General features: G+C 70.3%; 37 protein-coding genes, 3 tRNA genes and 2 pseudogenes. 21 read left to right on the top strand and 21 right to left on the bottom strand.

Annotated features, from left to right (window positions below; genetic code table 11):
• Positions 1-131 precede the first annotated feature (131 nt).
• Positions 132-590, bottom strand: a complete 459-nt coding sequence (locus ACZ6QQ_RS07590; RefSeq protein ID WP_465875015.1) for a hypothetical protein — start codon at positions 588-590, stop codon at positions 132-134.
• Positions 591-772: 182 nt separating this feature from the next.
• The gene (locus ACZ6QQ_RS07585; RefSeq protein ID WP_465875014.1) at positions 773-3,430 is read right to left on the bottom strand and encodes an ATP-binding protein; all 2,658 of its coding nucleotides are present in this window, start codon (positions 3,428-3,430) and stop codon (positions 773-775) included.
• Between the two features lie 132 nt (positions 3,431-3,562).
• Here ACZ6QQ_RS07585 and ACZ6QQ_RS07580 point away from each other — a divergent pair, with 132 nt between their 5' ends.
• On the top strand, positions 3,563-3,778 hold the full coding sequence (locus ACZ6QQ_RS07580; RefSeq protein WP_465875013.1) for an ATP-binding cassette domain-containing protein: 216 nt from the start codon (positions 3,563-3,565) through the stop codon (positions 3,776-3,778).
• A 186-nt stretch (positions 3,779-3,964) separates the two neighbouring features.
• On the top strand, positions 3,965-4,117 hold the full coding sequence (locus ACZ6QQ_RS07575) for a hypothetical protein (RefSeq protein WP_465875045.1): 153 nt from the start codon (positions 3,965-3,967) through the stop codon (positions 4,115-4,117).
• A gap of 109 nt (positions 4,118-4,226) precedes the next feature.
• Here the strand turns inward: ACZ6QQ_RS07575 and ACZ6QQ_RS07570 are convergent, their stop codons facing one another.
• Positions 4,227-5,588 (bottom strand): DUF4153 domain-containing protein, encoded by a 1,362-nt coding sequence (locus tag ACZ6QQ_RS07570; RefSeq protein ID WP_465875012.1) that lies wholly within the window; start codon positions 5,586-5,588, stop codon positions 4,227-4,229.
• A gap of 583 nt (positions 5,589-6,171) precedes the next feature.
• Here ACZ6QQ_RS07570 and ACZ6QQ_RS07565 point away from each other — a divergent pair.
• The 4 genes from ACZ6QQ_RS07565 to ACZ6QQ_RS07550 all read left to right on the top strand — a co-directional run bounded on the left by ACZ6QQ_RS07565 (position 6,172) and on the right by ACZ6QQ_RS07550 (position 14,400).
• On the top strand, positions 6,172-9,726 hold the full coding sequence (locus ACZ6QQ_RS07565; protein WP_465875011.1) for an nSTAND1 domain-containing NTPase: 3,555 nt from the start codon (positions 6,172-6,174) through the stop codon (positions 9,724-9,726).
• A gap of 157 nt (positions 9,727-9,883) precedes the next feature.
• Positions 9,884-11,539 carry a DUF885 domain-containing protein gene (locus ACZ6QQ_RS07560; protein WP_465875010.1) on the top strand — a complete coding sequence of 552 codons (1,656 nt, stop codon included), beginning with the start codon at positions 9,884-9,886 and terminating at the stop codon, positions 11,537-11,539.
• Between the two features lie 916 nt (positions 11,540-12,455).
• Positions 12,456-13,706, top strand: a complete 1,251-nt coding sequence (locus ACZ6QQ_RS07555; protein ID WP_465875009.1) for a S1 family peptidase — start codon at positions 12,456-12,458, stop codon at positions 13,704-13,706.
• 109 nt (positions 13,707-13,815) lie between these two features.
• A complete protein-coding gene (locus ACZ6QQ_RS07550; protein ID WP_465875008.1) occupies positions 13,816-14,400 on the top strand; it encodes a hypothetical protein in 585 nt (194 codons plus the stop codon).
• Between the two features lie 36 nt (positions 14,401-14,436).
• Here the strand turns inward: ACZ6QQ_RS07550 and ACZ6QQ_RS07545 are convergent, their stop codons facing one another.
• From ACZ6QQ_RS07545 to ACZ6QQ_RS07505, 9 genes and pseudogenes are all read right to left on the bottom strand, one after another.
• Entirely contained in the window at positions 14,437-14,820 is a 384-nt protein-coding gene (locus ACZ6QQ_RS07545) for a helix-turn-helix transcriptional regulator (protein ID WP_465875007.1), read from the bottom strand.
• A gap of 542 nt (positions 14,821-15,362) precedes the next feature.
• Positions 15,363-18,083: a COR domain-containing protein gene (locus ACZ6QQ_RS07540; RefSeq protein ID WP_465875006.1), complete on the bottom strand. Its 2,721-nt coding sequence runs from the start codon at positions 18,081-18,083 to the stop codon at positions 15,363-15,365.
• Positions 18,084-18,122: 39 nt separating this feature from the next.
• Positions 18,123-18,311, bottom strand: a pseudogene (locus ACZ6QQ_RS07535) (hypothetical protein); the annotation flags it as partial.
• 363 nt (positions 18,312-18,674) lie between these two features.
• Positions 18,675-20,741, bottom strand: a complete 2,067-nt coding sequence (locus ACZ6QQ_RS07530; RefSeq protein ID WP_465875005.1) for a P-loop NTPase family protein — start codon at positions 20,739-20,741, stop codon at positions 18,675-18,677.
• Positions 20,742-20,785: 44 nt separating this feature from the next.
• The gene (locus ACZ6QQ_RS07525) at positions 20,786-22,054 is read right to left on the bottom strand and encodes an ammonium transporter (RefSeq protein WP_465875004.1); all 1,269 of its coding nucleotides are present in this window, start codon (positions 22,052-22,054) and stop codon (positions 20,786-20,788) included.
• A 58-nt stretch (positions 22,055-22,112) separates the two neighbouring features.
• Positions 22,113-23,855: a vWA domain-containing protein gene (locus ACZ6QQ_RS07520; RefSeq protein WP_465875002.1), complete on the bottom strand. Its 1,743-nt coding sequence runs from the start codon at positions 23,853-23,855 to the stop codon at positions 22,113-22,115.
• Positions 23,856-23,908: 53 nt separating this feature from the next.
• Positions 23,909-26,350: a hypothetical protein gene (locus ACZ6QQ_RS07515; RefSeq protein ID WP_465875001.1), complete on the bottom strand. Its 2,442-nt coding sequence runs from the start codon at positions 26,348-26,350 to the stop codon at positions 23,909-23,911.
• Between the two features lie 3 nt (positions 26,351-26,353).
• Entirely contained in the window at positions 26,354-27,718 is a 1,365-nt protein-coding gene (locus ACZ6QQ_RS07510; protein ID WP_465875000.1) for a hypothetical protein, read from the bottom strand.
• Entirely contained in the window at positions 27,708-29,384 is a 1,677-nt protein-coding gene (locus ACZ6QQ_RS07505; protein WP_465874999.1) for a hypothetical protein, read from the bottom strand. Before ACZ6QQ_RS07505 ends, ACZ6QQ_RS07510 begins: the two co-directional genes overlap by 11 nt.
• 927 nt (positions 29,385-30,311) lie before the next feature.
• Between ACZ6QQ_RS07505 and ACZ6QQ_RS07500 the strand changes: the two genes are divergently transcribed.
• The gene (locus ACZ6QQ_RS07500; RefSeq protein ID WP_465874998.1) at positions 30,312-32,399 is read left to right on the top strand and encodes a serine/threonine protein kinase; all 2,088 of its coding nucleotides are present in this window, start codon (positions 30,312-30,314) and stop codon (positions 32,397-32,399) included.
• A 670-nt stretch (positions 32,400-33,069) separates the two neighbouring features.
• Here the strand turns inward: ACZ6QQ_RS07500 and ACZ6QQ_RS07495 are convergent.
• Both ACZ6QQ_RS07495 and ACZ6QQ_RS07490 read right to left on the bottom strand, forming a co-directional pair.
• Positions 33,070-34,965: a DUF2207 family protein gene (locus ACZ6QQ_RS07495; protein ID WP_465874997.1), complete on the bottom strand. Its 1,896-nt coding sequence runs from the start codon at positions 34,963-34,965 to the stop codon at positions 33,070-33,072.
• Positions 34,966-34,993: 28 nt separating this feature from the next.
• On the bottom strand, positions 34,994-35,644 hold the full coding sequence (locus tag ACZ6QQ_RS07490) for a LemA family protein (protein ID WP_465874996.1): 651 nt from the start codon (positions 35,642-35,644) through the stop codon (positions 34,994-34,996).
• A 202-nt stretch (positions 35,645-35,846) separates the two neighbouring features.
• On the opposite strand from ACZ6QQ_RS07490, the gene ACZ6QQ_RS07485 reads away from it, so the two are divergent.
• Together ACZ6QQ_RS07485 and ACZ6QQ_RS07480 are read left to right on the top strand one after the other, a co-directional pair.
• Entirely contained in the window at positions 35,847-36,089 is a 243-nt protein-coding gene (locus ACZ6QQ_RS07485; protein ID WP_465874995.1) for an integrase core domain-containing protein, read from the top strand.
• Between the two features lie 36 nt (positions 36,090-36,125).
• A pseudogene (locus tag ACZ6QQ_RS07480) lies at positions 36,126-36,425 on the top strand (replication initiator); the annotation flags it as partial.
• Positions 36,426-36,583: 158 nt separating this feature from the next.
• Here the strand turns inward: ACZ6QQ_RS07480 and ACZ6QQ_RS07475 are convergent.
• From ACZ6QQ_RS07475 to ACZ6QQ_RS07455, 5 genes are all read right to left on the bottom strand, one after another.
• Positions 36,584-36,658, bottom strand: a tRNA-Val gene (locus tag ACZ6QQ_RS07475).
• A 16-nt stretch (positions 36,659-36,674) separates the two neighbouring features.
• Positions 36,675-36,745: transfer RNA gene (locus ACZ6QQ_RS07470), tRNA-Cys, on the bottom strand.
• A 34-nt stretch (positions 36,746-36,779) separates the two neighbouring features.
• Positions 36,780-36,852: transfer RNA gene (locus tag ACZ6QQ_RS07465), tRNA-Gly, on the bottom strand.
• Between the two features lie 341 nt (positions 36,853-37,193).
• The gene (locus ACZ6QQ_RS07460; protein ID WP_465874994.1) at positions 37,194-38,213 is read right to left on the bottom strand and encodes a TAXI family TRAP transporter solute-binding subunit; all 1,020 of its coding nucleotides are present in this window, start codon (positions 38,211-38,213) and stop codon (positions 37,194-37,196) included.
• Positions 38,210-40,414, bottom strand: a complete 2,205-nt coding sequence (locus ACZ6QQ_RS07455) for a TRAP transporter permease (RefSeq protein ID WP_465874993.1) — start codon at positions 40,412-40,414, stop codon at positions 38,210-38,212. Before ACZ6QQ_RS07455 ends, ACZ6QQ_RS07460 begins: the two co-directional genes overlap by 4 nt.
• Before the next feature lie 234 nt (positions 40,415-40,648).
• On the opposite strand from ACZ6QQ_RS07455, the gene ACZ6QQ_RS07450 reads away from it, so the two are divergent.
• From ACZ6QQ_RS07450 to ACZ6QQ_RS07430, 5 genes are all read left to right on the top strand, one after another.
• Positions 40,649-41,254, top strand: a complete 606-nt coding sequence (locus ACZ6QQ_RS07450; RefSeq protein ID WP_465874992.1) for a TetR/AcrR family transcriptional regulator — start codon at positions 40,649-40,651, stop codon at positions 41,252-41,254.
• 127 nt (positions 41,255-41,381) lie between these two features.
• A complete protein-coding gene (locus ACZ6QQ_RS07445; RefSeq protein WP_465874991.1) occupies positions 41,382-41,963 on the top strand; it encodes a TIGR03086 family metal-binding protein in 582 nt (193 codons plus the stop codon).
• A 228-nt stretch (positions 41,964-42,191) separates the two neighbouring features.
• Positions 42,192-43,157 carry a carbohydrate ABC transporter permease gene (locus ACZ6QQ_RS07440; RefSeq protein ID WP_465874990.1) on the top strand — a complete coding sequence of 322 codons (966 nt, stop codon included), beginning with the start codon at positions 42,192-42,194 and terminating at the stop codon, positions 43,155-43,157.
• Positions 43,154-44,020 carry a carbohydrate ABC transporter permease gene (locus ACZ6QQ_RS07435; RefSeq protein ID WP_465874989.1) on the top strand — a complete coding sequence of 289 codons (867 nt, stop codon included), beginning with the start codon at positions 43,154-43,156 and terminating at the stop codon, positions 44,018-44,020. The genes ACZ6QQ_RS07440 and ACZ6QQ_RS07435 overlap by 4 nt, the downstream gene beginning before the upstream one ends.
• A gap of 3 nt (positions 44,021-44,023) precedes the next feature.
• Entirely contained in the window at positions 44,024-44,629 is a 606-nt protein-coding gene (locus ACZ6QQ_RS07430) for a hypothetical protein (RefSeq protein ID WP_465874988.1), read from the top strand.
• 152 nt (positions 44,630-44,781) lie between these two features.
• Here ACZ6QQ_RS07430 and ACZ6QQ_RS07425 read toward each other — a convergent pair whose 3' ends face one another.
• Positions 44,782-45,624: a DUF6807 domain-containing protein gene (locus ACZ6QQ_RS07425; protein ID WP_465874987.1), complete on the bottom strand. Its 843-nt coding sequence runs from the start codon at positions 45,622-45,624 to the stop codon at positions 44,782-44,784.
• A 231-nt stretch (positions 45,625-45,855) separates the two neighbouring features.
• Here ACZ6QQ_RS07425 and ACZ6QQ_RS07420 point away from each other — a divergent pair, with 231 nt between their 5' ends.
• The 7 genes from ACZ6QQ_RS07420 (at position 45,856) to ACZ6QQ_RS07390 (ending at position 54,594) form a co-directional block, all read left to right on the top strand.
• Complete coding sequence (locus ACZ6QQ_RS07420; protein WP_465874986.1) at positions 45,856-46,890, top strand: LacI family DNA-binding transcriptional regulator; 1,035 nt, start codon at positions 45,856-45,858, stop codon at positions 46,888-46,890.
• Between the two features lie 121 nt (positions 46,891-47,011).
• Complete coding sequence (locus ACZ6QQ_RS07415) at positions 47,012-47,407, top strand: L-rhamnose mutarotase (protein WP_465874985.1); 396 nt, start codon at positions 47,012-47,014, stop codon at positions 47,405-47,407.
• Positions 47,404-48,579 carry an L-rhamnose isomerase gene (gene rhaI, locus ACZ6QQ_RS07410; RefSeq protein ID WP_465874984.1) on the top strand — a complete coding sequence of 392 codons (1,176 nt, stop codon included), beginning with the start codon at positions 47,404-47,406 and terminating at the stop codon, positions 48,577-48,579. The genes ACZ6QQ_RS07415 and rhaI overlap by 4 nt, the downstream gene beginning before the upstream one ends.
• A 50-nt stretch (positions 48,580-48,629) precedes the next feature.
• Positions 48,630-50,669, top strand: coding sequence for a bifunctional aldolase/short-chain dehydrogenase (locus ACZ6QQ_RS07405; protein WP_465874983.1), 2,040 nt, complete (start codon positions 48,630-48,632; stop codon positions 50,667-50,669).
• Between the two features lie 23 nt (positions 50,670-50,692).
• The gene (locus tag ACZ6QQ_RS07400) at positions 50,693-52,183 is read left to right on the top strand and encodes a rhamnulokinase (protein ID WP_465874982.1); all 1,491 of its coding nucleotides are present in this window, start codon (positions 50,693-50,695) and stop codon (positions 52,181-52,183) included.
• Between the two features lie 393 nt (positions 52,184-52,576).
• The gene (locus ACZ6QQ_RS07395) at positions 52,577-53,893 is read left to right on the top strand and encodes a DUF1996 domain-containing protein (protein ID WP_465874981.1); all 1,317 of its coding nucleotides are present in this window, start codon (positions 52,577-52,579) and stop codon (positions 53,891-53,893) included.
• 101 nt (positions 53,894-53,994) lie between these two features.
• Positions 53,995-54,594 (top strand): DUF305 domain-containing protein, encoded by a 600-nt coding sequence (locus tag ACZ6QQ_RS07390; protein WP_465874980.1) that lies wholly within the window; start codon positions 53,995-53,997, stop codon positions 54,592-54,594.
• Between the two features lie 66 nt (positions 54,595-54,660).
• On the opposite strand, the gene ACZ6QQ_RS07385 is transcribed toward ACZ6QQ_RS07390, so the two are convergent.
• Positions 54,661-55,875 (bottom strand): zinc-dependent alcohol dehydrogenase, encoded by a 1,215-nt coding sequence (locus tag ACZ6QQ_RS07385; protein ID WP_465874979.1) that lies wholly within the window; start codon positions 55,873-55,875, stop codon positions 54,661-54,663.
• Positions 55,876-56,109 lie beyond the last annotated feature (234 nt).

The following is a 56,109-nucleotide window of genomic DNA, read 5'->3' as shown; positions in this document are numbered from 1 at the left end:
AGACATCCCCTTCGGAGCAGAGGGTGCTTCTACGTCTCTGGCGCAACCTCTTCTGGTCCGCGCGGGTTCACAGGGGGGGGAGGCCCGGCCCCCCCCCCCGCCCCCCCCCTCCCCCGTATCCTCGCCGGAGACTAACGGCGCCAGCCGTCGGGCACCGAACCCTGACTCGGCGAGGTCGTGTTGTTGCAGCGTCCGTTGTCGGGGTCACCCCAGATACGGATGGTGTCGACGTCGTTGGCCCAGGTGCCACCGTTCGGATGGGCGTAGTCGCCGAGGTTCACGTGGGTGTTCGCGGGAATGCAGATGTAGCGGTCCGGGCTCGCCCCGGTGTCGAGCAACCACACCGAATCGTCGTTGCGGGTGTTGATGACCGCGTCCGGCTGGTTCTGCCGGGCGGGCGCCAGGTTCTGGTAGACGGCGTCCTGGTACTGCGCAATCTTGTTTTCCGCCGTGTAGGAGCCGCTGTAGAGACACACGTACGGATAGGCGCAGTTCCGGTAGCTACCGGCCTGTGCGGGTGTGGCCACGAAGGTCGTGGCCCCCACCATCGCACCGATCATGGCGAGCACCGTCAGGGCACGTTTCTTCACCGACATACTCCAATCAGATGTTTCGCAATTGGCGGCTATGCGAAGGCCGTCGTGCACCAACAATGTTTCCGGCCCCGACCGGAGATGTCACTGTTGAGCCCGTTGTCTCGTACGAGCTCGTACGCGCGCGTACGTGTTCGCACTCACCGGATCGCGCCCGTTCACGGCTGGCGGCGCAACCGTTACGGTGACAACTCCGGCGCCACGGTCACGGCTTGGTCCGGCCCGTGCGGATCCCCGGACTCCCCGGCCGTCGGGCCATCCACGGTCGACCCGCGCAGTACCCGCCGGAGCCGCTCCGCCTCGGCGGTCGTCTCCCGCTCCGCCTGGGCGTTCCCGCTCGCCCGGTGAGCGTCGGCGAGCGTGGTCAGCCCGATCGCCAGCCAGTACGGGGAGCCGACGCGACGCCAGATCCGCACCGCGGCCGCCGCCCGGGCCCGCGCCCGGTCCGGTCGTCCGGCGGCCAGTTGTGCCACCGCCAGGTTGCGGAGGGTGGCCGCCTCGCCCCAGGCGTTGGCGAACTCGCGGTAGGTCCACAGACTCTCGGCCAGCAGCCGCCGACCCGGACCGGGCCGGCCCTGGTGGACCCGGACGTCGCCGAGCCAGCAGGTGGCGTGGGTGGCGGCGAGGCGGTCACCGAGGGCGAGGCTGATCGACGCGGCCCGTTCGAAGTGGTCGGCCGCGATGTCGTACTCACCACGCGCCCGGTGAACCTGACCGAGGCCGCGCAACGCCTGCGCCTCGCCGGGGCGGTAACCGGCGGCTCTGCTCAGTTCGAGGCACCGGGCGAACTGTCCCCGGGCCTGGGTCAGGCGGTCGCGTTCGAGCTCCACCACACCGATGCCGTTGTACGCGTACACCAGGCAGTTGACGTTGCTCGTACGGCGGGCGAGGTCGGCCGCCCGCTCGAAGTGGACGACGGCGGAGCGGTACCGCCCCAGCAGGCGGTAGACATAGGCGAGACCCGCCATGGCGCTGGCGGTATAGCTCGGTTCGGCCTCGGCCGCGAAGCCCAGCGCCCGTTCGAACTGGCGCACCGCCTCGTCGTAGTCGTCGAGGATCGTCGCCCGCTCACCCAACGACCGGTGCAGCTTCGATGCCGCCACCGGATCACCCGCCGACAGCGCGGCGGCGAGCGCCGAGCCCTGTAGCCGGAGCCAGTCGTCGAAGTGGCTGCGGATCTGGAAGAAGGTGGTCAGGGACGTGGCGAGACCGGCGGACACACCGACATCCGAGGTCTCCAGCCCCTGCTGGCCGACGGACACGAGGAACGCGTGCTCGATGTCGAACCAGCCCAGCGGGTCGACCAGGAGATGACGCACGTCGGCCGCCGGCAGCGTCCAGTGCGGTACGGCGTGCCTGCCGATCCCCTGGAAGTCGGCGCTGAGGCGGGCCGCCGCGTCCTCGGCCAGCTGGAGACTCGCCCCGAGCAGCCGCAGGATGGCGTCGGCCCGCTGCCCGGCCGGGTCGTCCCGGAGGCTGCGTTCGCGGGCGAACAGCCGTACGAGATCGTGCATCCGGTAACGCACAGCCCCCGCGGGGTGCAGTTCCGCCTCGACCAGATGTACCTCGACCAGGTCGTCGAGGAGCCGTTCCGCGACGGCCGACGGCGCGTCGAGCAACGCGGCCAACGCCCAGGACGCGAAGTCGGGCGCCGAGACCAGGCTCAGCAACCGCAGCGCGTGCCGAGCGGGCGCACTCAGTCCGCGGTAGCTCAGTTCGAGGCTGGCGCGGACCGCGATGTCGCCGACCACCAGTTGGTCGAGCTTGCCGTGTTCGCTGGTCAACGCCTCGACCATCGCGACCAGCGGCCAGTGCGGTCGGGCGGCCAGCCGGGCACCGGCCACCCAGACGGCGAGCGGGAGCCGCCCGCAGGTGTCGACGATGGCCACGGCGGACTCCCGGTCGGCCCGGGTCCGCTGCTCGCCGAGCATGCTCTCGATCAGCGTGAGCGCCTGTTCGCGGGTGAGGACCCCCAGCGGGAGCCGGGCCCCCTCCAGTTCGGCGAGGGTGGTCCGGCTGGTCAGGATCGCCGCGCAGCCCGGTCCGTTGGGCAGCAGGGCGTCCACCTGGCGGGCCCCGGCCGCGTTGTCCAGGACCACCAGCACCCGACGGCGTGCCATCAGCGTCCGGTACAGGTGCACCCGGCCGGCGAGGTCGGGCGGCAGGGCGCCGCTGCGCACGCCGAGTGCTCGCAGGAAGGTGCCGAGGACCACCACCGGGTCGGACGGCTCGGGGTCGGCGCCGTGCAGGTCGACGTAGAGCTGCCCGTCGGGGAAGTGCGGCGCGCTCGCGTGCCCGACCCGTACCGCGAAGGTGGTCTTGCCGACCCCGGCCGGGCCCGTGACCAGCAGCGTCGACGGCCGTGCCGGCGGCATGTTCAGCAGCTCGCGGGCGGTGGCGACCTCGTCCACCCGGCCGACGAAGTGCTGCCGGTCGGGTGGCAGCAGGCAGGGAGTCACCAGCCGGTCGACCGGTGGAGCCGGTTCGCCGTCGGGCGACGCCGGGTCGCGTCCCCCGGATCGCTTCGGCTCCGCCGTCCGGACGTCGCGACCGGCTGCGGACCGGGCGAGGTCGTGCCACACGGCTGACCACCACGCGACCGCGCCGGGGGTGCCGCCGCACGCGCGCACCAGCGCGGCGACCAGGTCGATGTGCGGCAACGAGGTGCGGTTGAGCGCGGAGGCCACGGTGCTGGCGGGCAGCACGTCCCCGTTGGCTCGGGCCTGCCGGGCGAGATCACGGTAGGACAGTCCCGAGCCGGCCTTGAGCTGGCGCAGATGCTTGACGAACTCCTCCGGGCTGGAAGCCCGAGCGGCTCCGGGCACCGCATCCGTCACGGTTCAACCTGCCGATCGCACACCAGGACCTGGCACTTCGGGTTAATTCTCGAACACTGCCAGTGACTAGCCCATACTCGCACACATCCCCTCGCCGGCCGAACGGCGGCACGACGAGCACAGGGTCGATCGGTGGCGGTCGACGACGTCTCCTTCGATGTCCGGCCCGGCGTCGTCACCGGGTTCCTCGGGCCCCATGGCGCCGGCAAGACCACGATGCTGGCCGGCCTGGTCCGCCCGACTTCGGTCCGCGTGCTGCTCGGCGGTACGCCACTTCGGCGACGTTCGCCCGAGGCGCGCACGATCGGCGGGTCGACGGTCTGGATGCGCCCACCGTCGCCGAGGTGACCCGCCGGGCGCAGGTGGAGGCCATCCGCGTGGTCGACGCGGGAGACGCGCTGCTCTCACCCACCGTCACCCGCCGACTGATCCAGGAGTTCGCCGCTCGCCCGTCCGTCGCCGTACGCCCCTCCCCTCTGCTCGACTCACTGACCCCCCCGCGAACGCGAGGTCCTCGTCCTCGTAGCCCGCGGACTGACCAAGGGAGAGATCGCCGAGAAGCTGGTGGTGACCGAGGCGACCGTGAAGAGCCACCTCGGCCGCGTACGCGGCCAAGGTCGGTGCCCGCGACCGGGTGCAACTGGTGATCTTCGCCTACGCGAACGGCATCGCCACCACCGACCTTGACGGCATCTGACGGTCCGACAGTTGGGGATGCGGGTGGCGACGGGATCGATCTCGCCAGGATCGCCGCCGCCTACCCACCCTCCGGGCGGTCGCTCAGCCGGAGGCTCAGTCAGCGTCGGGCAGGCCATACCGCGCCCGGGCAGGAGCCCGAGGCGACGTCGTCGAGGTGAGCCCGGGCGGTGGCGCGGCCCAGGTTCCACTCCGGCCAGGTGTCCGGTCGGTTGTACCCCGATGAGGACGCCGAGCCACCGGTCAGCTCGTTCTTGAACGCCGCCAGTGCGCAGGAGCGGTACGGCTCCGGCAACTCCCGCAACGCCGGGACGGCGTCGGCGGACAGGGTGCTGAGGTAGCTCACGTCGATCCCATGGGTCTCGATCCGGTTCACGTTCTGCTGGGCGATGAACGCGTCGGGATTGAGCACGGCCAGGCCGAGTAGCGCGGCGACGGCCGCGGCGAGGGCGGCCCGGGGCACCCAACGTCCCCGCAGCTGAATCCCGGCCACAAGGATGAGCAGGAAGACCACTCCCAGCCACAGTTCACACACGGTCACCAGCAACCGTTGCCGGGTGAACCCGTACGCCTGCTCGTAGGCCGCCATCCGGGAGAGGGCCGAGGCGACGATGACCAGGGTCAGGGCCGACAGCAGTCCCAGCAGTGTGCGCAGCAGCACCCGGTCGGGCACCGTGGACCGGGGCGCGATCTGTGCGGCTACGCCCACGACGATCACGGTGAGCCCGGTGACCACGAGTAGTTGCCAGAAGCCGGCCCGGGCGTACTGCGCGTACGTCAGCTCGGCGGTCGCCGCCACGTGCTCACCACCGCCGAAGAGGACCGTCGCCTGGACCGCGACGAAGCCCGCGAACAGCGCGACCAGTGCGCCGACCGGCAGGGCCCACTCGACCCGGCGGACCAGCCCCAGCCGCGACCCTGGTTCGAGCGCGGTCGTGCCGCTCGGCAGACCATGGGCCGCGATCGCCGTCACCACGACGGCGGCCGCCGCCGACCCCAGCCACTGCAACGATGTCCAGCCGTCGACGGACGGGACCAGCACGGACAGCAACCGGGCGAACGCCGCGTCCGCCTCGGCCAGCAGGAACCCGAACACGGCCAGCAACGCCACCGCTGTCAGCCCGGCGATCATGGTCCGCCTGAACGCGCTCCGATCCTGACCCCGGGGCCCGAACACGCCTCGGAACAGCCATCGCAGGGCGGCGGGCACCGAAACGACCACCCGCAGCGGGGCGGCCACCAGGCCGCCGACCGACCAGCGATCGGCCAGGGCCACGCAGCCGACCACGCCAGCGGTCAGCACGCACAGGACGAACAGCCACTCCGCCGCGCGCACCGTGCCGACGGCAATCAGAATCACGGTGGCCAACGCCTCGCCGGCCCGGACCGTGGTACGTCCGGACCACGCAAAGCCGCTGGGTGCCCAGACCAGGATCGCGGCGGCCACGGCGAGCGCGGTCAACAGCCAGCCGATGCCCGGCCGGTCCCACGACAGCGCGACGGCCGCGACGATCGCGGCGATTCCGGTGGCGGTGATCGCCGCTCGGGATCGCGGCGCGGGCGTGGCTTCAGACAGCCCGGACTCAGGCGGTCCGGACTCAGGCGGTCCGGACTCAGGCGGTCCGGACTCAGGCGACGACGACGAAGGCGACGAAGGCTCGGGTGGCTCGGTCGGTGGTGGCGTGGCGGTCGTGACACGAGGCGACGACATCGAATTCCCTTCGGACGGGGTGACGCGGCTTGCGGCTCCGTGTCTAGCCGGCCGTGGGTTGTCCTGCTTCGCGAATGCCGTATGAACAAACAACAGTGGACAATCGTTTCGGACGCTTTACGGTTCGAGGTTGTCCGGCTTCCGGATGCGGGAACTAAACAACCGTCGATCAGACCATCCGATGACGGCCGCTGATAGCATTCGCACCTGTCTTTGGGGGTGGGAAATGCCGCGTCCGGAGCGTCCGGTGGATCCGGGCGAGGGGTCGGTGCAACGGTTCGCCGTCGCCTTACGGGAGCTGCGGCAGTCAGCGGGCAATCCGACGTACCGCGTCTTGGCCAGGCGGGCTCACTACTCCGCCACCGCGCTGGCGCAGGCCGCTGCGGGCGACCGGCTGCCGACCCTGGCCGTGGCGGTGGCGTACGCGCGTGCCTGCGATGGCGACGTGGAAGAGTGGACGGCCCGCTGGCGGACCACGGTCGCGGAGCTGGACGCTGAGGCACCACAGGCGACCGGAGCGCCCGATCCGGATGGGAACCGGCCGCCGTACCTGGGCTTGGCCGCCTATGGACCGGACGACGCGGACCGGTTCTGTGGCCGGGACCGCCTCGTCGCCGACCTCACGGACCGGCTGGCCCGGCACCGGTTCGTCGCCGTGGTCGGCCCGTCGGGCTCGGGCAAGTCGTCGCTGCTGCGGGCCGGGCTGGTACCAGCCCTGTGCGCGGATGGGAATCTGCCGACGGTGGTGATCACCCCGGGCGCCCACCCGGTGCGGGAGTTGGAGCACAACCTCGTGGCCTCGGGCGCCGACGGTCTGCTGATCGTCGACCAGTTCGAGGAGGTGTTCTCCCTCTGCGAGGACGAGCACGAGCAGGAGACCTTCATTCGGGCGTTGCTCGCGGTGGCGCGCGAGGCGGGCCGCCGCACCCGGGTGGTGATCGGGCTGCGGGCCGATTTCTACGCGCACTGCGCCCGCGTGCCTGAGCTGGTGGCGGCGCTGCAGGACGCACAGCTGCTCGTCGGCCCGATGACGCCCGAGGAGTTGTCGGTCGCCATCACCGAACCGGCGGCCCGGGCCGGGCTGATGGTGGAGAAGACCCTCGTCGCCACGATCATCGCCGAGGCGGCGTCCCGGCCGGCGGCGTTGCCGTTCGTGTCCCACGCCCTGTGGGAAACCTGGCGGCGGCGGCGCGGCGCCGGCCTGTTCCTGGCCGGCTATGAGGCGGCCGGCGGCCTGGACGGCGCGGTCGCGCAGTCGGCCGACCGTGTGTTCGGTGAGCTGGACGAGGAGCACCGCCGAGCGGTCCGGCGGATCCTGGTACGGCTGACCGCGCTGGGCGACGGTACCGAAGACACCCGGCGGCGGGTCGCCCGCGCGGAGCTCGGCGACGACGCCGTCACCGCTCACGTCCTGGAACGCCTCGCGGCGGCCCGGTTGGTGACAGTCGGCGAAGACACCGTGGAGATCGCCCACGAGGCGCTCATCCGCGGCTGGCCGACGCTTCGGGACTGGCTGGCCGCCGACCGCGAGTCGCTACGGGCTCACCGCCGCCTCACCGGTGCCGCCACCGACTGGGCGGCGCACGGCGAGGACGACGCGTTCCTGTATTGGGGCAGCCTGCTCGCAGGCTGGGCCGACCGCGACACCGAAGCCCTCAACGAGACCGAACGCGGCTTCCTGGCCGCCAGCCTGGCCCGGCAATCGCGCGACCACACACGCCGCCGACGGCGGCTGCGGATCACCATCGGCAGCCTGGTCGCCGGCCTGGTCACGGTCAGCCTGCTCGCCGTCCTCGCCGTGGTACAGACCGTCACGGCGAATGCCCAGCGCGACCTCGCCGTTGCCAGCAGCCTGGCCGCCCAGTCGCGCGCGGTGCTGGCAGCCGAGCCCGACCTCGCGAATCTGTTGGCACTGGCCGGACTCGGCCATTCCGTGACGGCTCAGACCGTGGCCAGCGCGCAGGCGGCGCTGTCGATCCCGATGCACGTCGCGCGACCACTGATCGGGCACTCCGGTGCGGTGACCGCCGTCGCGTACAGCCCCGACGGCGGCACCGTCGCCACCGGCAGCGACGACGGCACCGTACGGCTGTGGACCGCCGGCCCGGTCACCGCGCTCACCCAGGTCAGTGCCGTGACGGCGATCGCCTTCAACCAGGACGGAGACATGCTGGCGACCGGGGGAGTCGACGGCACCGTCCGATTGTGGGACACGACCACCCACCGGCCCCTCGGTACGTTGACCGATCGCGCCGCGGTCAACGCGGTGGCCTTCAACCCGGACGGTACAGCCATCGCGACCGGGCATGCCGACGGTGCCGTCCAACTCTGGGACACGAGCACCGGCCGTTCCCTACCCGTGCCGGTCGGCCACGAAGGCCCGGTGAACGCGGTGACCTTCGACCGCACCGGGCTGATCCTGGCCACCGGTGGGGACGACAACACCGCCCGGCTGTGGAATACGCTGACCCACCAGACGACGATCCTGTCCGGCCACACGGGCGAGGTCTTCGCGGGCGCCTTCGGTCCTGACGGCACGACGCTCATTACAGGTTCCGCGGACGGCACCGCGCGGATCTGGGACGCCACGACGCACGAGTCCCGGGCCACTCTGGTCGGGCACACCCGCGTCGTGCGGGCCGTGGCGTTCGCGGCCGACGGCCGCACCGTGGTGACGGGAAGCTGGGACGGCACCGCTCGGATCTGGGACACGACCACGCACCAGCCCCTGGCCATCCTCGCCGGCCACACCGATGAGGTGCTCGCCGTGGTGATGAGTCCCGACGGTACGACTGTCGTGACCGGCAGCCGGGACGGCACCGCCCGCGAGTGGGACACGAGGGCGAGCCAGTCCATCGCCACGCTCGGGGGCCACACCGGCTACGTCGACGCGGTGGCGTTCAGCCCGGACGGACGAACCGTCGCGACGGGAAGCAGAGACGGCACCGTTCGCCTGTGGAACACCGGCCATCACGGTCAGCTCGCGGTCCTCGACGCCAAGGCCGGCTTCGTCTTCACCGTGGCGTTCAGCCCCGACGGTACGACCCTTGCCACGGGCCACAAGGATGGCGGGATCCGGTTCTGGGACACCGGCACCCACGAACAGAAGGCCTCCCTTACCGGGCACACCGACGGCGTCGCATCCGTCGCCTTCAGCCCCGACGGCCGGCTCCTGGTCAGCGCGTCCACCGACCAAACCGCCCGGTTGTGGAACCTGACCACCCTACGCGCGGACGCGGTGCTGACCGGTCACACCGGTTGGGTGGACGCCGTGGCCTTCAGCCCCGACGGCAACACCGTCGCGACCGCCTCGACCGACGGCACGGTCCGCCTCTGGGACCCCGCCGCCGGCAGCACCATCGGCATCCTGGACCCCGAGGCCGGCCACCTGAACGGGCTGGCCTTCAGCCCGGACGGCCGGACCCTCGCCGTCGCCCCCGCCGACGGAACCGTACTGCTGTGGGACATCGCCGCTCGTCGAGTGGCGTCCGTCCTGATCAAACACACTGCGGAGGTGACCGCGGTCGCGTTCAGCCCGGACGGGCAGATGATCGTCACCAGCAGCCGGGACGGCACCACCCAGCTGTGGGACCGCGAGCGTGGCCAGGCAGTCGTCGGTCTCACCGGTCACGTCGGGTGGGTCACGGCCGTGGCCTTCAGCCCGGATGGCAGGACACTGGTCACCACCTCCTGGGACCACACCGCTCGCCTCACGCCCCTCCCCGACACCTGGCCCGCCGAGCTCTGCCACCGAGCGGGACGGAACCTGACCGGTGCCGAATGGACCTACCACGTCGGGCCAGAGCCCTACCGGCGCCTCTGCCCCGACCTCCCCTCCGGCGATGGAGCCGACCCCACCGCGCCCGCACTGACCTTCCCCGGCCTCTAACGCTCCAGCGATGTCGCGCTGATCGACCTACGTACAGCGATCACGTCCAGGTTGGAGAGACCCGCCCGACGCGCCACCGCTCAGTTGTCAGCCGCTGTCAGCCACATCGACGCCCGCCGCTGCGCGCCGAGCAGGAACGGGCGTTAGCATCGCCTTCGTGATCGAGGACTTCGCGGGCCGGCTGCTGCACGATGTGGCCCGCCTCGACCCTTGCACGGCAGTGGTCGAGGTCGGCGAGCAGGAGGTCGACGGGCTCACCGACTACAGTCCGGACGGCCACCAGGCCCGCGCCGATCTCGCCGCCAACGCTCTGCGCGAGCTCGGGACACTGCCCGCGACGAGCCCGCTACACGCTCACCTCGCCGAACGGCTGCGCGCCCGGATCGGCTTCCACGATGCCGGGGAGGACCTGCGCGAACTGCACGCGGCGGCCACCGGCCCGCTCCAGCTCATCCGCCAGTCCGTCGAGGCCGCGGTCCCCGGCGGCGACGCCGGGTGCGCAGCCCGCGAGGATGGCTGGGCCCGTGTCGGCGCGCGCCAGGCCGCGATCCCCGCGGCCCTGGACGGGTACGCCCGCAGCCTCCTGCTCGCCGCCGAGCGCGGTCACCTGCCGACGCGGCGCCAAGTGGAACTCGTGACGCGGCGCTGTCGCAACTGGGTCGACGATGACATCGCCCTGGTGGAGCGCTACGGCGAGGGGCGGCAGCGGGCGTCGTTGCAGGCAGCGGCGCGGGAGGCGCGGGAGGCGTACCAAAGACTGGGCGCGATGCTGACCGCGGACCTGGCACCGCGGGCGCGCGGCGAGGAGGCTTTCGGGCCGCGGCGGTACGCGCTCTGGGTGCGTACCTTTCTCGGTACCGAGCCCGACCTGCGCGAGCTCTACGAATGGGGCTGGGACGAGTTCACCGCGATCGAGGCGGAGTTGGTCGCGGAGGCGAAAGCCCTGGGCGGCAGCGTGCCCGAGGTGCTCGACCGGCTCCGCAGCCCGAATGCACCGGGCACCCTGCACAGCCGGGCCGCGTTCGGGTCGTGGCTGCAGGAGTTGCTGGAGGCCACCACCGAGCAGCTGCACGGCGTGCACTTCGACATCCCCGCGCCGCTGCGCCGCATCGAGTCGCGGGTGACCGCGTCGTCCGGCACCGCCTACATCGGGCCGTCCCGGGACCTGACCCGGCCGGGCCGGGTCTGGTGGTTCCTCCCCGAGGACCAGGCGAGCTTTTCCACCTGGTACGCCTACAGCACCGCCTACCACGAGGGCGTTCCCGGCCACCACCTCCAGATCGGCTACGAGGCCTGCCGAGGCGGCCTCGGGCAGCGGCTGAACCTGCTCGGCGGGCTCTCCGGCAACCGGGAGGGCTGGGCCCTGTACGCCGAGCGGTTCATGGACGAGCTCGGGCTCTACCAACAGCCGGGTGCACGACTGGGGCATCTGTTCATGCAGTTGCTGCGGGCGGCACGGGTCGTGCTCGACATCGGCCTGCACCTTCGGCTGCCGGTGCCGTCGGGCGATGGAGCGCTTTGGACGCCAGACGCCGCCCTGGATCTGCTCCGGGACCGCTGCCATCAGGGCCCGTACGCGTCCGTGGAGCTCGCGCGCTATCTGGGCAGGCCAGGGCAGGCGCTGGCCTACAAGGTGGGTGAGCGGGTGTGGCTGGCAGGCCGCTCATCCTTCCGTGGCGACCGGCGGGCATTCCACCGTCGGGCGCTGGAACTCGGCTCGCTGGGACTGGACCAGCTGCGGAAGGCGGTCGGTACGACCGACTCGGTGGACTCCGTTACGAATACGAGCATCCTGCCCGACCAGCGCGGATGAGGTTTTCGGCACCCGCAGCCCGCGACCGAGGTCACGGGTTGACGCCTAGACGGGGTGATCCTGGCGCCCGGCCGGACCGGCTTCGGTCCTCGGCTGCTCATGTATTCGCGACCGCGCGGCAATCGGCTTGGTGACAGACGTTCATCGCTTGACAGCGGCGGCAACAGTAGCGGGTCCGCCACTCCGGGCCGAGCAACATGAATAACGCGCAGGTACGCGTGAACGGGACACGTCCCACCATTTAAATCAGCCCGCCACTTAATCTGCCCGAAACAGAGCGAAAGCACCGGCAGCAGCGATTTTCGACAGAATCCACACTGTTCGCACAAGCCGACGAGGCCGCTGACCAGCGACGGACAGAAGCCGGCCCAGGTCACGACGGCGCAGCCCACCGCTCCCCCCGAACATCGCAACCGAAGCCGACTATCGCCAGCTCAGAGACGGTGCGGCGAGTGCACGAGCGATCCGGGACCGCTCTGCGCATGTCACTGGTCCGTCCACCCAGGACACCAACGAACGATAATCCCTTTCGGCTGTCACATTCCTGACGGACACCATCACCCGCGCCGAGATCCAACTCACGGTGGAAACGATCGTAATACTCCACCGATCAGGCGATAAGCCCCGAGTAATCGGGCAGGACGGGCCCGACAACCGGGCCAACGGAACCGAGGACAGGTCGCGTCAACCAGCCAGACGGCAGTAGCACGTTCGGACCATAGCACCAAACCGTACCCGAGTCGGGGGTTTCGTTCGACAGCCGTCAAGCCATGACAGGACAGTTCAGAATTCACTTGCCAATACATACCACTAATTCGCTGTCAGCAATGCGTCGCTTCAATTGGCATCAATAGATGTCGTGCAATTCTGTCTCTGGCCAGGCGCGCAGCCTGGCGGAATCCGATGAGGAGGGTTCATGACCACCAGGACAATCCGGCTGCCGGCGCTCGTCACGGCGGCGGTTCTTATCGCCAGCGCGGTCTTCACCGCGCCCGTTCAGGCGAACACGGTGACGGCGAAGCCGGCGACCGCGTCGGCAACGGACGACAAGGCTGTTGCCTCGGCGATCGCCGCGTACCGCACGGCCTACCCCCAGATGTCCGAAGCCGCCGCCCGGGCGGCGTTCGACCAGCAGCTGACCCGCAAGAACCTGCAGATGCAGGTCTCCGCCAACGCCGCGTACGGTGGTTCCTGGTTCGACGCGCCGTCCGGCGTGATGCACCTGTCGCTGACCAGCCCGGCCGCCGCGTCCGAGGCGCTGAAGACGGCGCAGAAGCTCGGCATCCGCGCCGAGGCGCACGTGGTGAAGCGTTCCTGGGCGGACCTGGAGCGGCTGGCCGCGTCCCTCCAGAGCAACAGCGTGGCCAAGGCCAGCAACGGCGTGGTCGGCATCGACGCCAAGAGCAACACCGTGACGCTGGCCGTGTCGGGCCAGAGTGTCAGCGCGGTCAAGGCGCAGGGCGTGCCGGCCGGCGTCACCGTCGTCACCGGCTCGAACCTCAAGCGTGAGCTGGACGCCGGCTGCACCTCCCGGCTGGACTGCGACTGGACCATCCGGGCCGGCGCCATCCTGAAGTACAACGGCAGCCCGGTCTGCTCGGTCGGCTTCACCGCGCGTACCTCGGCCGGCCAGCGCTACGCCTACACCGCCGGCCACTGCAACAGCGGCGGCGGCACCTGGAGCACCGGTGCCCAGGCGATCGGCCCGATGACCGGCGCTATCGTCTCCGGCGGCCTCGACGCGGGCATCATCCGCAACGACAACCCCTGGTTCCAGTACGACACCGGCGGCGAGATCTACATCGAGTCGGGCAGCCGCACCATGCCGCTGAACTACGTGGCCCCGACGATGGGTTACCTCCTGGTCGGCGAGACCGTCTGCCTCGCCGCGAACTACACCTCGCCGAACGGCCCGAACCGCTGCGGCATCATCGGCAGCACCAACGACGGCGGCATGGTCCGGGTCGACGGGCTCGACGCCTGCGGCGGCGACAGCGGCGGCGGCTGGTACTGGCTGGGCTCGGCCACCTACCGGGTGGCGTACGGCATCCACAGCCAGAGCAACTACGGCTGCAACGGCGACCAGGGCGGCAGCCAGTCCTGGTTCAGTCCGATCCCGCAGATCACCCCGCTGTGGGGTCTGGCCATCGAGACCCGCACCTCCTGATCACCTGACACCACCTGATCGACGTACGACAATGACAGGGTCCGTCGGCCTGGCCGGCGGACCCGTCGCCGCAGCGGAACCGGCAGACCAGAGGGAGGTTAGAGGGATCATGGGGATTACCGGCATCCGTCTCGTCACCGGCCTGCTCGCCGTCAGCCTGCTGGCCGCAGCCTGCGCCTCCACCGAGCGGGCGGCCCCGGGCGGCAGCCCGGTCGCAGGCGCCAGCCCGACCCTCCAGCCGCCGGAGCAGACCATGCCGCCGCCGAGCGTCAGCCCGCCGCCGTCGAACCCACCGGGCGATCCGAACGCGTACCCCCTGCCGCGCCCGACCCAACTGACCCCCGCCGCCGGCCTGCCCCCGCTGGCGCAGGCGCAGATCGAATCCGCGGTCTCCACCGCGTCGCAGGACGCCACGGTCGCCGCCGCCCTCGGTCAGGGTGCGGTGGCGCAGGTCCAGGTCCAGGCCACCACGGTCGGGGTACCGGGCGGAAAGACCGCGATCACCGTCGCCTTCCTGTTCCGGCAACCGATCGAGTCGGAAGCGCCGATCTGGTCGAGGCTCTGCGACGTCGCCGGACAGACCGCCCAGTGGCGCGGCGTCGCCGCTCGGGTCGACCCCGGCGCGGTCATCCAGAGCAGCCCGATCTGGATGACCGGCGCCAACTGCGTCGGCGCCCAACCGAAACTCGGCTGACCCGCCCCAACGGCACAGCCCCGGCTACGGTGAAGGTCAGTTGTTCGGTGTCGTGTTCAGCAGGGCAGTCAGCTGTCCCCTGGAGCTGATGCCAAGTTTCGGGAAGATGCGGTACAGGTGGGAGCCGACCGTCCGTGGGGACAGGAACAGTTGTGTGCCGATTTCGCGGTTGGTGAGGCCGGTGGCGGCCAGAGTGGCGATCTGCAACTCCTGCGCGTTCAGCACCTGCTGCGGCACCACGCCCGGTTGGGAGGTCTGGGCCCCTGCGGCGCGCAGCTGCTGCCGGGCCTGTTCGACCCAGGGCAGCGCACCCATCCGGGACAGCCCGCCGAGGGCCAACTGTAGGTGCGGCACCGCATCGGCGTCCCTACGACGCCGGCGGAGCAACGTGCCGTACGCCAGCCGGAGCCGCGCCAGCACCCAAGGCCAGCGGGCTGCTGCGCGGGTCGTGCAACGGATCCTGCGGATCGACGACGCGCCGGAGCACGTCGAACCCGTTCTCGTACATGCCGGGGGCCACTCTCGTCGAGGTTGTCCGCGTGATGCTCATGGCTGAGCAGTACCGCGTCGACGGGCCCGACCTGGTCGGGTCGCAGCGCGGGCCCGGCGACCTTGCGCGAACTGGTCCCCCAGCCGAACGCGTACCGGCGGCCCGGCGGGTCGAACGTCGGGTCCGTGAGGATCCGCCAGCCGGCCACCTCGATGAGGGCCGTCGGTCCCCCGATGTGTGTCACTCGTACGTCCTGCATCGGTGTCGTCCTCGTATACGTCAGGCCCGCGATCCGCGGAGCGATGCCACCGACGGTGCGAACACACACGACCGATCGCTTCCGTTGAACGACTGCGTCGTAAGCTCAGCCATCCCGGTGCGCAGGACGTCGGCGAAGCACTGGACCGCGGCGCGACGGCGCCGACCGCCGGCGAGCGGCTCGGTTCGATCGCGGCCACCGCTGGGGAATTGATCAGGATGAACTGGATCGGGAAGCATCCGTTGCGGCGGTTCGAAGGGCTGGTCCGCGCGGCGCCTGCTCCGCCCTGGTGTCGGCATGGGTGGTCTGCGGACGCGCCGGCAAGCCGCCGGAATCGGCCTCGGTGGGTTCCGGAATCTGCGGCAGGCCGGGGTCGTACTCGTGATAGTGATCTGGGCACACCCAGAGCAGTTCTCCCGACGGCGCCTGCACCCGGCGCAGGTCGCCGAATGATCGACCTTCGTCGTACTTGAAGAGCAAGGCCCGAAGACTCCGGAGGGCCTGCCCCTCCGCCTTGGTGAGTTCGTTGGCGGGCATCCCTTCGAGGCGCTCCTGGCGCTCCACCTCGGCGGGCAGACGATCGGTGATCACCTTCATGAGCTCTATCCGCTTCGCCAGATCCTCCGCCTCTTGCTTGGGCAGCGTCACGCCCGAAACGGCGGCAACGATGGGAACGACGAGCCGGAGCGTCTTGAGCACGAAGCTGGCGTAAGGAGCCAGTCGCGCAACCCATTCGCGTTCCTGCTTGAGCTCGTAGGTCGCCGGGTGCCACGGGTGCCACTCGCCAGGGTGTTCGCACCACAGGGTGAGGTAGATCAGCTGGAAGGTGATGCGCCGGTGTCTGATCAGACTCACCGGGTTCAGCGGCTCGGTGTTTCCCGGAGGAGGCGCCAGGGTGAACATTCTTGGGCAGTCGATCACCTCGGTTGAAACGACCTTGAGAACGCGGCGGAGCGAGTCGGCGCTCTGCGCGGCGAATACCTCGACTCGGCGTACGCCATTTTCGATGCGATGTATTCCTCCGGAGATTGCACTCAGCTCTTCGTGCAGTACCTCCAGCTGCGCTCGGATCTCAGCCTGGGATGAGGTGAAGCCGGTGAGCAGGACGGAGATGTCGTGATCGACGTCGCAGTCGAGACAGTCTCGGTTGGCCCTTCCCTGCTCTCGCCGGCGCAGTAACCCGTTCAGGGGAAATTCTCCGACGCAGCCGGGTGAAGGGCAGGGGATCAGAAACTGGTACTGCAGCCCGGGCCAGCGCCGCCTCAGCAGATGTTCCATGCTGTCGCGGAGCACGTTGAAGAACAGGTCCGGAGACGGGGCGCGCACCTGCAGGATCAGCCGTCCGTCCTGTTGCAACTCGATAAGCGCCTCGGACGCGTAGGCGGCCGTCGGGTGGCGCAAAAATACGCCGTTTCGCCAGTGTTTGTCCACCGAGGCGTTGTGGTGTCGGACGGTCATCCAGGCGATGAGGCCGGGTGCTGGCTCCTGGAGTTTGCACACCAGCGTCACGGTGCGCAGGTTCGACGGCGCCGGACTCTTGAATATCCAGGGCAGTGCGGGCCTTGAGTGCGGGACGAGCTGCGCGATCAGGCTTTTCTCTTCGTGACCCTCAAGGCGGTAGGAGATGTCGAATTTTTCCATCAGCCGAAGGAAGTACGGGTGATGACGCGCCGGGTACGACTTCCCCCGGTCGTGGTCCTGCCAGATCCTGCGCAAACGGGCATGGTCGAGGACACCATTGGCGGCTCTCGTCGCGGCATCCTCAAGGACGTACGCGATCGCCTTCGTCAGCCATTCAGGGTTCAGGACCACGATGTCCCTCAAGCCCTCGTCGTCACCGTAGTAGATGACGTGCCCCAGGTCGTGTAGCAGCTCCGCCAGGGTCGTGGTTTCTTCGTCGTTGAGGTCCTGTTCTCGGCATGCCTTGACAAAGTCGGACCAGGATATCTGGGGCTCACTCTGGTAGCGAGAGAGGATGTCGTCCCTCGCGGCGATCCAGCGCGGGCTCAGCATCCGTCCCATTTGCGGAAGCGCTGCGGCTTCCTTCGCCACGTGCTCTCGTAGCTCCGCTATCCCGTTGCCGCTCTGGTTGTCGACGCTGAACTGGCCCGCCAGCATGTTGGGAAATGCCTGCTTCAGTTGCTCGAAATCGATCTCGGGGTTGCGCTCGTCGCAATGGGTCGGTACGAGAATTGCTCGGGCCTCATGGCCCACTCGGAGCCGTATGCGCCCGAGCCATCCTTCGACCTCGCCCTGCTCCTGTCCCCGGCGGGCGTTCCAGACCAGGATGTAGAGAGCGCGTCGACTGAAGAAGAACTGGTGGGTGATCCGATAGACTTCCTGGCCCCCGAAATCCCAGGCTCGCGCCGTCATATCGAGGTCCAGGTCGGGATGCGGAAGGACGAGCGGGTGTATCTCCAGACCGTGCGTGGTGTCGCGGTTCGACACGAAGGGTTCGCCCTTCAGCGCGGCCAGTAGGGAGGTTTTCCCGACTGCTCCCTCGCCTACGACCAAAATCTTGGCTTCATAGTGGGGTACCGCATCCTCCAGGCTCCGAAGGTATGCCGCCACCGCGCCCAGGCCGCGAATCAGCAGGTCCGGGAGTGGGTCGGAGAGCGGGTTGCGGGAGATGGACAGAGAGATCGATCTACCGAGCAGTTGAACCATCTCGCGTGGAAGCTCGCGGATCTGGTTCCCATCCAGCTCCAGCTTGTCCAGCTTGGTCAGCAGTCCGATCTCCGACGGAAGCTTCGATATCTGGTTATTACTCAGGTAGAGGCGCCGCAGGTTCGTGAGTTTGCAGATGTCGGGCGGTATCTCGATCAGCTTGTTGTTCCTGAGGTCGAGCTGTTCGAGGTTGCGGAGCCGGAACAGCTCGGCGGGAAGGTGCGTGATGTTGTTGCCGTCGAGATCCAACTCGCGCAGCTCGGACAACTTCCCGATCTCGGCGGGTAGTGTCCCAAGCTGATTGTCGTCCAGATAGAGTTCTTCAAGCTTCCGCAGCTCCCCGATCTCCTTCGGAAGGGACGAGAGGCGGTTGCTGCGTACATCCAGCTCGGTGAGGTTGATCAGATGACCGATACCGGCAGGTAGGGATTCCAGCTCGTTATGAATGAGATAGAGACGATCAAGATCGCCGAGCTCACTGACTTTCGCCGGCAGACTCTTCAGTCCCCATCCGGAGAACCTTACAAACCCTTCCCTCCGGGCACGCTCCGCGTCTGCATCAGTGAATGTGCGATCGACATGGCGCGCCCTCTTGATGATTCCCCCTCGTTCAGAAGCATCCGCGGTTCATCATGGTTCGACCTTGGGCAAAGTCATGCTAACTGCGCGGTTCAGATTGAGTTCCGACGGTAGCGAATAACGACCACCGCCGTCGATCCACGCAGCCGACCTCTTCTGTCAGTTTCCCGACAGGGAAGGTTGGCGCAAAACATCGGCTCATTGGTTGATCAAGGGAGAGACGCAGGTCAGCAACCCGGGTCAAACCGGGATGCCAGCTCAGGACCGTCGAACGGCAGGTCACGACAACGTACGCAACGCCTCCAGGATCTCCGTACCGGACCGGACGTGGGGTTCGAGAGTGGCGACGAGTTCGCCGCGATCGGCGTAGTCCGGCTCGGCGAGTCGGGCTTCGACGAGGATGATCCTTCGGGACAGCTCCTCGGTACGCTCCGAGAGAATCTCCATCGCCCGGTCGATCATCTCGCTGCCGCGGATGTACGCGGCGGCGGCGAAGGACTCACGGAAGGTGTTCGCAGTCTCGTCCAACTCGTCGATCCACTGTTGACGGAGCACCTTCAGCTCCGACGAGTTGGCGCGGTTCCGGGCGATGTACGCGTACAGCAGGCCCGCGATCAGGGCGACACTGGTCGGCACGACGATCACCGGTCCGGTGATCAGCCCCGCCACCGCCGCCAGCATCGTGGCGAACGGGGTCGAGATGCCGACGATTCCCGAAACCTGCTGCACGTAGTCCCTGGCCCCGGGGCGGTATCGCCGCGACGGTGGTACCGCGAGGTCCCGGATGCCCAGCGGGGCGGCGTTGGCACCGAGGTCGCCGGTCCGGCTCGCGTCGAGCAGGGTCGTCCGGACGGTGTCGAGAACGGCGTTGGAGAACTCCTGGAACTGTCCCTCCCACACCTGTCCGGGACCCCGGTTGGCGACCCACTCCTGGAGCAGTTGTGCCTTGCGTACCTCCAGCCGGTTGACGTCCTTCTCGTTCGCCAGGTTGGCGTTCCGGATCTCGTCGATCAGCTCGATCCGCAGCAGGTCGGCGAGCCCCTGGAAGCTGCGTTCGGTGACCCGGACGTGATGTTGCAGCGCCGCTTCGAACTGCTCCCGGATGGTGCCGATCGCCGACTTCAGGATTTCGAGGCGGCGGCCGAGGTCCTCCCGTTCGTGAGACAGATGGCTCAGTGGCAGCCTCGCCGACTCCAGCAGGCCGACCAGCATCCGCTGGTGCGGCATCATCAGGGCGCGGGCCTCGATGGCCACGGTCAGAAGGTGCCGGTGGCCGGTTCCGGTGTTGACGAGATCGGTGAGCGTACGGCGCAGCCGTCTCATCCTGCTGGCGGCGATCAGCCGCTCGCCCCGCGCGGCCTCGCCCTCGGCCACATGCCACCGGCCCTGCGCCTCCCACGCGGGTGAGACGGCGATGAACCCCTCGCCCTGGAAGCTGTCGGCCTGCCCGGCCGGGGCCGGGAAGTTCTCGGTCAGGTACGCGTTGTTGTCCCTGATCGTGTCCTTCCACTCCGGCTCGCCGTCGATGTTGGCGGAGACCGCGCGGTCGATGCCGGTCAGTACCCAGATCACCCGCTTACCGGAACTGAGGTGGTGGTTGTACAGGCGGCTGACCAGTTCGAGTTCCTGCCGGGACAGGGTGTGCGTGGCCTGGCTGACGTACACGAAGCAGTCCGCGTCCACCCAGGCGCTGTTGGCGATCTCGTCGTGGACCGGATGTACCGAATCCATTCCGGGTAGCTCGTACAGTTTGGCGGGAAGCAGCGAGTCAGCCAGCAGGATCTCCACCTCGGCGACGGTGAGGTTGCGGTGCGCGGCGGCCCGCCCCCGGGCGATCGCCTGTGGATCCTGGGTGGTGTACGCGGCCACCACCGCGGGGATCGGGGAGTTGCCGAGATTCTCCCAGTCACCGCCGTCGGTGAACCGTACCCGGTAGAAGCCCCGGTCCGACGCGTCCACCTCGCGGGTGTCGTCGACCGGGACGATCGTCGCCGGGCAGGCAGTGGTCGCCTTGGCGGCGGAGTGCAGCAGGCCGACGTACTGCTCGGAGACCATGCCGTCGTCGTTGCTCACCGGGGCATAGGTGAGGCGCTCCTGGAGTCCACCGATGAGGAAGCTCTTGCCCGACGAGAACTGGCCGACGAAGGCCACGGTAATCAGCGTGGAGACGGCCCGTGCGCGCAGCGCCCGGACGGCGGCCAGACTCTCGGCGCGGTCCTGTCGTCGTGCGTCGTCGAACCCGGAGTCGAGGCGCGAGATCCCGTCGAGCCAGCGCTCGGTGCGGTCCAGCAGCTGCCGTAGCTCGACCCGCATGCCTTCCACGTCGCTGACGAGGTTGTCGGTCACCGGCGCCTGCCCCGACGGTTGCTTGGATGAGCGTTCCGGAGACATCACAGCCGGTACGCCTCTTCGCCGTGCTGGGAGAGATCGAGACCGCGATCCTCCTCCTGCGGGTGCACCCGTCCGTGGTTGCGGGGGCCTCGTCCGAGCAGCCAGCCGAGCGCGAAGGTGACCACGAAGGAGTACGCCACGACCGCCACGACGGTGATGGCCTGCAGGATCAGCTGTTCGAAGCCGCCACCGTAGAACAGGCCGTCGGTGCCGGCCTCGTTCACCGCCGAGGTAGCGAAGAACCCGAGTGCCAGTGAACCGATCACCCCACCGACCAGGTGCAGGCCGACGACGTCGAGCGCGTCGTCCCACTGGCGGCGGCCGAGGACCGCCAGGCCGCAGCCGACCGCCGCCAGCGCGCCGATCGCGATGGCGCCGATCGGGTCGACGAACCCGGCGCACGGGGTGATGGCGACCAGGCCCGCCACGACACCGGACGCCGCGCCGAGCGTCGTGGTCCGGCCGAGCTTGATCCGTTCCAGCAGTGCCCACGCCAGCATCGCCGCGCCGGCGGCGATCGTGGTGTTGAGGAACGCGTACGCGGCGACGCCGTCCGGCGCCAGCGCCGACCCGGCGTTGAACCCGAGCCAGCCGAACCACAACAGCGCGGTGCCCAGCAGCACGAAGGGCATGTTGTGCGGCCGGATGTCGTCGCTCGGCCAGCCCCGCCGTGGCCCCAGGACCAACGCCATCGCCAGACCGGCCGCCCCCGCGTTGGCGTGCACCACGGTTCCGCCGGCGAAGTCCAACGCGCCCGTGTGCGAACCGATCGTCAGCTCCCCCGCCCATCCGAAGGGGGAGAAGACCCAGTGCGCAACCGGGCTATACACGAGGATGGTCCACAGCACGATGAAGGGGATGAACGACGCGGGCCGCCAACGGTCGGCCGTGGAACCGGTGATCAGCGCGGCGGTGATGATCGCGAACATCATCTGGAAGCCGGCGAACGCCACCGGTGGGATGCCCATCGCCCTACCGTCGACGAACCCCGGGACGATCTCGTCCATGTTGCTCAGTCCGACGAAGTGGAATCCACCAATCAGCCCGTTCGAGGGGCCGAACGCCAACGAGTAGGAAACCACCACCCAGGTGATCCCCACCAGTCCCATGGCCATGAAGCACTGCATCATCATGGCCAGCACGTGCTTGCTCCGGACCAGCCCTCCGTAGAAGAAGGCCAGCGCCGGTGTCATCAACAGCACCATCGCCGAGCTGACCAGCACCCACGCCGTCGCGCCCGTGTCTAACGATCCGAAATCAAAGTCCATGCCGCCCTCATAGGTCAGGTAGTCGACAAACCGGTGGTTCCCCCGTGAGGTTCAGGCGTTACGTTTCGCTGCCGAGGCTCCGGGCATCGCCGGTGCCCGTGCGGCCGTACGGCGGCTTTCCGGAGCCGGGCCGCTCGGGCTGGTTGTCCTGCCCCGGACGTCTACTGGTGAAGGGCCACTCGGGTCGGCCGGCGGCGTCGTCTCGGCCGGGTCGCCGGAGCGGGTCCGACGGGTCGTCCCGAACGGAGGGACCGTCGCGGTCGCCCGGGTCGTCCCGCCCCGGCGGGCGATCCCGGCCGGACACCTCGTCCCGATCCGACCATTCGAACGCGACGCCGTTGAGGATGACCGGGAAGCCGGGCGGGCAATCGGCCGACTCCAGCCGCTCCGGGTCGTCGGCCGGGCGGTAGTCGATCCGGATGGCCGGTCCGGTCGGGGTACGGGTACCCCACACGGTGCCCTCCCCCGGAACGTTGAGCGTCGTCGTCGGCCCGATCGCCACCTGCCGGCCGGAGAGCCGGACCTCGCCGAAGGCGACTCCGGTGGTCGGCGACACCGCCCGCAGCGTGCCGTGCAGCAGCGGGCGGTCGGCGCGACGCCCGCCGAACACGAACCCGGCGACGACGAGCGCCAGGGCCACCGCGCCGAGAAGCCACAACAGCGGGTTCCCCCGTTGGGCCCTCCCGCCGACCGGCTGGACCTCGGCCTCGAAGGTGGGCTCGAACGTCATCCCGAGGTCCTGGCCCAGCACGTCGGTCCAGGGCGACCCGACGGTCGCCTGCGCCGTCACCCGAGCGCTGATCTCGCGCCACGCCAGCGGCGCGAGGCTGCGCTCGCCGGCGTCCCAGTGAATTCGTACCGGCACCCGCTCGCGTCGTCCCGGCTGCACCGACACCGGGCCGTCCTCGGCCTGAACCCGGATCCGTGGGTCGTCGACGCGCAGCCGCAGGCCGGTCAGGACCAGGGGAACTCGTTCGCTGGTCGAGCGGACACCCACCTGCACCGTGTTCTCTCCCGCAGCGAGCCGGTCCATCCCTTCGGGCCACTCCAGGACCAGACCGTGTCGCGTGTCCGCGCCGATCGCCGCGCGTGCCTTGGCCGCACGGCTGGCCTGCTTCGGTACGTCCAACTCCCTGGTCAGTGCCCCGATCGACGAGACGGGCAGCGCCTGGGCGTCCGGTAGGACCGTACGCAACGGCACGACGCCCGCCCCCCGTTGCAGCGGGACGGCGTACCCCAGGAACTGTTCCTGCTTCACCTCGGCGGCCTTCCGGGCCAGGGCCTCCCAGCTCGCCCCCTCGGCGAACGGATAGGGGCTGTTCGGCGCCGGGTCGTGTGCTCCGTCGGTGAACAGGACGATGGTCGCGATCGTCGCGGTGGATTTGTCCACGACGTCCACCGCGACCTCGAGCGCCCGTCCGATGTCGGTGTGGCTGCCGGTCGCACCCGCGGGCAGCGTCGCGAGCAGCGGATCCGGGTTGCGTCCGGCCGGACCGTGGAACCTGATCGAGGTTGCGCTGTCGAACGTCACCAGGGCGACCCGGTCGTTCGCGCCCAACGCGGCGAGGAAGCCACGGAGGCTCCCCTTGACCGCCTGGTAGAGGTCGGTGCCCTGCTGCATCGACGCGGAGGTGTCGATGAGGATGACGTACTCCGCCGCGACCTCGTCGACGCCCAGCGCCCGGTACACGTCCTCCCGCGTGGCGGGAGCGGCGGCCACCGGCGTACCGGGGACCAGGATCCCGGCGACGGCGACGACCGCCGCGACACATCGCGCCACCCGCAGTGTGATGCCGCTCATCGACGGCTTTCCCTTCTGGTCGGTCGATCCTGGCCACTCGCGTCCGTGCCGGGTCATCGCCGCCTCCTCCGGCGGTACCGCGCGAGCCTGACCAGTGGTCTCGGCTCGATGGCCTGGCCGCGCAGGGCCCGGTTCACCGCCGTCGAGTGCAGGTACAGGCGTTGCCCGATGGTCTGGAGCAGGGCGCGGTAGTCAGTGGCCATCTGCTCTCCGAGCGCACCCGTGAGGACCGCGTCGTGCGCGGCCTGCACCGCGGGTACGACGTCCCGGTGGTCGGTCTGCACCAGCCGGTGGAGCAGGCTCTCGATGACCGCGTAGATCCGGGCCGGCTCGGTCGCGTCCGGCCAGGGCGCAAGGGTGCGGAGCACCTCGTCCGGCTGGCACCCCAGCCGGACCCCCTCGGTCCACAACTCGACGATCTCGTCTTCGTCGATGCCGCGGGTCACCGCGTCGGCCAGCCGGTTCAGCAGTCCGTGTGCCCGCAACGAGACGGACATCTGCATCAGGAGGTGCTGCAGGACCGCCGGCAGCAGCCGAAGCGTCTCCGGAGCCGCCTCGATGGCGGGCAGCAGGCTACTCGGGATCTCGTGGTACGTCCGCTCGGAGAGCAGCCGCTCGGTCAGGGCGACCGCGAGTACGACTCCCGCCGGTTTCGGCGGCGGATTGGTGAGGTCATGGACGAGCCGCAGCGCGACGGTTCGGCTGCGCTGCGGGGGAAACCACTTCGCCAGCTGTTCACTGACCGCGACGGCGTACTCCGTGGGGTCGTCCACCGGCTCGGCCGGCCGGGGCGGCTCCTGCCAGGCGGAGAGCAGGAGGTCGATCAACGCCTGGGTCCGGGCCGGTTGCGTCGGCAGCTCGACCAGCAGCGCGGCGATGGCCCGACGCGTCTGACCCTGGTCGGCGGCGCGCGCGAGTTCGGGCCAGAGACCGGGCAGGACCGCCGGGACGGTGTCCCGTGCCCGGGCCACCACGAGCACCGCGATGATCATGCGGGGGCCCCACGAGGCCAGGGTGACCGCGTCCCCGGGCTGGAGCGGTGTCTCGGCGTGCACCGCCACCGCGAACGGCTGTAGCCAACGGGGCGGCGTGGCGCTGTCGGTGAGCCACCGAAGCCAGGGCACGAACCGCTCCGGACCGTCGTCGATGACGGCGGTGACGAGATCCATGCAGAGCATCTGGTTCTCGTACAGGGCCAGCCGTAGCTCCGGTTCCTCGGTCGGCGGGGGCGAGCCGGCGAGGGCGCGACCCATCCGGGTCCGTTTCTCCGGGGCGAGGTCGTCGCCGACCAACCGGGCGACGGCGAGCCGGTAACCGGCCAGCACCCCGTGCCGGGCGGTGTGCGCGGCGAACCGCAGGAGCAGCTCGACCGGCGCGTCGGCGACCTGCTTGACCAGGATCGGGAGGGCCCCGTCGGACCAGTGCCGCTCCAGCAGGGGCAGATCGTCGTCGGAGGCCTCGGCCACGAAGTTGCCCAGCAGTTCGACGTGTTCCGCAGGTGCGAAGACGGCCGGGTCCAGCTGTTCCAGTACGGCGCGCGCCTCGCCGGGGGCGGCCACGCCGTGGCGGTAGCGGAGCAGTGTGCTGTAGGCCGGGTTCTCCTGCTCCAGGTACCGCAGCGCGGTCGCCGCGCCGTCGGCACCGGGCGGCATGGGGTCGGTGCACCGCCAGAGCAGACTGACCACGAACTCGGTGTCGCGCAACTTCCAGAGTTCGAGCAGGTGATCCAGATATCGGGGCACCGGGCCGGCGAACGACGTGAGATCGGGCACGACCCGCCAGCTGACCTGGTGCTGCTGCTCCTTCACCCGGTCGGCGAAGGCCAGCCGGATCTCGTGGCTGGCCAGGTTGGGGGTCCAGGTCCCGGCGACGAGGTCGGCGCGGAAGCCGTACGGCAGCAGCGCGGCGACCGCGTCCAGGCAGCGCACCCGCTCGTCCAGCGGCGGAAAGTCCTCTGCGGCGATCATGACGGGCTGGTCGAGGACCAGCGCGGCGAGGCTGGCGACCCATGGGAACCCGAGGCCGTCGATGTCCTCGACCAGGTGGTCGAGGTTCGCCGGTGGCAGCGCGACCACGACGTCACGGTCGATGGGCAGGTGGAGGTCCGTGACCGCGGCGTACATCTCCCGGTAGCCGGGCCGCGCGTCGGTGGCGCTGGCGAACCTGACGTCAAAGTAGCGCGTCGCGGCGATGAGGCGACCCGTCGCGTCCCGGGATCCGTGCCGATCCCAGTCCATGACGGACACACCGAGCCGCTCACGACCCCCGGTGTACCCACCACTGCCGGCGAAGGTGATCCAGGGAAGCCCGTCCGGGCCCGGATCGGTGCCCTTCGGGGAGCCGGGCAGGGATCGGCGGATCAGCTGGGTCAGCTCCTTGACGTCCTGACCGTGGGTCGAATCGGTGATGATGCCGTAGTCGTCGAAGCGTCCGGGATGCTTGCTGTGCAGGGCCCACCGCAACGTACGGTCGGGCGTGTCGGGCGGTAGGGACATGGGTCACCAGGACCCGGTACGGATTCGCCGCTCCAACCCGATGACGGGTTCCAGGATGTTGATCGGACGGACCGCGTCGCGGATGCGCGGTACGTCGTCGGCGGTTTCGACGTTGGCGTAGTCGCTCGGGTCGAACCTGCCGCCCTCGCCTAGCCGGAAGCCGATCGCCGAGCAGACGAAGTAGGCCACCCGGTCGGGGTGAAAGTACCGCCCGAGCGCGGCACGGACCCGCGCCGCCCCGCTGTCGGGCATCTGGTCGCAGAGCCAGTCGAAGAACTTGTCCGCGTGCTTGTTGGGAATGTGCGGCTGGTTGGTGGCCTGGTGGGTGCTCACCCAGTCGGACCTCAGCGCCTTGCTGAACAGCACCGGGTGGTCGAACTTGGTGATGCAGACCGCGACGTGGTGCGGCAGCCGCCCGTTCACCAGCTTTCCCTCCCGCCGGAGCTGGAACACCAGGTGCTCCAGGACCCCGTGAAAGAACTGGAAGTTGCCCTGGTCCCCGGCTTCCTTGGTGGCGTCGAGGATCGGGTCGAAGAGGTAGAGCAGGCCGTCGGACTCGGCCAGGTGCTTGAGTACGGCTGCCTTCACGGCGTCGTCCTTGTTCTTGCCCATCAGGAACCAGCGACCGGGCATGTCCTGCAGGTCGAGCACGAACTCGACCGGTTCCCGGTCGGCGGCGGGTCGACCGAGCAGCCCGCGACCGCGTCGTCCCCGTGACGCGGGGTCCGGCTCGTCGTCCGGTTCGCCGAAGATGTGCCAGCTCAACGGCGTACCCGCCATCGAGCCCTGGGGAAACCGCCGCTCGTGGTCCAGCAGTTCGGTCATCTCCAGCAGGAACTCGGTGGCCTCCGGGGTGGCGCCGTTGATGGTCCACCTGCTGTGGTCACCCGATTCGCTCAGCACGGCGAGGGGCAGGGCGGCGAGGAAGGTGGTCTTTCCTCCGCTCGTCGCTCCCCACATGCCGACCCGGATCAGCCGGCCCGCGCTGGGTGTCGGCAGGGGCCGGGGCGGTGCCGCCGCGATCGGTGGTGACTCGGCCGACGCCGGCCGCCCGAAGCGCAACGACGGACCGGCGGACCGGTTGGGCTCGGTACGGACCTCGGCCGGGGTCACCACGGGCGGCGCCGGATCGACGGGTACGACCGCGGGGTACGAGGTCGACGTCTTCGTGGCCTCCGGCTGCGCCGCCTCATCCGGGCTGTCCGCCGGCTCCTCGTCGCGTTGCGCGTCGGTTGCCGGACGCCGGGACAGCCTGGCCGCCCGCCACGTCGGCGGATCCAGCGGCTCCGGCCGGGGCACCGGCACCGGATCGCGCGGAGGCAGGCCGGTGCCCTGGGGGTTGTCCTCGGCCGGTCGGTCAGGTTGCACGGTGGCCTCCGTTGATGACGTCGCCGAGCCGGGTGGGGTCGGGCCGGGCGAAGGGTGGTGACGGTGCCGTCTCGTCGTCGAACAACCTGGCGTTCGTTACGAGCACCTGCGGCATTACGTCGGGGCGGTACGTCCCGTGCCAGCCCAGCTCGTGCCAGGCCTCGGCACGCCGGTCCAACGCCTCGCGGATCTTGCCGCGCTGTGGCCAGTTCGGGGCCTCGTGCACCAGCACGAGGGACACCTGGTCGTCCCGCAACTGCTCGGCGTAGTCGCGCCAGTCCAGCCGGCGGGGGCAGGGCACGGCGGGGTCGAACTCGTGCTGCCGGGTCGGGTACGGCGGTTTGCTGCCGATCAGGACGACCATTCGCCGCGCGCCGGGGCGCCAGCGCACTCCGCTGATCACGGCCAGCGCGTCCTCCACGGCGGCGGCGAAGTCGTTCCGGTTCGGTTCCGTCGTCCAGTAGTTGAGCTCCGCCGCCGCCGCGTCGGCCGAGGAGAACCCGGCCAGCACCAGCGGGACGTCTTCCTCGTCGCCACGCGGACGCCGTCCGCCGTGCTGCCCGTACCCGACGAGCACCACCCGGACCATCTCGGCGGCCGGCAGCCTCCCGGCGATCTCGGCCAGGATGGCGCGGGCGAGTGCGACCCGGGCGACGGCCTCCGTCCCGGTGTAGTCGATGGCGAGTACCAGGTCGGTCAGGGGCAGCGTGGTGGAGATCGTCTCAAGCAGTTCCGACCAGGTGCGGCGATCGTCGACAACCCCGTCGACACCGTCGAAGGTGACCGTGCCGGTTTCGGTCAGCCGCACCCGGACGAGCGCCGTGCTGTCCGACCGGAGATCGGCCGAGCCGATCCGGATCGGCAGCCAGTCATGGGCCTGGCTCAGACCATTGCCGTGGCTGTCCTGGCAGACCATCACGGGAAGGGAGACCGGCCCACGGATTCCGGACGGCACCCGGATCCGCACCGGGGCGACCGCGCCCGCAACCGTACCGACCGGAAACAACAGCACCGGGTCGAGGCGGACGGCACCCTCGGGTTCGACCTTCGAGAGGACGAGATGGTACGGCTGGTCGAGCGGAGTCGACCCGAGAAGTAACCGCTTCGCCTCCTCGACCCGGACCTCACGCCACACCACCGCCCCCTGAATCCGGGCCCGGAGCGATTCGACGGTGTAGGCGGCCAGGGCCCAACCGGACTCGGGCAGGGCGAGGAGGACCGGTATTCCCTCCAGCGCGTCCATCGGAAGATGGGATCTCACCTCGCCGGCCAGCTCGACCGGATCCACCCCGACCATGCCGATACCGCCTGCGACATGGAATCGTATTTGTATCGGGTCGTCCGGCAGACTCGGCAGCAGCTTCGCCCAGGGCCAGTGCTGTTGGTCGCCCAGACCGAGCCGAGTGGTCGGGTCGGGTGCGATCTCGATCATCTCGACGCCGTACGGCCCGACGCCGAGGAGCACGAATCCGGCGGCCGGATTGTCGATCACGAGTCGTGGACGCGGGGATTCGGTCGGGTCCGCGCCGACCGGGCCGTCGGTGATCTCCGGTCCGATGGTCGGCAGGCCCCGCAGATGGGGTCCGAGTTCGGCCAGTCGGTCGGGGTCGGTTCCGGCCGCGCGACCGGCCGCCGCCAGGTCCCACCGGTACTGGGCCTCCAGCAACGACCGCTGCTCGGCGGGACCACGGGTCCACCCGCATGTCCCGCACCGGCTTTCGGCGGTGCGCGGCCATCGACATACGTCACACCTGGTGGTGGCGTCGAACTCTCCCGTCATCGCCGACCCTTCAGCCACTGGGTGCGCCGCCGGTACGTTGGAAGAAGCAGAAGTCTGGGCTTCGGAATATGACATCACGAACCTGCTCCGCTGTATCGCTGGAACGTGGGTGGTGCTCCGCCACATACGTCTGGTTGTGCTCACCGTTCGGGTGACGGAAGCCGCTCAGTTGGCCCACGGGCGGGTCCGATCACACCGTACGGAGCTTTGTAACGCATCTCTGTCCACTTTGCCTCCCGTAGCACCGGTCGGCTATCCGACGCTCGGTTTCCCAAGCATGAAGGAATAGAACAAGGGGTCGACACAAGATCGACACTCGACCCGACCGAACAGTGAGCAGGTTGCGACACTTCAGTCTGATGTGGACCGGCTTATCCGCTGGTGTGCTTAGTACGGCACACCGTAGATGGTGTTCGCCACTAACACCCGATATCCGATGAATACGCTTCGAGGCAGCCGAGGTCATCGGGAGCATTGCCAGGAAGAAGGCTTTCCCGGCACCCTGTTTCAGGCAGGTACCCAAATTCGTTTCCAGTCTATTACGCATTCGGCCCGGATTACGGAGGTGTCCGGTGCTCCCAATCCGCTCCCCCACATCCATGCCGAGCAAGCCATCGAGCAGGCCCGACGGCCGGCCGGCCACACCTGCGAGATGACCGGATCAGCCGAAAGTGGTGCGTCGGACCGTCGGCGGCGCTCCTTGTAGCGACGTTGCCGGGACGGCGCTCATCGGGCGACTGCTTCGTCGGGTGGGAAGCCATCTCGTGAGCATCGAGACCAGGGGTCGAGCGGGAAGCCGGTATCCTGCCGCGCGTGACCTATCCAATGATGCCAAACGACCCGCGATGGCTTGGTAACTATGAGCTGCTCGGTCGTCTTGGCGAGGGCGGCATGGGCACCGTCTTCCTTGGACGCTCGCCGGATGGTCGGCTGGTGGCGGTCAAGATGTTGCGGGCCGAGCACGCCTGGGACACCGAGTTCCGGGGGCGCTTCCGCAGCGAGGTGAACCGGGCCCGCGAGGTGCCCGGCTTCTGCACGGCGGCGGTGCTCGACGCCGACCCGGATCACGAGACGCCGTATCTGGTGGTCGAGTACGTCGACGGGCCGAGTCTCTCCGAGGTGATCCGGGAGCGGGGGCCGCTGGACGGCGGCACGCTACACAGCGTGGCGGTCGGGGTGGCCACGGCGCTGGTGGCGATCCACGGCGTGGGGGTCATCCACCGGGACCTGAAGCCGCAGAACGTGCTGTTCTCGCTGGGTACGCCCAAGGTGATCGACTTCGGGATCGCGCGGGCGCTTGAGGTGACCAGCCGGCACACCAAGACCGACCAGATGGTCGGCACGGTGGCGTACATGGCGCCGGAGCGGTTCGACAACGAATCGGATCGTACGGTGGGGCCGGCGGCTGACGTGTTCGCGTGGGGTGTGGTGGTGGCCTACGCGGCGACCGGACGTACCCCGTTCTGGGCAGATTCCCCGGCAGCCACGGCGGCTCGCATTCTGACCCAGCCGCCCGACCTGACGGGGCTCGGCGGGTCGTTGCGTGACCTGGTGGGCCGCACGCTAGCCAAGGATCCGACCGAGCGGCCGACCGCACACCAACTGCTCGATCTGCTGCTGGAGGCGGAAACGGGGGGAGCGCTCGCCCAGCGGCCGGAGCTGCTCAAGGCCGCCGAGGCGGCCCAGCACACGGGTCGGGTGCGACCTTCCGCCGTACGGAAGCCGGCCACACCCGTTCGTCGGCGGGTGAGCCGCCTGGTGGCCGTGGCCGTGGCCGCGACCGTCGTGTGTGCCGGTATCGGATTCGCGTTGTCGCGCAACAAGCCGGGTGAGACGCTGGCGTCAGTCGCGCCCAGCACGTCGCCGTCGGCGTTGCCGCACGTGGCGTCGGCCGCACCCAAGCCGACGGTGGCCGTCTCGGACACGCCACGGATCCAGGGGCCAGGGGTGTCCGACCATCTCGACCGACCGGGCCTGTGGAAGGCCGACCGGGCTGCCGACAGCGCCGCCGGGTGGTGCACCTTCGACCAGCGGATGCTGGCGACAACACACATGTCCACCCTCTATCAGTGCAAGGGGCCGCAGGACTCGTTCGCCGGCGACCAGACGATCGCGGCCGATGTCGGCATCGTCACCAAGGGCGCCTGCGCGGTGATCTGGTTCCGGGTGGTCGACCAGCACGGTTACGTAGCCTCGTTCTGCGAGAACGAGATCCGGCTGGGGATCGACCAGAGCTCGGGAAATGGGTTCAACTCGGAGCAGCGGGTCGCCTCGGGCGCGTTCCAGGTCGGGCAGACGCACCGGACCGGCATCACCGTGAACAACGGCACGGCCCAGGTGACGGTCGACGGCACGCCCGCTCTGAGCATGCCGGTCACCGATCCGCAGCTGGTCGCGGGCCGGGTCGTGCTCGGGGCGCTCAACGACGCGTCCGAAGGGGACGCCACAGTGGCGTTTACGAACGTCGATCTCCGGTCACCGGTGCTGGGTCAGCCGGCGCACTTCACTGATCCTACGACTGGTTCCAGCCAGTCGATGGTGGAGCTTTATTCGTACGACCCGGTCGCGCACTCCGCGGTGGCTCAACCGGTGCTCGTGATGGCCAGTGCGGACTACTGCAAGCAGTTCAAGATCGACTCGGACGATATCAGGTGCAGCGACCCGTACCAGATCGTCGAGAGCCACACGAAGGTGACGATCCCGGTCCGGTCCGCGCCGAAGCTGACGTCGTGGGAGAACGTCGGCGGCGGGGACGGCATCGTCTCGGTGCGCGCCGGCGCCGGTCAATCCATCTCTGCGTCCAACTTCACCAAGTGGCTGGCCGGGAAGCAGGGTGGCCTGGTCGCGGTCACCACCACCAACGGCGAGGTCACCACGCTCACCAAGATTGACAGCCCCTGACCCGGTTGCGTCGCGGTCCCGGTCACCAGCGCGTCCGGGTCGGCGATCTGCCCCCAGGGCGCGCTCTCTGCCGCCGTCAAGGCGCGGCAGCGTTGGAGGCGACTGCTCGGGTGCGCTGCCCGACATGCAGATCGACTCGGATGCCGACGTAGTTTTCCTTCGCCGGCCGCGAACCGAGTCCTATGGCCGAGCGGCGGTCTTTCTGGACATCGGCCGATATCCCTGTCCGTGGCATGAAACCAACCACGACGACTCCATGAAACCCAGGGAACATCGGGGGTGGTCCCGTGACACCGACCGGTGGAAGCGCGCCTTGCCGTGCTCCCTGCGCACGCGGGGGTGTGGTCCCGGCTGGACCCCTTCGAAGTCGATGTCATCGCCGAGCGCAGACCTAAGCAGCACTCATGGAACTACCGCTCCTCCACCCCGCCCGGCACCACGCCAACATGAAGGGGCAGCACGGACGATCATGTGCTCCCAGTTTGCTCCCATCGTAAGGGACACAAACAGAACTGCTCGTTACCGGAAGTCCGGTAACGAGCCGCTGACCTGCTCGGACTGCTGGTGGGCGATACTGGGTTTGAACCAGTGACCTCTGCCGTGTCAAGGAATGGTCCGCGACACCCTCACCAGGAACAAACACAACGGCTCCAGGTCAGGCGGGGCAGCTTTACGCGCTTGGCGCGGCGGCCCGGACCGCGGCACGGTCCAACGCGAGAGGGAGCAGACCGGCGAGTTGGGTGGCGGCAACGTTCCGCCCCGGCGCGAGCATGACCACCACGTCGCCCCGGCGCCCGACCACGCGGTCCTTGGCGAGGTACGCCTCGTCTCCACGCGGGGTCGGCAGCGGCTGGCCGGCTCCCTTGCCGATCACCATGAGGACTCGCCCGGCCCGACCCCGTATCACGCTGACCGAGACCGTGAACGTACCGGTCAGGTCGTTGAAGTTGGCGGCCGTGTAACGCGGGTCGCCACGGTAGCTGGAGGTCCGGTCCGGCCGCACCTGGCGCCCCACCGCGGCGCTGAGTTCGTCGGCGGTCAGCAGCGGCTCGGCGACGTCCCCGGCCACGGTGCCCGCGCCGGGAGAGCCGTCGGCGAGCTCCGGCGCGGGAGTCGCCGCCCGCAATACGGTGACCTGCTTGACGCGACGGGTCCACCGGCGCGCCTGGGCGGTCACCACATCACCCAGCTCGCACTGGCCGGAGATCTCCTTCGGCAGGATCCAGGCCCGGGTCTGGTCGGACCGGCCGTCGTCGATGACGAGGTAGTAGTTGATTGGTGTCCGGTCGGTGCTCTCGTCCGAGCTGTGGTACTGCCACATCTGGTACCAGATCACCTCTCCCGAGACGGTGACCGTGCTCGCCACGTCGGCGAAGACCCGAATCATCGTGTACGTCGCGTAGCCGAGCAGGGCGAGTCCGACGAGGAGGACGGCGAGCGTGATCAGGTCGAGTTCGGCAAGGTCGCGCCACGGCTCGAACCACTGGCCGAAGAGGAAGTGGAGCGGATCGTCGGCCGGGTCGACCGGCAGGCTCGCCTGGCGGGCCGCTGCCGGCCCGACGATGCCGACGAGCGCCCAGCCGAACCAGCCGGCGCCCACGGCCCGGACAAAGGGCCAACCGAGCGGCTGACCGTACCGGGGCAGGGTGTTCGGGTAGCTGACCCCGACCTGGCGCCAGGTGCCTCCGTACGCCGACCAGATGCGACTCCGGTCCGCCAGGCCGAGGTGGATGACCTCCGATGCCCCCCGGGTCGCGCCGAGCGCGGCCCCGTACGACAGGTAGCGGTGCCAGACCGTCACGGCTGCCGGGGGCAGGTCCGCGAACGCCTCGTGCCCGGTCAACCAGTCGCGCAGGCCGAGCCAACGAGCGGCGACAGCCCGGCCCGACGGGGTGTCGCGCTCGCCCATGTTCCGCCGCGCGATGCCGAAGAGGACCATGATCGTGACGAAGAAGGCCGCGCCCACACCGCCCCAACGGTCGTCTTCCTGGGTCCGCGACAGATAGTGGTAGGAGCCGGCGGCGACGCCCAGCGCGGCGAGGGCGCCGAGCAGACTGAGCGCGACGACCAGGCCCTTGGGGAACCGGCGCCGGGTCAGGCCGAGCCGGCGGGCCTCGTCGATGACCGCGCGGCGCAGCGAACTGGCCCAGAGACCGGCGCGCTTCTCGTCGGCGAAGGCCAGGGCGGTCAGCGGTACCAACCCACCGACCGCGCGCTCGACCACCCGGTCGAGGACCTGGCGCTCGTATTCGGTGAGCCCGTCGGTACGACCCGTCGGGTGCACGGTGCTGTCGCGCGGATCCGGGCCGGCCTGCCGCAGTTCCAGATAGCCCCGGGCGGCCAGGTCGAGCAGGGTCGCCTCGGCGGCGTCGACGGTGAGGCTCCACCGGTTGGCCAGCAGGTTGACCACCGCCGGGGACTCCGGGCCGGGCAACGTCATAGAGGCCGGGGCGGGGGCAACGTCGGCCGGCCGGGTGAGCAGCCAGGCGGCCCAATAGACGATGGCCCAGCCGAGCAGGCACACCGCCGGCAGTCCCAGCTCGATGGCCAGGTCAACGGAATTCATCACGTGACTCCAGTGTCCGCCAGGATCCTCAGAACCGCACCGCGACGTCGACACGTTCGTCGCCCGCCGCCTCGAAGTACGGCTCGGCCCGGAACCCGCCCAGACCGGCGATGATGTTGACCGGCAGCGTCTGCACCGCCGTGTTCAGTGACTGGACCGCACTGTTGTAGAACTGCCGGGCGTACGCGATCTGGTTCTCGGTGCCGGCCAGTTCGCGTTGGAGTTCGACGAAGTTCTCACTCGCCCGCAACTGCGGGTACGCCTCGGCCACCGCGAACAACCTGCCGAGCGACCGGGTCAACGCGCCCTCGGCGGCGACCCGTGCCGGCGTACCGCCCGGCGTCCCCGTCGCGGCGACCCGAGCGGCGGTCACCGCCTCCAGCGTCGCCCGCTCGTGGCCGGCGTACCCACGTACCGTCTCCACCAGGTTCGGGATCAGCGAGTGGCGCCGCTTGAGCTGGACGTCCACCTGCGCCCACGACGCCCGCACCTGGGCCCTCAGCCGTACAAGCCGGTTGTAGCCGCGTACCGCGGCGACCAGCAGGACGATAACCAGCAGGACCAACCCCGCCAGCACGCCCACCACCAGGCCAGAATCCACCGGAACCGCCTCTTCGCTCAACCGGGTCGCCCGAGCATCCTCGGCGACCGCCAACACGATCTGCCGTGCAGTTGTCACGGGGTTGGCCGCCGGTCATCCATCCGATAACTCCGTACGGGCGCCCCGGCACCGAGTTTGGGTGCAGTCCCGGGCCCAGCCCGGCCCGTACGCGGATGCCGGCACGAACTGGTGAGTCAGAGGGGGTGTTCGAGAGGGCGATGGCAGAGCATCACGACCGTCGACACCGTCTTGCTCAAGCGGATCTACGTGCTGTTCTTCGTTGAGATCGCCACCCGCCAAGTTACGCCGGGAGTGCACTGACCAGATGCTCCTCGTCGGCGAGCGCCACCTCTGGGCCGTCCTCGCCGAGTACACGGCCCACTACAACAGCCACCGACCACATCGATCGATCGGCCAGCAGCCGCCCATCCCGCCGTCGAGAGTCACTGACCTGACCGCCGCCAGGGTCCGACGGCGCCCGATCCTCGGCGGGTTGATCAACGAGTATTCGCAGGCAGCATAGCGAAACCGGCTTTACGAGCCCTACACGCATCACTTCGGCTACGGCGGGCACATCACCACCAAGAGCCGCGCCTTCTCCGTCACCCTCGGCTTCCTCCGACTGCAACGCACCATCTGGCGACGTACCGAAGGCCAACCCCATACCTGGGACGACGAAGAAACCGAACGCGTCATCTACCAACTCGGCTACCACGCCACCGGCTGGATCACCACCGGAGACGCGCTCCTAGCCAACACCGCCGCCGCCCAAGCCCGCGCCCGACACCAAGCCGGACGAGACGAACTACAAGACGAGACCGCCACCCGCCGGGCCGCCGGCCAACCCCTGGCCCCTTGACACGTACGTGTCAAGGTCAGCCCCCGCGACGAGAGGAACCGAAAACATGGACAGCCCGAGCAGCTGGGAGACAGCCTCGATGGCTGAACGCTGCTGTACTTCACTGCTGTACGGAGACCAAAGAGGCCATGTCCATCGATCGGACATGGCCTCTGAGCTGGTGGGCGATACTGGGTTTGAACCAGTGACCTCTTCCGTGTCAAGGAAGCGCGCTCCCACTGCGCCAATCGCCCTCGCATAACCTTGCCGAGGTGGAGACGGGATTTGAACCCGTGTACACGGCTTTGCAGGCCGTTGCCTCGCCTCTCGGCCACTCCACCGAGGTTGCCCCCGACGTGCGTGGCGGCATCTCCGAGCGGACGACGGGACTCGAACCCGCGACCCTCACCTTGGCAAGGTGATGCGCTACCAACTGCGCTACGTCCGCTTGTCTCCGGTGTTTCCTGGTGACGGATGAGAACTTTAGCCGAGCGCGCGAACATGTGCCAAATCGGGGGTAGCCGCAGCGGGTCGCTCCGCTCACGTACGGCCGTTTTCGCAGGTGAAGGGCGTTTGATCGGGACGGGGGCGGCGTACCCGGTCGGGCGCTCGACACACTCCGTAAAGCATCCTAGGAACCTGGTGTGGAAGGAAGGTCGTACGAGTGGTGGATGGGTGGGGGGCTGGAAGGCGTACGGGAGTGGTGGGTCTTGTGCTGGTACGGGTGGTTTGGGGTGGTGAGGGGAGCGTCCCGGGTCCGGTGGGGTGGACCCGGGACGGGTGGGTGGGCTACTGCGGGGCCTTGAGGTCGTCCAGCGCCTTGGCCGCGCCCCGGTGCAGCGGCACCGGAGTGGTCTTCCGGGCGGTCTCCAGGCTGATCTCCCTGGCCGCCGCGTTGGCCTGTTCGAGCTGCGGCTTGCGGTCGAACAGCGCCTTGGTCAGTACGCAGACCAGGTTCGGGTCGAGGTCGTCCTTCACCAGCAGCAGGTTCGGCACCACGATGGTCCGTACGTCGTCCGGGGTGCCGTAGGTGGCGGCCGGGATGACGCCTTCCTCGTACACCGGGTTGATCTTCTTCAGCTCGCCCAGCAGTGGGGTGATGTCCAGGAAGGTGACCTGGTCCCGGGAGGTGGTGAGCAGGTCGGTGATGCCGGGCGTGGGCAGCCCGCCGGACCAGAAGAAGGCGTCGATCGAGCCGTCCTTGACGCCGTCGACGGTCTTGGTCAGGTCGAGCCGCTGGGCCTGGATGTCCTGGGCCGGGTCGAGGCCGGCGGCCTGGAGCAGCCGGTGCGCGATCACCTCGGTGCCCGACTTCGGGGAGCCGGTGGAGATCCGCTTGCCCTTCATGTCGGCGACCGAGGTGATTCCCGAGCCGGTGCGCACGACCACCTGGGTGTAGTTGGTGTAGATCCGGGAGAGCGCCCGCACCGGCTGCGCCTGGCCGTCGAAGCTGCCCTTGCCCTCCACCGCGTCGGCGGCGGTGTCGGCCAGCGAGAACGCCACCGCGTAGCTCCCGGCCACCAGTTGCTGGATGTTCTGGACCGAGGCGCCGGTCTCGGCGGCGGTCGCCTTGACGTGGCCGTCGGTGACGGTGGTGACCTGCTCGGCGTACGCGTTGCCGAGGGCGAAGTAGACGCCGGTGGAGTTCCCGGTGGCGATGCCGATCCGGGTGTCGGAGCCGACCTCGCAGGTCACGTCGCCACCGGCGTCGGTGGTCGCCCCGTCCTGGCGGCCGCCGCAGCCGACCAAACCGGCCAACCCGACGCCGATCGCCGCGATCCCCGCGACGATTCTCGTGGCACGGTTCATGAGCCCTCCTTCTTCCGGGGTGACCGGTGCGGCGGTGGCGCCGACCGGGCCGTTGGCCTGACCTCGCCGGTCCCCTCGACCGGATCGGTCGGCCGTCGGTCGACGCGGCGGCGGGCCAGGGCCAGGGTGGTGGCGACGGTGAGCAGCGCGACGCCGGCCGCGATCGAGACCGGGTGCAGGTAGAGCAGGAGCAGGCCGGCCAGCCCGGCGAGGACCCGACCGGGTACGCCGAGCGGACCGACCCCGAGCAGCCAGCCGCCGCTCGCCGTGGCCACCGCGGCGATGCCGAGGCAGGCGACCGCGCTGGTCCAGAGCACTCCGGGTACGGGGCCCCGGCCGAGCAGGTACTCCCCCGGCGTGGTCAGCACGAAGGCGATCGGGGCGAGGAAGGCCGGCAGGGCGTACTTCAGTGCCTGCCACATGGTGGGCACGGTCCGGCCACCGGTGATCGCGGCGGCTCCCACCGCGGCGAGCGCGGTCGGCGGGGTGACCTCGGAGAGGACCGAGTAGTAGAAGACGAACATCGCCGCCGCGGGGGCCGGTACGTCGAGCGCCAGCAGCGCCGGCCCGATGATCACCCAGCCGATGATGAACGAGGCGGTCACCGGCACGGCGAGTCCGAGCAGCGCGAGCGCGACGGCGGCGAAGACGACGGTCAGTGCCAGTACCACGGCGGGTCGGTCGGCCAGCGTCTCGGCGGCGCGGACCAGCAGGCCGGCGAACTGGGCGCCGAGGCCGGTCTTGGTGGTGGTGGCGGTGATGATGCCGGCGGCGCCGCAGACCGCGACGACCGGGAGCACGCCGCGTACGCCGTTGGCGAGGGCGGCGAAGAGTCGCTCGGGGGTGAGCCAGCCGCGCCGGTCGAGGAAGGAGAGGGCGAACGCCAGGGCGGTCGCGTAGACCACCGATCGGGTGGCGCTGACCCCGATCGCGAGCAGGACCACGATCACGATCAGGGAGGAGAAGTGGTAGCCGAACCGGAGCAGCAGGCGCCCCGGTGAGTCGGCGACGACCTCGACCGCCCGTACCCCGAACCGGCGGGCGTCGATCTCCACGGCGAGCAGGATGCCGAGGTAGTAGAGCAGGGTCGGGATCATCGCCCAGCCGAGCACGGTCAGGTAGGACACGCCCAGGTACTCGGCGACGATGAAGGCGGCGGCACCGAGGGTCGGCGGGGAGAGGATGGCGCCGACTCCGGCGGCGGCGAGCATGCCGCCGGCCTGTTCGGCTGGGTAGCCGGCGCGGCGCAGGATCGGCCAACTGACCGCGCCGACGCTGACGGCGGTGGCCGTACCGGATCCGGAGACCGTGCCGAGCAGGAAGCCGGCGGCGACGGCGGTGCGGCCGGCGGCGCTGCGGGAGCGGCGGAACGCGGCGACCGACAGGTCGACGAAGAACCGGCCGGCACCGGAGAGGTCGAGTACGGCGCCGTAGATCGTGAACAGCACGATGTAGGTGGCGGCGACGTCGAGCGGGGTGCCGTAGAAGCCGCTGCCGGAGTTGTAGAGCGCGTCGACGATCTGGGCGAAGTCGAGCCCGGCGTGGGCGATCGCCCAGTTCTGGGGCAGCAGGCCGCCGTAGTAGCCGTAGCCGAGGAAGAGCAGGCAGACCACGGGCAGCACCCAGCCGGTGGTGCGCCGGCAGGCTTCGATCAGCAGGACCAGCAGCAGCGCACCGAGCAGCACGTCGGTCGGGGTGAGCAGGCCCTGCCGGTCGAGGAAGGCGTCGTAACCGCCGCCGGCACCGGCGATCGGGATCGGCAGCACCGGGTAGAGGCAGACCAGCAGGGCGAGTCCGGCCAGCAGCCAGTCGCCGACCGTGGGTCGGTCCGGCCGGCCGCCGACGACCGGGTCGGCCGGGTCGTCGGGTGGCGCCGGGCCGCGCCGGGTCAGCCGCGCCGGCCGCCGCAGGCCGGACCGGTAGGCGAGGAAGACCAGCGGGAGTACGCCCGCCAGGAAGATGATCAGGTAGTACTGGCTGCCCTGGGCCAGTGGTCGGAACACCTGGGTGAGGACGAACAGCGCGACGGTGAACGCGACCACGGCGACCACGGTCGCGGCCGGGCCGGTCAGCTCCCGGGCCGGGCGCTCCTCGTCCCCGTAACCCGGGCCGGGCTGGCCCGGCAGGCCGGATCCGGGTGGTGGTTCACCTGCCGCGTCCGGTCCGCCCGTGCCGGTGGCCGGTTGCTCCACCGTCGACACTCGCGGTGCTCTGTGCCGCTTCGCGGTGGCCGGTGACGGGACGGGGGCCTGACCCTCGGGCATGTGCGGACCCTACTACGAGCCACCGATGAACTCCGATATGTTCACCCGATAGAGATCGATCTGCTCGATTGAACGCACCAATGAGCTGGCGAATCGCACACCGAGTTACGAACTGAAGACCCTCAGTGTCGGTGACTTACCGTATTCACATCGGTAGGTTACCGTAGCCGCGTGACAAGACGCGCGGCCGAGGTCCGCCTAGATGCGCTGCTGCGTACCGCCTGCGCGGTGATCAAGGAGCGCGGGTTGGCCAACACCCGCACCGCCGACGTGGCGCAGGCCGCCGGGGTGAGCCAGGCGCTCGTGTTCTACCACTTCGCCACGAAGGAGCGGCTGCTCGCACAGGCGTTCGCGTACGCGGCCGAGCAGGATCTGGCCCGGCTCGACGCGGTGGTCCGCTCCTCGGCCGGTCCACTGGAGAAGCTCCGGAAGATCCTCAAGCTGTACGCCCCGACCGGCCGGTCCAAGTCGTGGGGGATGTGGATCGACGGCTGGTCCGAGTCGCTCCGTACGCCCGAGCTGGAGAAGGTGTCCCGGCGGCTGGACCTGCGCTGGCGGGAGGACCTGGCCGACATCATCGCGGCCGGCGTGGACGAGGGCGTGTTCGTCTGTGACGATCCGGAGGGCGCCGCCTGGCGGATCAACGCGCTGATCGACGGGCTCGCGGTGCAGTCGGCGGTGCACGATCGGTTGATCTCCCGCCGGCTGCTCTCCGAGTGGGTCCACCTCGCCACCGCGCGCGAACTCGGCCTCTCCCCCGACCAACTGGACGGGTGACGGCGACCGTCCCCCGGCCCGAAGGCGGGACCCGAAGGCGGGGACGGGGACCGGGGGCGAGGCGCATCGGCGGGCGGTGAAGGGAAATGGCCGGCCGACGGGGCCGAACCAGAGCAGAATCGGGCGCATGGACCTGCTCCAGACCTACCGGCGCAGCCTGCGCGAGTTCACCGACCGGGTGGCCCAGGTCGGCTACGACCAGTGGGCGCTGCCCACGCCGTGCGGCGACTGGGACGTACGCACGCTGGTGAACCATGTGGTCGGCGAGGACCGGTGGACCGTCCCGCTGCTGACCGGGGCGACGATCGAGCAGGTGGGTGACCGGTTCGAGGGTGACCTGCTGGGCGCGGATCCGGCGGCGGCGGCCCGGGACGCGGCGGCGGAGGCCGAGCGGGCGGCGGGCGAACCGGGCGCGCTCGACCGGACGGTGCATCTCTCGTTCGGGGACACCCCGGCCCGCGAGTACCTGCACCAGTTGCTCTCCGAGCACCTGGTGCACGGCTGGGACCTGGCGGTGGCGATCGGGGTCGAGCCGAAGCTGGACACCGAGGCGGTGAACGAGTGCGCCCGGTGGTTCACCGACCAGGTGGGGACGTACCGGCAGGGCGGCCTGGTCGCCTCGGCGGTGCACGTGCCGGAGAATGCCGGCGAGCAGGACCGGCTGGTGGCGGCGTTCGGGCGCGACCCGGACTGGGCTCCCGGCGACTGACGGCAGCGGTCGCCGGCAACCATCGCGCAGCACGTAAATGAAACGATTCACCACCGTCGGCCCGGCGGCCGGCACAGGTCGCTGAATGTTTCACGGCCGTGTCCATTTCGTTGACAGGACCCCTGGCCGCCGGTACGTTCCCCTCCATTGAATGGTTTCACGCGCGCCGCCACGGGAGTGCGCCGCCCCTGCGGCGCAGGCGTCACGAGCCGATCGGATTGCCACGCCATGACGACTGAGACACTGCGCCGGCCGCCCCCCGGGCCCGCCGATCCGACCGCGAAGGCGGGACGCAACCGCCCGCGCTACCGGCGCCACCGGCCCGGCATCGCGTACCTTTTCCTCTCCCCCTGGGTCTGCGGCGCGCTGCTGCTCACCCTGGGACCGATGCTCGCCTCGCTCTACCTGTCGTTCACCGACTACGACCTGTTCACCAGCCCGAACTGGGTTGGACTGGAGAACTACGAGCGGCTGTTCACCGATGATGCCCGGTTCCTCGCCTCGGCGAAGGTGACCGCGACGTACGTGCTGATCTCCGTACCGCTGAAGCTGGCCGCCGCCCTGGCGGTGGCGATGCTGCTCAACAACGCGCGGCGCGGACAGGGTTTCTACCGGTCGGCGTTCTACGCCCCCTCGCTGCTCGGCACCGGGGTCGCGATCGCGCTGGCCTGGCGGGCGTTGTTCACCGACGACGGCGTGGTCGACTCGCTCACCGGCCGGGTCGGCTGGGACACCGGCGGCTGGATCAACGAACCGGACTACGCGATCTACGTGCTGATCATCCTGGCGATCTGGCAGTTCGGCGCCCCGATGGTGATCTTCCTGGCCGGCCTGAAGCAGGTCCCCCAGGAGCTGTACGACGCCGCCGCCGTCGACGGCTCCGGCCGCTGGCGCACGTTCCGCTCGGTGACCCTGCCGATGCTCAGCCCGATCATCCTGTTCAACCTGGTGCTGGAGACCATCCACGCGTTCCAGGCGTTCACCCCCGCGTTCATCGTCAGCGGCGGCCGGGGCGGGCCGAGCAACTCCACCCTGTTCTACACGCTCTACCTCTACGAACGCGGCTTCTCCCAGTTCCGCATGGGTTACGCCTCGGCGATGGCCTGGATCCTGCTGATCACCGTCGCCGCCATCACCGCACTGTTCTTCGGCACCTCCCGCCGCTGGGTCTTCTACGCCGGGGAGAACAAATGACCACCTACCCCGAGTCCCGCACCACCCTCGGCGGCCGGCTGCGCGGCCTGGGCTGGCACGCGCTGATCATCGCGATGCTGCTCCTGCTGCTCTACCCGATCGTGTGGCTGCTCACCGCGTCGGTCAAGCCGACCGACGAGATCCTGTCCAGCCTCGACCTGCTGCCGACCCGGTTCGTGCCGGAGAACTACACCACCGCGCTGGACGGCATCGCCGGCATCAGCGTCTGGCGGTTCTTCGGCAACTCGGTGATCGTCGCGGTCGGCGCGGTGCTGGGCAACCTGATCTCCTGCTCGCTGGCCGCGTACGCCTTCGCCCGGCTGCGGTTCAGGCTGCGCGGCCCACTGTTCGCGCTCACCCTGCTGACCATCATGCTGCCGTACCACGTGGTGCTGATCCCGCAGTACACGATCTTCCAGAAGCTCGACCTGGTCGGCACCTTCGTCCCGCTGATCCTGCCGAAGCTGCTGGCCACCGACGCGTTCTTCATCTTCCTGATGGTGCAGTTCATCCGGGGACTGCCCCGCGAACTCGACGACGCGGCCGAGATCGACGGCTGCGGCCCGATCCTCACCTTCCGGTACGTCATCCTGCCGCTGCTCAAGCCGGCCCTGGTCACCACCACGATCTTCACGTTCATCTGGACCTGGAACGACTTCTTCAGCCAACTGGTCTACCTGAACGATCCGGAGACGTACACGCTGCCACTGGCGCTGCGGCTGTTCATCGACCAGACCAGCGAGTCCGCCTTCGGTCCGATGTTCGCCATGTCGGTGCTGAGCATCGTGCCGGTGGTGCTGTTCTTCCTGGCCTTCCAGCGTTACCTGGTGGAGGGCATCGCCACCTCCGGACTGAAGGGCTGAGCGGTGACCGGACCGGAGCCGACGTACGCCACCCCGACGCGCCACCGGCTCGGCGGGTTCGCCGCCGGGCTGGGCCGGCTCTCCGAGGTGCTGGTCGTCGGCCTGCTCACCCTGGTCGCCGCCCTGCCTCTGGTGACCGCCTACGTCGCGGTCACCGCCGCGGTGACCGTGCTGCGCGAGCGGGCCGACGACGGGACCGGTGACACCGTACGGGGCTACCTGCGGGCCCTGCGCACGGCTGCCGGCAGCGGCTGGTGGCCGTACCTGGTGCCGGTCGCGCTGGGTGCGGTGGTGATGGTCGACGCGGTGGCGGTCGGGGCCGGGCTGCCCGGCGGCCGGGTGGTCGGTCCGGCACTGCTGCTCGCCGCCGGACTCCTGGCCACGGTCGCGCTGCGCGCGGCGGTGGCCTGGCACCCGCGGACCGGTTGGCCGGCAGCGGCCGGACAGGCATGGGACCGGACCCGTTCCGACCCGACCGGCACCGCACTGCTGCTGCTCGCCCTGGTCGCGGTGGCCCTGACCGCGTCGATGGGACCGGTCCTCTGGCTCCTGCTGCCGGGACTGCCGCCCCTGGCCGCCGTCGCCATCGACCGCCGCCACCCTCGGTAAGCCAACCGCGACGATCCAGGATTCGGCCCCCGCACAACCCACGGAGCAACCCCGCGACCACCCGGGGTTCGGGCCCGCCGTGACCGGCGCGGGAATCAAGCCTGACAGCCCGCGCCGGGCACGGCGGGCCCAACCCCCACCACCGCGACACTTCAGCTCAGGCCCGCGAGCTGATCAAGGCCGAGCGCCCCGTCGACCACCGCCACCCGGTGCCGCCGGCTGATCCGCTGCCCCGCCGCGATCGTCAGCGTCCGCCGGTAGGCCAGCGCGATGTTCACGCCGGGATACCCCTCGGCACGGGTGAACCAGTGGTCACCCTCGCCCAGGCCGGAGAAGACCAACGTGTACGCAGCGTCGTCGGCACCCTGTCCCACCAGTGCCAGCCACGGCTCGGAGGTCCCGTTGACCTGCGCCTCGCCCTCCCCGCCGGCGGTCAGGACCCGTACCTTGCCCAGCGCCGCCCGCCAGAAGAACCCGCCGTAGCCGGCGCCGTCCGGGCGGCCGTTGGTGGCCGGGCTGCCCAGGGTGACGTCCCGGTCGGCCGGCGCGGTCAGGGTGTACGCGAAGTCGAGCAGCCAGGCGTCGTCGCGGCCGGCGATCGCCCCGGCGGAGACGGTCCGGTCCTCGGTGAGCAGGACCCGCCCGTCGCGGCCGAGCCAGCGCAGGCGCTGGCCGAAACCGTTGTCCGCCTGCCGGGCCCAGCTCTCCGGCACGATCCGCCCGTGGTCGTCGAGCCAGGTGTAGCCCCGGTCGCGGACGTAGGTCCGTCCGCCCCAGAGGTTGTCTCCGTCGACGTCCTGCACGCCGACCGAGACTCCGAGATGGTGCGGGTGGTCCTCGGGCAGGATGTCGGTGACCACCACCCCGCCGAGGGTCCGTACGGGGTGCAGGTACGGCCGGGGCGACAGGCGCCGGTCGAGGTCCGGTTCGGACACGTACTCGGCGACGGTCGTGCCGCGTACGCGCAGCCGGGTGCTGGTGGTTTCGTGGCTCATCGGTCCGCCTCTCGTGGTCGACCGTCCCGAGGGTCGGGTCGATCAGCCCGTACGTATGGGAAAGCGCTTGCCCCCGATCGGCGCCACCCTACCCGGCGCGGCGGCTCGACTGCTGCCGGTAGGGTCGGCGCCACGACGCGCGACCGGTGGGCACGGGGCATCGAGCCGGCGACGGTATTCTTGACACGTTTCAGTCGTGGCGCACCGCCCGACTGCGAAAAGGAGGCGACGGTGGCGGGACCAGCCGTGAGCATCCGTGACGTGGCCAGCCGCGCGGGTGTGTCGGTCGGCACGGTTTCCAACGTGCTCAACCGGCCCGACATCGTGGCGGCGTCGACCCGGACCCGGGTGCTCGCCGCGATCAGCGACCTCGGCTTCGTGCCGAACGACGCGGCCCGGCAGTTGCGCCGGGGGCGGGGGCGCACCCTCGGCCTGGTCGTGCTCGACGTGGCGAACCCGTTCTTCACCGACGTCGCCAAGGGCGTGGAGGAGGCCACCGGCGCGGCCGGTATGGCGGTCATCTTCTGCAACAGCGACGGCGACCCGGTACGCGAGAGCGCCTACCTGGACCTGCTGGAGGAACAGCGGGTGCAGGGCGTGCTGATCACGCCGGTCGACGACGCCAACGAGCGGTTGGTGCGGCTGCGCGACCGGGGCGTACTGGTGGTGCTGCTGGACCGGCGCTCGACCCGGCCGGACGTCTGCTCGGTCTCGGTCGACGACCGCCTCGGTGGCGAACTGGCCGGCCGGCACCTGGTCGAGACCGGGCACCGGCGGATCGCCTTCGTCGGCGGGCCGTGGCGGCTGGAGCAGGTCCGGGACCGGTACGCCGGTGCGGCGCACGCGCTGCGCGAGGCCGGTCTGGGCGAGGACCAGCTGCGCCGGTTCGACACCCCGAGCCCGACCGTGGCCGCCGGCCGGGACGCCGCCGCCCGGATCCTGGGGCAGCCGCGCTCGGCCCGCGCCACCGCGGTCTTCTGCGCCAACGACCTGCTCGCGCTGGGCGTGTTGCAGGAGTTGACCCGGCAACAGGTCCGGGTGCCCGAGGAGATCGCCCTGGTCGGCTACGACGACATCGAGTTCGCGGCCGCGGCGGCGGTGCCGCTCTCCTCGGTCCGCCAGCCCCGTCAGCGGCTCGGCCGGACCGCCGCCGCGTTGCTGCTGGAGGAGTCCAACGCGCCGGAGGCGCACCAGCACCAACAGGTGATCTTCGAGCCCGAACTGGTGGTCCGCGAGTCCAGCCGGTACACCCGCCGGGAGAGCTGACCGCGCCAGCCGAACGCCCCCGCCGCCGACGCCGGGGGCTTCGTTTCCTTGACATCCGCGCGCGGTCGCTCGTAGTTTGAGGGCGAGATTATTGAAACGGTTCATGGATTAGGGGGCCCGGGTGCGCAGAGTCTGCTTCGTCCTACGGGTACGACCCGATCGGCTGACCGAGTACACCGCGCGGCACGCCGCCGTCTGGCCGGAGATGCTGGCCGCGCTCCGGTCCGCCGGTTGGTACGACTACTCGCTCTTCCTGCACACCGACGGACTGCTGGTCGGGCACTTCCGTACCGACGACCTGGCGCAGTCGCTCGCCGCGATGGAACGTACCGAGGTCAACGCCCGGTGGCAGGCGGAGATGGCACCGTTCTTCGAAGGACTCGACGGGCGCCGCCCGGACGAGGGATTCACCGTGCTGACGGAGATCTTCAACCTCGACGCGCAACTCGACGCGCTCACCCCCGCCGGGACCGACCCTGCCGTATCCGCACCCGATTCCACACAGGAGCTATCGTGACCGCCACCGCAGCCTCGCCGGAGGTCCGGGCCGCCCTGCGCGGCCAGCGGATCGAGGTGCCGTCCTGGGCGTACGGCAACTCGGGCACCCGGTTCAAGGTGTTCGCCCAGCCCGGCGTGCCGCGTACGCCACAGGAGAAGATCGCCGACGCGGCGCAGGTGCACCGCTACACCGGGATCGCGCCGATCGTCTCGCTGCACATCCCGTGGGACCGGGTCGACGACTACGCCAAGCTCGCCGCGTACGCCGCCGACCTCGGCGTACGGATCGGCGCGATCAACGCGAACGTGTTCCAGGACGACGACTACCGGCTCGGCAGCGTCACCAACCCCGACCCGGCGATCCGCCGCAAGGCCCTGGGTCACCTGCTCGAATGCGTCGACATCATGGACGCCACCGGCTCGCGGGACCTGAAGCTCTGGTTCTCCGACGGCACCAACTACCCCGGCCAGGACGACATCCGGGCCCGGCAGGACCGGCTCGCCGAGGCCCTGGCGGCCACCTACGACCGGATCGGCGAGCACCAGCGGATCCTGCTGGAGTACAAGCTGTTCGAGCCGGCGTTCTACGTCACCGACGTACCGGACTGGGGCACCGCGTACGCGCACTGTCTCAAGCTCGGCGAACGGGCCCAGGTGGTGATCGACACCGGGCACCACGCCCCCGGCACCAACATCGAGTTCATCGTCGCGTTCCTGCTGCGCGAGGGGCGGCTCGGCGCGTTCGACTTCAACTCCCGGTTCTACGCCGACGACGACCTGATGGTCGGCGCCGCGGACCCGTTCCAGCTCTTCCGGATCATGCACGAGATCGTCCGGGCGGACGCGCTGCGGGTGGAGTCGGGGGTGAACTTCATGCTCGACCAGTGCCACAACATCGAGCCGAAGATCCCCGGTCAGATCCGCTCGGTGCTCAACGTCCAGGAGGCCACCGCCAAGGCGCTGCTGGTCGACGCCGGGGCGCTGGCCGCCGCGCAGGCCGCCGGTGACGTACTCGGGGCGAACGCGGTGCTGATGGACGCGTACGACACCGACGTCCGGCCACTGCTGCGGGAGATCCGGGCCGAGCAGGGCCTCGACCCGGACCCGATGGCCGCGTACGCCCGGTCCGGTCACGCCGCGAAGATCGCCGCCGAACGGGTCGGCGGGCAGCAGGCCGGTTGGGGCGCCTGAGCACCGTGGGCGAGACATCCGGCACACACGAGGGGAAACCGAGCACAGCGATGGGTACGCATCCGGAGGTGGCCGCGCTGCTGTCGCGCAGTCACCGGATCGGCGCCGACCGGCGCAACACCAACTACGGCGGGGGCAACGTCTCGGTCAAGGCAACCGGTGACGACCCGGTCACCGGTGCGCCGGTCGAGCTGATGTGGGTCAAGGGTTCCGGCGGCGACATCGGCACCCTGACCGAGGCCGGACTGGCGGTGCTGCGGCTGGACCGGCTCCGGGCCCTGGTCGACGTCTACCCGGGCGTCGAGCGCGAGGACGAGATGGTCGCCGCGTTCGACTACTGCCTGCACGGCAGGGGCGGCGCCGCCCCGTCGATCGACACGGCCATGCACGGCCTGGTCGACGCCGCCCACGTCGACCACCTGCACCCGGACGCCGGCATCGCGCTGGCCACCGCCGCCGACGGTGAGGAACTGACCCGCCGCTGCTTCGGTGGCCGGGTGGTCTGGGTGCCGTGGCGCCGGCCGGGCTTCCAGCTCGGTCTGGACATCGCCGCCCTGGCGCGGGAGAACCCGCAGGCCATCGGGGTGATCCTCGGCGGGCACGGGATCACCGCCTGGGGCGCCACCAGCGAGGAGTGCGAGGCCCGCTCGCTGGAGATCATCGCCACCGCCGAGCGGTTCCTGGCCGAGCACGGTCGGCCGGAGCCGTTCGGCCCGCTGCTGCCCGGCCACGAGCCACTGCCGGCCGAGCAGCGCCGGGCGAAGGCCGCCGCGCTGGCCCCGGTCATCCGGGGCCTGGCCAGCACCGACGCTCGCCAGGTCGGGCACTTCACCGACGACGACGCGGTGCTGGACTTCCTGGCCCGCGCCGAACACCCCCGGCTGGCCGCGCTCGGCACCTCCTGCCCGGACCACTTCCTGCGGACCAAGGTCCGGCCGCTGGTGCTGGACCTGCCGGCGGACGCGCCGCTGGAGCGGGCGGTGGCCCGGCTGCGCGAGCTGCACGAGGCGTACCGCAAGGACTACCGGGCCTACTACGACCGGTACGCCGAGCCCGACTCCCCCGCCATCCGGGGCGCCGACCCGGCGATCGTGCTGGTCCCCGGCGTCGGCATGTTCAGCTTCGGCAAGGACAAGCAGACCGCGCGGGTGGCGGCCGAGTACTACCTCAACGCGGTCAACGTGATGCGCGGCGCCGAGGCGGTCTCGACGTACGCGCCGATCGACGAGTCGGAGAAGTTCCGGATCGAGTACTGGCTGCTGGAGGAGGCGAAGCTGCGCCGGCTGCCGGCGCCCAAGCCGCTCGCCGGCCGGGTCGCGCTGGTCACCGGCGGCGGCTCCGGGATCGGGGCGGCGATCGCCCGCCGGCTCGGCGCCGAGGGGGCGGCCGTGGTGGTCGCCGACCGGGACGGCGACGCCGCCGCGACCGTGGCGGCCGGCATCGGCAACGCCGACCGGGCGGTGGCGGTCACCGTGGACGTCACCGACGGCGCCGCGATCGAGGCGGCGTTCGCCTCGGCGGCACTCGCCTTCGGCGGTGTCGACCTGGTGGTGAACAACGCCGGGCTGTCGGTGTCGAAGTCGCTGCTGGACACCACCGAGGCCGACTGGGACCTGCAACACGACGTGATGGCGAAGGGCTCCTTCCTGGTCTCCCGGGCGGCCGCGAAACTGCTGATCGACCAGGGCACCGGCGGCGACCTGATCTACATCGTCAGCAAGAACGCCGTCTTCGCCGGCCCGAACAACGTCGCGTACGGGGCGGCCAAGGCCGACCAGGCGCACCAGGTCCGGCTGCTCGCCGCCGAACTGGGCGCGTACGGCATCCGGGTCAACGGGGTCAACCCGGACGGCGTGGTCCGGGGCTCCGGCATCTTCGCCGGTGGCTGGGGCGCGAAACGGGCTGCGGTGTACGGCGTACCGGAGGAGGACCTGGGCGCGTTCTACGCCCAGCGGACCCTGCTGAAGCGGGAGGTGCTGCCGGAGCACGTGGCGAACGCGGTCTTCGCGCTCACCGGCGGGGACCTGTCCCACACCACCGGGCTGCACGTGCCGGTCGACGCCGGCGTGGCCGCCGCCTTCCTGCGCTGAGCCACGACAGTGGAGGGCCAGCGATGAGGAGTAACGCGTCGGGGTCGGCGGCGGTCGCCGCGGTCGACCTCGGCGCGTCCAGCGGCCGGGTGATGCTGGCCGAGATCGACCGCGACCGGGTCCGGCTGACCCAGGCGCACCGGTTCGACAACGGCCCGGTACGCCTGCCCGACGCCCTGCACTGGGACGCGCTGCGGCTGTACGCCGAGACGCTGACCGGCCTGCGCAACGCCCTGGCCAGCCGCCCCGACCTGGCCAGCGTCGGGATCGACTCCTGGGCGGTGGACTACGGTCTGCTCGACGCGGGCGGGGCCCTGCTCGGCAACCCGGTGCACTACCGGGACGGGCGTACCGACGGGGTGCCGGAGCGGGTGGTGGCGACGCTCGGCGCGCAGCGGCTCTACCGGGTGACCGGGCTGCAACTGCTGCCGTTCAACACGTTGTTCCAGCTCACCGCCGCGCTCGGTACGCCCGCCCTGGCGGCCGCGCAGCGGATGCTGCTGATCCCGGACCTGCTGTCGTACTGGTTGACCGGGGTGGTGGGCAGTGAGGTCACCAACGCCTCCACCACCCAACTGCTCGACGTACGGACCCGCGAGTGGGCGACCGAGCTGATCGAGCAGGCCGGTCTGCCGGTACGGATCTTCGGCCCGCTGCGCCGCCCCGGTGACCCGGCCGGGGAGTTGCTGCCCGAGGTCGGTACGGCGATCGGTGCGGGTCGGCCGGTGCCGGTGACCGTGGTCGGCTCGCACGACACCGCCTCGGCGGTGGTGGCGGTGCCGGCCGAGGGTGACCGGTTCGCCTTCATCTCCTGCGGCACCTGGTCGCTGGTCGGGCTGGAACTGACCGAGCCGGTGCTGTCGGCGGCGAGCCGGCGGGCCAACTTCAGCAACGAGGCCGGCGTCGACGGCACGGTCCGTTACCTGCGCAACGTGATGGGGCTCTGGCTGCTCCAGGAGTCGCTGCGGGACTGGCGGGCGGCGGGGCTGGCGGTGGAGCTGACCGACCTGCTGACGCAGGCGGCCCGGCGGCCCGCGCTGGCCGCCGTGGTCGACCCGGACGACCCGGAGTTCCTGCCGCCGGGTGGGATGCCGGACCGGATCGCGCGGGCCTGCGTACGGCTGGGGCAGCCGACGCCGGCCGATCCGGCGGCGGTGGTCCGGTGCATCGTGGACAGCCTGGCGCTGGCCCACCGGCTCGCCGTCCGGCAGGCGCAGGAGTTGTCGGGTCGGGACGTCGACGTGGTGCACGTCGTCGGCGGCGGTGCCCGCAACGAGTTGCTCTGCCAGCTCACCGCCGACGCCTGCGGGCTGCCGGTGGTGGCCGGGCCGGTCGAGGCGACCGCGCTGGGCAACGCCCTGGTGCAGGCGCGGGCGCTGGGGGCGCTCGACGGCGGGCTGGCCGAGCTGCGGGCGGTGTCGCGGCGCGACGGGGAACTGCGGACGTACCGGCCGACGCCCGGTGTGGCCGCGGCCTGGCAGTCGGCGGCGGACCGGATCGGGCGGTCCGGCTGAGACTTCCCGCGGGAGGGGTGCCCGCGGGTACGGGAAGGGGGTGCCGTGCCTCGTGCGGTGGCACGGCACCCCGCCCCCCGGTCGACGGGCGGGGCGGGCGGCGTGGGCGGCGTGGGCGCATCGATCGTGGTCAGGGAGATTCGTCCGGGGGAAGACCTTGTTCCGGAACCGTCCCGAAGCATTGACTCTGGGCGATAGAAGAGTCAAAGTGGTGCCAGAGAGCGCTCTCACTACACAGTTCGACACTCGTCCGTAACCCGTAAGACACAGGTTTCGGTGTGCCCGTCCCGGCCCGCCTCGACTGGGGAGCCCGGCGCCACCGCAGCCCACCCACGGACGTTGCACCGGTGGCGACTCCCACGCCGCTCTCCGCCCCTGCCCCGAAGGAGCCCCATGCACCCGGTCGCACCACCACCGACCCGCTCCAGACCACACCGCCGCCTGCGCCTCGCCACCCTGACCGCCGCCCTCGTCGGTCTGGTCGGCACCTACCTCGCGGTCGGCATCGGCCCGGCCACCGCAGCCGAGATCACGCTCTCCCAGGGACGCCCGGCCACGGCGTCGACGATCGAGGGCGGCTACGCCGCCAGCGCCGCCGTCGACGGCAACGCCGCCACCCGCTGGTCCAGCACGTTCGCCGACCCGCAGTGGATCCAGGTCGACCTCGGCTCGGCCCGCGCCATCAGCCGGGTCGCGCTGAACTGGGAGGCCGCGTACGCCAGCGACTTCCGGATCCAGACGTCCAACGACGCCATCAACTGGACCACCATCCACACCACGGTCAACGGCACCGGCGGCAGCAAGAGCATCACCGTGGCCGGCAACGGCCGCTACGTCCGGCTGCACGCCACCAAGCGCGCCACCGCGTACGGCGTGTCGCTCTGGGAGTTCCAGGTCTTCGGCGACGACGGCGGAGCACCGCCGCCCACGCCGACGCCCTCGCCGAACGGCCCGATCGTGCGGGTGGCCGAGTTCCCGGCCGACTGCCCGTTCAGCCACCGGCTGCCGGACGACCCGATCATCTTCCCCGGCCTGGCCGGCGCGTCGCACATGCACAGCTTCTTCGGCAACACCTCGACCAACGCCAACTCGGACTACACGAGCCTGGCCAACGCGGCGAGCAACTGCAACCCGGCCATCGACCTGTCGTCGTACTGGGTGCCGACCCTGTACAACAACAACGTGCCGGTCGAGCCGACCATCGCCACGTTCTACTACCTCGGCGAGGGCGTACGCGCCGACGTCGTCGCGCAGACCCAGCCGATGCCGCTCGGCCTGAAGATCGTGGCCGGCAACGCCCGGGCGACCGGTGGCGACGAGAGCATCGCCCGCTGGTCCTGCCTGCACGCCGGACACATCCCACCGGGCAAGGACTTCGTCAACTGTCCGGCCGGCACCCAGATGGAGTCGTACCTCGACTTCCCACAGTGCTGGAACGGCCGTGACCTGGACTCGCCCGACCATAAGAGCCACATGGCGTACCCGGTCAACCAGGCCTGCCCGTCCACCCACCCGGTGCACGTGCCGAAGCTGCGCCAGGTGCTGCGCTACCCGGTGAACGGCGACCCGGCCAACTTCCGGTTGGCCTCCGGACGCGGATACACCATGCACGGCGACTTCTTCAACGCCTGGCCGGCGGCGGAGATGGAGCGGCGGGTGCGCGACTGCATCCGGCCGGTCATCAAGTGCAACCACGAGGGCCGGTACTGACCCCCACGGGTACACGGTTGTCGCTCGACGGCGGGGCCCGGTCAACCGGGCCCCGCCCCGGCGGTTGGAGAATCAACCGCCACGAACCCGGGGAGGCGCAGATGAGCAGGATCGTCCGTGACATGGCGCTGGTCGCGCTGGTCGGCGTACTCGTGACGGGTTGCGCCCGCAGCGGCGGCGAACCGGCGGCCGGCGGCGGCGCGGGCGAACCGGTCGCCTCGGCCGCCGCGACGCCCACGCCGAGCGCCACGGCCGGGGACTTCAGCCCGACCGACATCGCCTGGACCCAGCTGATGATCGCGCTGGACGACAAGACACTGCTGCTGGTCGACCTGACCCCGAAACAGACCACCGATCCGGACCTGCGCGGCATGGCCGAACGGGTCGGCACCGACCACCGGGCGGAACTGGCCCGGCTGCGCCAACTGCTGGCCCAGGCCGGGGTGGCGGAGAGCAACGAACACGAGGGGCACGACATGCCCGGCATGGTCACCGCCGACGACCTGCGCGCCCTGACCGCCGCCACCGGCCCCGCGTTCGACCAGCTCTTCGTGACCAACATGCGCGACCACCTGGAACAGACGGTCCGGCTCGCCCGCGCGGTCCGGGAGTCCGGCCACGAGCCGCACGTCCGGGAACTGGCCGGCGAGATCGAGCAGGTCCGGGCCACCCAGCTCGACCAACTCGCCACCGTCGAGTAACCCGGCCGTCGATCCAGGGGCGCATACGGCCGACGTGAGCGCCGGACTGGCAGGAACCGGCGGTGGTCAGGTGGTCGGGTTGATCGCCACCTTGAGCCAGCCCGGCTCCCGGCGGTCGAACTCCCGGTAGGCGCCGACGATGTCGCTCATCGGCTCCTCCTCGGTGATCAGGCCGGACGGGTCGACGGTGCCGTTGCCGATCATCTCCACCAGTTGCGGCAGGTAGTGTCGGTGGTTGGCGTTGCCGGCCTTGATGGTGAGGTTCTTGTTCATCGCGACACCGGTCGGGAACGAGGTCATCGTCGGCGGGTAGACGCCGAGGATGCCGAGCGTGCCGGCCTTGGCCAGCGAGTCGACCGCCCAGCGCAGGGCCTGGCCGGGCGCGTTGCCCGGCACCCAGTTGCCGTCGCTGGGGGCGGCGTTCGGCGTCACGTCGGCGTGCTCCCGGGCGATCAGCTCGGCCTGCTGGTCGGACCGCCGTGCGGCGGGGCCCTGGGACGGCCGCTGGGCGTCGACGCCGACCGCGTCGATGACCCGGTCCACCCCGATCCCACCGGTCAGGTCGTCGATCACCGACACCGGGTCCTCGACGCTGAAGTCGATCACCTCGGCGTGCTGGCCCCGGGCGGTGGCGAGCCGGTCCGGCAACTGGTCCACCGCGATGACCCGGCCGGCACCCTGTAGCTGGGCGGAGAGGATGGCCAGTTGGCCGACCGGGCCGCAGCCGAAGACCGCCACCGTGTCCCCGTTGGAGACGTCGGCGATCCGGGCCCCGAACCACGCGGTCGGGAAGATGTCCGACAGCAGGATCGCCTCGTCGTCGGAGACGTCGTCGGGGAGCGCGACCAGGCTGTTGCTCGCGTACGGGATGCGGGCGTACTCGGCCTGGAGGCCGGCGAAGCCACCGGTGCTGGCCGGGCCGCCGTAGTACGCGGTGCCGGCGCGGCGGCCACCGGGGTTCGCGTTGTCGCACTGCGCCTGGTAGCCGGCCCGGCAGTAGGAGCAGAACCCGCACGAGATGGTGGACGAGATCACCACCCGGTCACCGGGCGAGAAGTTGCGGACCGCCCGGCCGACCTGGACCACCTCGCCGACGCCCTCGTGACCCAGGATCGTGCCCTCGTCCAGGCCCGGTAGCGTGCCCCGGGCGAAGTGCAGGTCGGTGCCGCAGATGGCGCTTCGGGTGATCCGGACGATCGCGTCGGTCGGTTCCTCGATCCGGGGATCCGGAACATCCTCCAACCGGATATCGCCGACATCGTGCCAGACCGTTGCCCTCATCGCCGTGCCCCTCTCCCCCAGGTCCCGTCAGCCGTCGTCGGGGCCTACCCGACCCGGCAGCCGGAAAACCGCCGCGCCCCCGCGCCCTTGCCGACCCACCCTCCCGCGACCCTCGGGCGGGTACGGGGGGGGGGGGGGGGGGGGGGGGGGGGGGGGGGGGGGGGGGGGGGGGGGGGGGGGGGGGTGGGGGGGGGGGGGGGTGGGGGGGGGGGGGGTGGGGGGGGGGGAGGGGGT

It is taken from the genome of Micromonospora sp. NPDC049529 (assembly GCF_055586685.1).
This window is presented reverse-complemented; position numbering and strand designations above follow the sequence as displayed.

Excerpts from the sequence above, each read along its gene's own strand:
- ACZ6QQ_RS07555 (WP_465875009.1), top strand. The coding sequence starts at position 12,456 with ATGACCACCAGGACAATCCGGCTGCCGGCGCTCGTCACGGCGGCGGTT.
- ACZ6QQ_RS07400 (WP_465874982.1), top strand. The coding sequence starts at position 50,693 with ATGAGGAGTAACGCGTCGGGGTCGGCGGCGGTCGCCGCGGTCGACCTC.
- ACZ6QQ_RS07520 (WP_465875002.1), bottom strand. The coding sequence starts at position 23,855 with ATGAGCGGCATCACACTGCGGGTGGCGCGATGTGTCGCGGCGGTCGTC.
- ACZ6QQ_RS07405 (WP_465874983.1), top strand. The coding sequence starts at position 48,630 with ATGGGTACGCATCCGGAGGTGGCCGCGCTGCTGTCGCGCAGTCACCGG.
- ACZ6QQ_RS07395 (WP_465874981.1), top strand. The coding sequence starts at position 52,577 with ATGCACCCGGTCGCACCACCACCGACCCGCTCCAGACCACACCGCCGC.
- ACZ6QQ_RS07390 (WP_465874980.1), top strand. The coding sequence starts at position 53,995 with ATGAGCAGGATCGTCCGTGACATGGCGCTGGTCGCGCTGGTCGGCGTA.
- ACZ6QQ_RS07385 (WP_465874979.1), bottom strand. The coding sequence starts at position 55,875 with ATGAGGGCAACGGTCTGGCACGATGTCGGCGATATCCGGTTGGAGGAT.
- ACZ6QQ_RS07445 (WP_465874991.1), top strand. The coding sequence starts at position 41,382 with ATGGACCTGCTCCAGACCTACCGGCGCAGCCTGCGCGAGTTCACCGAC.
- ACZ6QQ_RS07460 (WP_465874994.1), bottom strand. The coding sequence starts at position 38,213 with ATGAACCGTGCCACGAGAATCGTCGCGGGGATCGCGGCGATCGGCGTC.
- ACZ6QQ_RS07440 (WP_465874990.1), top strand. The coding sequence starts at position 42,192 with ATGACGACTGAGACACTGCGCCGGCCGCCCCCCGGGCCCGCCGATCCG.
- ACZ6QQ_RS07515 (WP_465875001.1), bottom strand. The coding sequence starts at position 26,350 with ATGTCCCTACCGCCCGACACGCCCGACCGTACGTTGCGGTGGGCCCTG.
- ACZ6QQ_RS07425 (WP_465874987.1), bottom strand. The coding sequence starts at position 45,624 with ATGAGCCACGAAACCACCAGCACCCGGCTGCGCGTACGCGGCACGACC.
- ACZ6QQ_RS07550 (WP_465875008.1), top strand. The coding sequence starts at position 13,816 with ATGGGGATTACCGGCATCCGTCTCGTCACCGGCCTGCTCGCCGTCAGC.
- ACZ6QQ_RS07525 (WP_465875004.1), bottom strand. The coding sequence starts at position 22,054 with ATGGACTTTGATTTCGGATCGTTAGACACGGGCGCGACGGCGTGGGTG.
- ACZ6QQ_RS07435 (WP_465874989.1), top strand. The coding sequence starts at position 43,154 with ATGACCACCTACCCCGAGTCCCGCACCACCCTCGGCGGCCGGCTGCGC.
- ACZ6QQ_RS07495 (WP_465874997.1), bottom strand. The coding sequence starts at position 34,965 with ATGAATTCCGTTGACCTGGCCATCGAGCTGGGACTGCCGGCGGTGTGC.